Annotated in this window: 35 protein-coding genes and 7 tRNA genes (1 of these 42 running past the window's edge); 14 read left to right on the top strand and 28 right to left on the bottom strand. The window is 56.8% G+C overall.

Going from position 1 to position 44,161, the window contains the following annotated elements:
* Nucleotides 1-42: 42 nt before the first annotated feature.
* The 5 genes from lnt to miaB all read right to left on the bottom strand — a co-directional run bounded on the left by lnt (nt 43) and on the right by miaB (nt 5,654).
* Complete coding sequence (lnt, locus tag ACZYUB_RS08845; RefSeq protein WP_463947183.1) at nt 43-1,617, bottom strand: apolipoprotein N-acyltransferase; 1,575 nt, start codon at nt 1,615-1,617, stop codon at nt 43-45.
* Between the two features lie 124 nt (nt 1,618-1,741).
* Entirely contained in the window at nt 1,742-2,629 is an 888-nt protein-coding gene (gene corC, locus ACZYUB_RS08840; RefSeq protein ID WP_463947182.1) for a CNNM family magnesium/cobalt transport protein CorC, read from the bottom strand.
* A gap of 17 nt (nt 2,630-2,646) precedes the next feature.
* Entirely contained in the window at nt 2,647-3,111 is a 465-nt protein-coding gene (gene ybeY / locus ACZYUB_RS08835) for an rRNA maturation RNase YbeY (RefSeq protein ID WP_463947181.1), read from the bottom strand.
* The gene (locus ACZYUB_RS08830) at nt 3,108-4,172 is read right to left on the bottom strand and encodes a PhoH family protein (protein ID WP_463947179.1); all 1,065 of its coding nucleotides are present in this window, start codon (nt 4,170-4,172) and stop codon (nt 3,108-3,110) included. Before ACZYUB_RS08830 ends, ybeY begins: the two co-directional genes overlap by 4 nt.
* Before the next feature lie 51 nt (nt 4,173-4,223).
* A complete protein-coding gene (gene miaB / locus ACZYUB_RS08825; RefSeq protein WP_463947177.1) occupies nt 4,224-5,654 on the bottom strand; it encodes a tRNA (N6-isopentenyl adenosine(37)-C2)-methylthiotransferase MiaB in 1,431 nt (476 codons plus the stop codon).
* Nucleotides 5,655-5,919: 265 nt separating this feature from the next.
* Here miaB and ACZYUB_RS08820 point away from each other — a divergent pair, with 265 nt between their 5' ends.
* Nucleotides 5,920-7,122, top strand: coding sequence for an FAD-dependent oxidoreductase (locus ACZYUB_RS08820; RefSeq protein WP_463947175.1), 1,203 nt, complete (start codon nt 5,920-5,922; stop codon nt 7,120-7,122).
* Nucleotides 7,123-7,267: 145 nt separating this feature from the next.
* On the opposite strand, the gene ACZYUB_RS08815 is transcribed toward ACZYUB_RS08820, so the two are convergent.
* The 8 genes from ACZYUB_RS08815 to ACZYUB_RS08780 all read right to left on the bottom strand — a co-directional run bounded on the left by ACZYUB_RS08815 (nt 7,268) and on the right by ACZYUB_RS08780 (nt 9,297).
* A tRNA-Met gene (locus ACZYUB_RS08815) sits at nt 7,268-7,344 on the bottom strand.
* A 105-nt stretch (nt 7,345-7,449) separates the two neighbouring features.
* Nucleotides 7,450-7,524: transfer RNA gene (locus tag ACZYUB_RS08810), tRNA-Gln, on the bottom strand.
* Between the two features lie 5 nt (nt 7,525-7,529).
* Nucleotides 7,530-7,606 (bottom strand) — tRNA-Met (locus ACZYUB_RS08805).
* A gap of 56 nt (nt 7,607-7,662) precedes the next feature.
* Nucleotides 7,663-7,737, bottom strand: a tRNA-Gln gene (locus ACZYUB_RS08800).
* A gap of 54 nt (nt 7,738-7,791) precedes the next feature.
* Nucleotides 7,792-7,866, bottom strand: a tRNA-Gln gene (locus tag ACZYUB_RS08795).
* An 80-nt stretch (nt 7,867-7,946) separates the two neighbouring features.
* Nucleotides 7,947-8,021, bottom strand: a tRNA-Gln gene (locus tag ACZYUB_RS08790).
* A 4-nt stretch (nt 8,022-8,025) separates the two neighbouring features.
* Nucleotides 8,026-8,102: transfer RNA gene (locus ACZYUB_RS08785), tRNA-Met, on the bottom strand.
* A 256-nt stretch (nt 8,103-8,358) separates the two neighbouring features.
* Nucleotides 8,359-9,297 (bottom strand): LysR family transcriptional regulator, encoded by a 939-nt coding sequence (locus ACZYUB_RS08780; RefSeq protein ID WP_463947173.1) that lies wholly within the window; start codon nt 9,295-9,297, stop codon nt 8,359-8,361.
* Between the two features lie 147 nt (nt 9,298-9,444).
* On the opposite strand from ACZYUB_RS08780, the gene ACZYUB_RS08775 reads away from it, so the two are divergent.
* Nucleotides 9,445-10,917, top strand: coding sequence for an MFS transporter (locus ACZYUB_RS08775; RefSeq protein ID WP_463947171.1), 1,473 nt, complete (start codon nt 9,445-9,447; stop codon nt 10,915-10,917).
* Nucleotides 10,918-11,120: 203 nt separating this feature from the next.
* Here ACZYUB_RS08775 and ychF read toward each other — a convergent pair whose 3' ends face one another.
* From ychF to dksA, 9 genes are all read right to left on the bottom strand, one after another.
* Nucleotides 11,121-12,212, bottom strand: coding sequence for a redox-regulated ATPase YchF (gene ychF, locus ACZYUB_RS08770; protein WP_463947170.1), 1,092 nt, complete (start codon nt 12,210-12,212; stop codon nt 11,121-11,123).
* A 20-nt stretch (nt 12,213-12,232) separates the two neighbouring features.
* The gene (gene pth, locus ACZYUB_RS08765) at nt 12,233-12,826 is read right to left on the bottom strand and encodes an aminoacyl-tRNA hydrolase (RefSeq protein WP_463947168.1); all 594 of its coding nucleotides are present in this window, start codon (nt 12,824-12,826) and stop codon (nt 12,233-12,235) included.
* A 201-nt stretch (nt 12,827-13,027) separates the two neighbouring features.
* Nucleotides 13,028-13,408, bottom strand: a complete 381-nt coding sequence (panD, locus tag ACZYUB_RS08760) for an aspartate 1-decarboxylase (RefSeq protein WP_460882739.1) — start codon at nt 13,406-13,408, stop codon at nt 13,028-13,030.
* Nucleotides 13,409-13,458: 50 nt separating this feature from the next.
* Nucleotides 13,459-14,322, bottom strand: coding sequence for a pantoate--beta-alanine ligase (gene panC / locus ACZYUB_RS08755; RefSeq protein WP_463947167.1), 864 nt, complete (start codon nt 14,320-14,322; stop codon nt 13,459-13,461).
* 75 nt (nt 14,323-14,397) lie between these two features.
* A complete protein-coding gene (gene panB / locus ACZYUB_RS08750) occupies nt 14,398-15,192 on the bottom strand; it encodes a 3-methyl-2-oxobutanoate hydroxymethyltransferase (protein ID WP_463947166.1) in 795 nt (264 codons plus the stop codon).
* Nucleotides 15,193-15,206: 14 nt separating this feature from the next.
* Nucleotides 15,207-15,698 (bottom strand): 2-amino-4-hydroxy-6-hydroxymethyldihydropteridine diphosphokinase, encoded by a 492-nt coding sequence (gene folK / locus ACZYUB_RS08745; protein WP_463947164.1) that lies wholly within the window; start codon nt 15,696-15,698, stop codon nt 15,207-15,209.
* Nucleotides 15,695-17,047 (bottom strand): polynucleotide adenylyltransferase PcnB, encoded by a 1,353-nt coding sequence (gene pcnB / locus ACZYUB_RS08740; RefSeq protein ID WP_463947163.1) that lies wholly within the window; start codon nt 17,045-17,047, stop codon nt 15,695-15,697. Before pcnB ends, folK begins: the two co-directional genes overlap by 4 nt.
* A gap of 140 nt (nt 17,048-17,187) precedes the next feature.
* Nucleotides 17,188-18,078 carry a tRNA glutamyl-Q(34) synthetase GluQRS gene (gluQRS, locus tag ACZYUB_RS08735; protein WP_463947161.1) on the bottom strand — a complete coding sequence of 297 codons (891 nt, stop codon included), beginning with the start codon at nt 18,076-18,078 and terminating at the stop codon, nt 17,188-17,190.
* Nucleotides 18,079-18,273: 195 nt separating this feature from the next.
* Entirely contained in the window at nt 18,274-18,723 is a 450-nt protein-coding gene (dksA, locus tag ACZYUB_RS08730; RefSeq protein ID WP_460882745.1) for an RNA polymerase-binding protein DksA, read from the bottom strand.
* Between the two features lie 390 nt (nt 18,724-19,113).
* On the opposite strand from dksA, the gene sfsA reads away from it, so the two are divergent.
* Nucleotides 19,114-19,908, top strand: a complete 795-nt coding sequence (gene sfsA, locus ACZYUB_RS08725; protein ID WP_463947158.1) for a DNA/RNA nuclease SfsA — start codon at nt 19,114-19,116, stop codon at nt 19,906-19,908.
* A gap of 15 nt (nt 19,909-19,923) precedes the next feature.
* Here sfsA and thpR read toward each other — a convergent pair whose 3' ends face one another.
* Complete coding sequence (gene thpR, locus ACZYUB_RS08720) at nt 19,924-20,550, bottom strand: RNA 2',3'-cyclic phosphodiesterase (protein WP_463947157.1); 627 nt, start codon at nt 20,548-20,550, stop codon at nt 19,924-19,926.
* A gap of 131 nt (nt 20,551-20,681) precedes the next feature.
* Nucleotides 20,682-21,842 carry an iron-containing alcohol dehydrogenase gene (locus ACZYUB_RS08715; RefSeq protein ID WP_463947155.1) on the bottom strand — a complete coding sequence of 387 codons (1,161 nt, stop codon included), beginning with the start codon at nt 21,840-21,842 and terminating at the stop codon, nt 20,682-20,684.
* 341 nt (nt 21,843-22,183) lie between these two features.
* On the opposite strand from ACZYUB_RS08715, the gene ACZYUB_RS08710 reads away from it, so the two are divergent.
* From ACZYUB_RS08710 to ACZYUB_RS08690, 5 genes are all read left to right on the top strand, one after another.
* On the top strand, nt 22,184-23,566 hold the full coding sequence (locus tag ACZYUB_RS08710; protein ID WP_463947154.1) for a PepSY-associated TM helix domain-containing protein: 1,383 nt from the start codon (nt 22,184-22,186) through the stop codon (nt 23,564-23,566).
* A 176-nt stretch (nt 23,567-23,742) separates the two neighbouring features.
* Nucleotides 23,743-26,259, top strand: a complete 2,517-nt coding sequence (gene hrpB, locus ACZYUB_RS08705; RefSeq protein ID WP_463947152.1) for an ATP-dependent helicase HrpB — start codon at nt 23,743-23,745, stop codon at nt 26,257-26,259.
* Nucleotides 26,246-28,594, top strand: coding sequence for a penicillin-binding protein 1B (gene mrcB, locus ACZYUB_RS08700; protein ID WP_463947150.1), 2,349 nt, complete (start codon nt 26,246-26,248; stop codon nt 28,592-28,594). Before hrpB ends, mrcB begins: the two co-directional genes overlap by 14 nt.
* 105 nt (nt 28,595-28,699) lie before the next feature.
* The gene (locus tag ACZYUB_RS08695; protein ID WP_463947149.1) at nt 28,700-28,999 is read left to right on the top strand and encodes a DUF1889 family protein; all 300 of its coding nucleotides are present in this window, start codon (nt 28,700-28,702) and stop codon (nt 28,997-28,999) included.
* 422 nt (nt 29,000-29,421) lie between these two features.
* Nucleotides 29,422-31,062 (top strand): methyl-accepting chemotaxis protein, encoded by a 1,641-nt coding sequence (locus ACZYUB_RS08690; RefSeq protein ID WP_463947147.1) that lies wholly within the window; start codon nt 29,422-29,424, stop codon nt 31,060-31,062.
* Between the two features lie 127 nt (nt 31,063-31,189).
* Here ACZYUB_RS08690 and ACZYUB_RS08685 read toward each other — a convergent pair whose 3' ends face one another.
* Together ACZYUB_RS08685 and ACZYUB_RS08680 are read right to left on the bottom strand one after the other, a co-directional pair.
* Nucleotides 31,190-31,798 (bottom strand): LysE family translocator, encoded by a 609-nt coding sequence (locus tag ACZYUB_RS08685; protein ID WP_463947145.1) that lies wholly within the window; start codon nt 31,796-31,798, stop codon nt 31,190-31,192.
* Nucleotides 31,799-31,942: 144 nt separating this feature from the next.
* Nucleotides 31,943-32,890, bottom strand: coding sequence for a LysR family transcriptional regulator (locus ACZYUB_RS08680; RefSeq protein WP_463947143.1), 948 nt, complete (start codon nt 32,888-32,890; stop codon nt 31,943-31,945).
* Between the two features lie 383 nt (nt 32,891-33,273).
* Between ACZYUB_RS08680 and ACZYUB_RS08675 the strand changes: the two genes are divergently transcribed.
* On the top strand, nt 33,274-34,668 hold the full coding sequence (locus tag ACZYUB_RS08675; protein WP_463947142.1) for an alpha-amylase family protein: 1,395 nt from the start codon (nt 33,274-33,276) through the stop codon (nt 34,666-34,668).
* Nucleotides 34,669-34,787: 119 nt separating this feature from the next.
* Here ACZYUB_RS08675 and ACZYUB_RS08670 read toward each other — a convergent pair whose 3' ends face one another.
* Nucleotides 34,788-35,192: a DNA breaking-rejoining protein gene (locus tag ACZYUB_RS08670; protein WP_463947140.1), complete on the bottom strand. Its 405-nt coding sequence runs from the start codon at nt 35,190-35,192 to the stop codon at nt 34,788-34,790.
* A 216-nt stretch (nt 35,193-35,408) separates the two neighbouring features.
* On the opposite strand from ACZYUB_RS08670, the gene ACZYUB_RS08665 reads away from it, so the two are divergent.
* The 5 genes from ACZYUB_RS08665 to ACZYUB_RS08645 all read left to right on the top strand — a co-directional run bounded on the left by ACZYUB_RS08665 (nt 35,409) and on the right by ACZYUB_RS08645 (nt 43,672).
* Nucleotides 35,409-36,818, top strand: a complete 1,410-nt coding sequence (locus tag ACZYUB_RS08665; protein WP_463947138.1) for an anti-phage deoxyguanosine triphosphatase — start codon at nt 35,409-35,411, stop codon at nt 36,816-36,818.
* A 7-nt stretch (nt 36,819-36,825) separates the two neighbouring features.
* Nucleotides 36,826-37,695, top strand: a complete 870-nt coding sequence (locus ACZYUB_RS08660) for an AraC family transcriptional regulator (RefSeq protein ID WP_463947137.1) — start codon at nt 36,826-36,828, stop codon at nt 37,693-37,695.
* Nucleotides 37,696-37,875: 180 nt separating this feature from the next.
* Nucleotides 37,876-38,862 (top strand): DMT family transporter, encoded by a 987-nt coding sequence (locus ACZYUB_RS08655; RefSeq protein WP_463947136.1) that lies wholly within the window; start codon nt 37,876-37,878, stop codon nt 38,860-38,862.
* 173 nt (nt 38,863-39,035) lie between these two features.
* A complete protein-coding gene (locus ACZYUB_RS08650; RefSeq protein WP_463947135.1) occupies nt 39,036-41,876 on the top strand; it encodes a choice-of-anchor Q domain-containing protein in 2,841 nt (946 codons plus the stop codon).
* 278 nt (nt 41,877-42,154) lie between these two features.
* Nucleotides 42,155-43,672: a hypothetical protein gene (locus ACZYUB_RS08645; RefSeq protein WP_463947133.1), complete on the top strand. Its 1,518-nt coding sequence runs from the start codon at nt 42,155-42,157 to the stop codon at nt 43,670-43,672.
* A 139-nt stretch (nt 43,673-43,811) separates the two neighbouring features.
* On the opposite strand, the gene ACZYUB_RS08640 is transcribed toward ACZYUB_RS08645, so the two are convergent.
* On the bottom strand, nt 43,812-44,161 hold the 3' portion of the coding sequence (locus ACZYUB_RS08640) for a hypothetical protein (RefSeq protein WP_463947132.1). Its footprint extends 880 nt past the window's final position; 350 of the gene's 1,230 nt are visible here — the last part of the coding sequence; the start codon falls outside the window, past its right edge — the gene reads right to left on this strand; its stop codon occupies nt 43,812-43,814.

The raw sequence follows: 44,161 nt of genomic DNA, 5'->3' as shown, positions 1-44,161 counted from the left end.
CCTGCAAGCAGGGGCTTTTCGTTGGGTGTTGCAATCAGGTCATCAAGCCTCAACCGGCTTGCGCTGCCGCCAAGCGGCAATGCCGAGAGCCAGCAGCACCCAGGTAATCAGTGGCCAGCTACCGAAACGGTTGTAAGGGGTCAGTCCCGATGCCGGCGCCACATCGACTCGCAATACCTGCTGCTCGAACTGGGGCAGCATCTTGATCGGTTGACCGTGCGCGTCAATCGCCAGAGTGACACCACTGTTGGTGGCGCGGATCACTGGCTTGCCGAACTCGATGGCACGCATACGGGTAATATCCATATGCTGCCAGGGGCCGTGGGAGGTTCCGAACCAGGTGTCGTTGCTGACCGTCAGCAGATAGTCGGTGTCGGCATGTACGTTACGTCTTAACTCCTCGGAGAAGGCCATCTCGTAGCAAATCGCGGTGGCGAAGCGATGGCCGTGGACCAGAATGTTTTCCTGTTCCGGCGCCCCGCGGCTGAACGAGGACATGGGCAGATTGAAGAATGGCGCTATGGGGCGCAACAGATCACCAAAGGGCACAAACTCGCCAATCGGCACCAGATGCTGCTTGTAGTAGCGATTGCCATGGGCGTACCGATAGCTCTGGAGGCCATCATTGTCGATCTGCCCCATACCGATGACGCCGTTATAGAAGCGGCGCTCGCTCATATCCAGATACTGGATGCCGGTTAAAAATCCGGTCTTGTGTTCGCGCATGGCGCTATCCACATTGGCCAGGAATTCCTGCATCTCGTTTTCCAGCGCCGGTACGGCTGATTCTGGCCAGACGATGACATCGGCATCCTGATTCAAACGACTCATCTCCAGATAACGCAGCAGGGTCGGACGGATGTTTTTCGGATCCCACTTGGCTTCCTGGGCAATATTGCCTTGCATCAGCGCGAAGTTGAGCGGCTTGCCGGGGGTGGTCCAGCTCAGCGGCTGCAGACCGGCTCCCACCGCAAAAGCTGCCACCGGCAATAGCAGCCAGAAGGGCTGGCGTTGGCGCAGGGCCAGGGCTATGCCACCACTGCTGAGCAGCAGCAGCAGTGTGACGCCTTGTACGCCGAGCAAGGGGGCAATACCGACCAGCGGGCTATTGATCTGACTATAACCGAACCACAACCAGGGGAAGCCGGTTAGCACGTGACCCATGGCCCAGTCACTCAGCAACCAGAGTGCAGGGAAGGCCATCAGACTGCGAAGCCAATCGATATGTCCGTGTTGCTGCGGAAACAGGCGGGCCCAAACCCAGCAGGCGGCCATGGGGAACAGGGCTAAATAGGCTGCCAGCAGTGCGACCATCACAAAGGCCACTGGCAGGGCTATGCCGCCAAATACCGTCATGCTGATATGGATCCACCATAGGCCCGGCAGGTTGAGACCGAAGGCGAAGGCAAACCCAATCTTGGCGGCGCGTTTTGGAGCCTGGTTGCTCAGTAGCAGCTGTAACAACGTCAGGGAAACCAGCGCCAACGGCCAGATATTCCAGGGGCCGAAGGCCGGTGTGGCCAGCGCGCCCGCCAGTGCCGCGGATAACAGGCCAGTCCAGCCTGACGAGAGAGACGTACACCAGTTGGAGCGTGAAGCGAAGAGTCGGGTCATCATGGGTAGGTTCTGAGCCTATGGGTTAAGAGTTGGATGCAGGACTGGTTGCTAAAAGCAGACCGCCAGCCCAGATGGAGCTGGCGGTCTACTGCTGATGCCGTGTCATCCATATCATGGGGCAGGATCAATCGTCGAGGTTTTCACCATCGGCTTCATGGGTCTGCGGGATCTTGACCTGCAACTGCAACAAGCGACGCCGATCGGCATGGACCACCTTGAAGGTAAAACCTGCCAGGGTAACGGCTTCGCCTTTTTTCGGCAGATGACCGAAGGCATGCATCACCAGACCGCCCACGGTATCGACTTCGTCATCACTGAAGGTGGTATCGAAGTAGTCGTTAAACTCTTCGATGGGGGTCAGGCCATGGACGGCAAACACGCTCTTGCTGACGCGGCGGATCTGCTCTTGTTCGTCCTCGCCGGCATCGTATTCATCTTCGATCTCACCGACGATGAGCTCCAGAATATCCTCAATGGTAACGAGGCCGGAGACGCCGCCGAACTCATCGACCACGATAGCCATATGGTAGCGCTGCTGCTGGAACTCTTTGAGCAATCGATCGACGCGCTTGCTTTCCGGGACCACTACGGCTGGACGCAGCACCTTGTCAAAGCTGAAGGGTTCATCGGTCAAACCCACCGCAAACTGCAGCAGATCTTTGGCCAGTAGTATGCCTTCGACATGGTCCTTGTCTTCATTGATCACCGGAAAACGCGAATGAGCCGATTCGATGATGATCGGCAGGAAGGTTTCCACCGCCTGGTTACGGCGGATGGTGACCATCTGCGAGCGCGGGATCATGATATCGCGCACCCGCAGCTCGGCGATTTCGAGCACACCCTCGATCATCTCCTTGGTCTCTTCGTCGATGACGTCGCGCTCTTCGGCATCCTGGATCATGCCGACCAGCTCATGGCGATCCTTGGGTTCGCCCTGAAACAGGTGGCTCAGGCGATCCAGCCAATTTTTGCGGGGTGTCTGGCTCGGGGACTGACTCGGTTCGTCACTCATGGTGTGTGGATTGGTCCTTAGATCTCATCATCTTGATAGGGGTTGTCGAAACCGAGCGTTTGCATGAATTCCACTTCCAGGGCCTCCATCTCTTCGGCTTCTTCATCTTCAATATGGTCATACCCTAACAAATGCAAGCTACCGTGCACAACCATATGAGCCCAGTGTGCCAATAAAGGCTTACCCTGCTCCTGCGCTTCCTGCTCAACCACCTGGCGGCAGATGATGAGATCGCCGAGCAAGGGAAGTTCGACTCCGGGAGGGCACTCGAAGGGAAAGGAGAGCACATTGGTCGGTTTGTCCTTGCCGCGGTAGGTCAGATTCAGCTGATTGCTCTCGGCTTCATCCACCAGACGGATGGTGACTTCCGCCTCTTCCTGAAACGGCAATACAGCGGCATCCAGCCAACGCTGGAAGTCGCTTTCGGCCGGCAGGCCTGTCTGGTTGTCGCAGGCTAACTGCAAATCGAGGATCACGCTCATGACGAAGACTCCGGGTTGGCTTGCGGTTTTTGCCGCTCGGCTTCCAGCCGTCGCTGCTGCTCTTCAAAGGACTCATAGGCCTTAACGATGCGCGCCACGACCGGGTGGCGGACCACGTCCTCGGCCTGGAAGAAGTTAAAGGAAAGCCCATCGACCTGGCTCAGTACCTCGATGGCATGACGCAGGCCGGATTTTTGATGGCGGGGCAAGTCGATCTGGGTGATATCGCCGGTGACCACGGCCTTGGAGTTGAAGCCGATCCGGGTCAGGAACATCTTCATCTGCTCGACGGAGGTATTCTGTCCCTCATCGAGGATGATGAAGGCATCGTTCAGAGTGCGGCCGCGCATATAGGCTAGCGGCGCTATCTCGATGATCTGGCGCTCGATCAGTTTCTCGACCCGCTCGAACCCCAGCATCTCGAACAGGGCGTCATACAGCGGACGCAAATAAGGATCCACTTTTTGCGACAGATCGCCGGGCAGGAAGCCGAGTTTCTCACCGGCCTCGACGGCGGGGCGTGTCAGCAGGATGCGGCGGACTTCCTGACGCTCCAGCGCATCGACGGCAGCGGCAACGGCGAGGTAGGTCTTACCGGTCCCGGCCGGACCAATGCCGAAGGTGATGTCATGGGTCACCACGTTGGCGATGTATTGGGCCTGATTCGGGGTCCGCGGCTTGACCATGCCACGCTTGGTCTTGATGTTGATTTCCTTGCCATAGGGGATGCTGTCGGCGGCTTCCGGATGGGCGTCATCGTCCTGCTCCAGCAGATGGCATTCGGTGATCGCCAGATGGACCTGATCCGGCGTCAGGTCGATCAGTTTCTGGCCGCGTACCGGCTGGGTTTCGACATACAGACGCTTGAGCAGTTCGATCACGGCCTCGGCTTGCAGTGCTTTACCCACCACCTGAAAGTGATGGTTGCGATAGATGATTTCGACGCCGAGGCGGCGTTCGATCTGCTTGATGTTGTCATCGAACGGCCCGCACAGGCTGGCCAGACGTTGGGCGTCTGCGGGTTCCAGGTGCAAATCCAGGGTGGTGATATGACGGCTCAAGGTATCCTCTCGGGCAATTAGAAAAACGGGGGCCAGAAGCCCCCGCCAGGATCAGGGGCGGAAGGTGGCAACACCCAACTCATCGGCTACGCCATCCGGGCGGCGGGCGAGGATTTCGCTGGGGCGGATGCTGTGGCGTAAATCCATATCCGCTTCGGTACGCACCAGCTTGCCACGCAAGGAATGGGGGAACACTTCGGTGATCTCTACATCGACAAACTGGCCAATCAGGCGGGCGTCGCCTTCGAAATTGACCACCCGGCTGTTCTCGGTGCGGCCGCGCAATTCCATCAGATCGTTCTTGGATGGCCCTTCCACCAGAATGCGCTGGGTGGTACCGAACATCTCGCGGCTGTACTGCATGGCCTGGTTGTTGATCACCTGTTGCAGGTGATACAGGCGCTCCTTCTTCACCTCCATCGGGGTGTCATCCGGCATGTCGGCGGCGGGTGTACCCGGGCGCGGACTGAAGATGAAGCTGAAGCTCATATCGAACTTGATATCTTCGATGAGCTTCATGGTCCGGGCGAAGTCGTCATCGGTTTCACCGGGGAAACCGACGATAAAGTCGGAGCTGATGGTGATATCCGGACGGGCGGCACGCAGTTTGCGGATCTTGGATTTGTACTCCAGCGCCGTGTGCGGCCGTTTCATCATCGTCAGGATACGGTCCGAACCGCTCTGGACTGGCAGGTGCAGGAAGCTGACCAGCTCGGGGGTGTCTTTGTAGACCTCGATGATGTCATCGGTAAATTCGATCGGGTGGCTGGTGGTATAGCGAATGCGGTCGATGCCATCGATGGCGGCGACCAGGCGCAGCAACTGGGCAAAGGTACAGAGTTCACCGTCGTGGGTCGGTCCGCGATAGGCGTTGACGTTTTGCCCCAGCAGATTGACTTCCCGCACTCCTTGCTCGGCCAGTTGGGCGATCTCGAACAGTACATCATCCAGCGGGCGACTCACCTCTTCACCCCGGGTATAGGGCACAACGCAGTAGGTGCAGTACTTGGAACAGCCTTCCATGATGGAGACATAAGCCGTCGGGCCATCCGCGCGCGGTTCGGGCAGGGAGTCAAACTTCTCGATTTCCGGGAAGGAGACATCGACCTGGGCACCGTGACCAGTCTGGACCTGTTTGATCATCTCGGGCAGGCGGTGCAGGGTCTGCGGGCCGAAGACGATATCGACTTGCGGTGCGCGGGTGCGGATCGCATCCCCTTCTTGTGAAGCGACACAGCCACCAACCGCAATCACCAGATTGGGATTGAGCTTTTTCAACTCCTTCCAACGCCCCAGTTGATGGAACAACTTCTCCTGGGCTTTTTCCCGGATAGAGCAGGTGTTGAGCACCAGAACGTCCGCTTCATCAGCCAGTTCAGTTGCTTCGTAGCCTTGAGAGGCTCCTAACAAGTCGGCCATCTTGGACGAGTCGTACTCGTTCATCTGGCAGCCCCAGGTTTTGATATGCAGTTTTTTGCTCATGGAGATTCTTTGCGCGCTTAACCAAATATTCAGTGGAGGCAGGAAGGGACTCAGCCATTCGCTACCCGAAGGACCGCGTATTCTACCCCCTTACTTCGGTGGAGACTAGTTTCTATCCAACCCGCATTTTGTAAGGGTATTGCTCCATGTTGCGTGCATTTTTCTGTGTGCTTCATTACCCGCATCGTGAGCTGGGATACAATGGCCTCTTACCCATAACCTCGTTGTTGCGCTACTGCCGGATGGCAGGCGCTGGAGCTGATTGATGGAATCTCAGGTTACCCCTATTCCCGCGCGCTTGAATGCCGATGTGACCCTGATTGGTGGCGGTATGGTGGGCGCTGCGGCGGCCTGTCGCCTGGCGCAAGCCGGGTTCAGTGTGGCGCTGGTCGAGGCACAAGCACCGCAGCTGTTCGCTCCGGAGCAGCCCATGGATCTGCGGGTTTCGGCGATCAGTCCAGCCTCTATCCGCTTGCTACAAGCTTGTGGCGCCTGGGAAGCGGTGTTGGCGATGCGTGCCTGCCCCTATCGGCGACTGGAAACCTGGGAGTCGGAGGGGATGGCGACGCGGTTTGCCGCCGAACAGTTAGGGGTTTCCGAGCTGGGTTACATAGTGGAAAACCGGGTGTTGCAACTGGCCTTATGGCAGCAGTTGCAGGGTTTATCGAATGTTACGATCCTGGTCGGAACCCAACTCTCGGCCCTGGAGCAAGGTGCGGAGGAGATCCGGTGCACCCTGAGCGATGGTCGCCAGATCAGTAGCCGCCTGCTGCTGGGCGTGGATGGCGCTCAGTCGCGGACCCGGGAGTTGGCGCAGATAGGCGTCACCAGCTGGGATTATCGCCAAGCCTGCTTGCTCATCAATGTGGATATTGCCGGTGAGCAGCAGGATATTACCTGGCAACAATTTACTCCGCGCGGCCCCCGGGCCTTTTTGCCGTTGGCTGGAAGTCATGGCTCACTCGTGTGGTATGACACCCCGGAGCGGGTGCGGGAGCTGCAGGCTCTGCCATTACCCCAGCTCGCCGAGCATGTGCGGCGCGAGTTTCCCGAGCGTTTGCCGGAGTTTTCAGTGACCGCCGCCGGGAGTTTTGGGCTGACCCGCCGTCATGCCCAACGCTACGTCAATGGTCGGGTGGTGCTACTGGGCGATGCGGCTCACACCATACATCCGCTGGCAGGGCAGGGCGTGAACCTGGGTTTCAAGGACGTTATCACCCTGTGCGAATTGCTGGTCAACAGCCGACAAGCCGGTAATGCCTGGGATGAACCCGCGCTGTTACGGGGTTATGAGCGTCAGCGTTGCCGCGACAATCTGCTGATGCAAACGGCGATGGACGGTTTTTACCTGACATTCAGTAATGATCTGCCCCCTTTGCGCCTGCTGCGTAATATGGGGTTGCTGCTGGCTGAACATGGCGGTCCACTCAAGCGCCTGGCGCTGCGCTATGCGCTAGGGCTGGCGTAAGTGCAGCATTTTTTAGCATGAGCAAGGATAAGGCTCATGCTGAAACAACGCGCAAATTGATCCCGTTATCTGGCTTTGCCGATATTGGAGTGACGAACAGGGGGAAAACAAATACACGCGGAGAGATGAAAATAAGAGGGGAGAATGGTGGCTATGACGGGATTCGAACCTGTGACCCCCGCATTATGAGTGCGATGCTCTAACCAACTGAGCTACATAGCCATTTTGATTTTTTACATGTGGAGCTGTATGACTGGTGTTCTGTGATTTGAACCTAGGCATATTGCCGAGATCAAAACCAACTTCTCAGTCATTTATCTAAAAATATGGCTGGGGTGCTAGGATTCGAACCTAGGTATGGCGAGATCAAAACCCGCTGCCTTACCGCTTGGCGACACCCCAGTGGATGGTGGCTATGACGGGATTCGAACCTGTGACCCCCGCATTATGAGTGCGATGCTCTAACCAACTGAGCTACATAGCCATTTTGAAGCGTTTACTAACTGATACTGCAGGAAAACATGGTAGTACATAACAATATGGCTGGGGTGCTAGGATTCGAACCTAGGTATGGCGAGATCAAAACCCGCTGCCTTACCGCTTGGCGACACCCCATCCGGGAACAGAATCTACCTTGAACGACCAACTTCTAAATCGAAAAGTAGAAGATGGCTGGGGTGCTAGGATTCGAACCTAGGTATGGCGAGATCAAAACCCGCTGCCTTACCGCTTGGCGACACCCCAATCAAGAATTCTGCTGCACAATATGAAGAAATGCTGGTGACCAGCGAACCATCAGTCAACGATCAAGACGATGTAGAAGATGGCTGGGGTGCTAGGATTCGAACCTAGGTATGGCGAGATCAAAACCCGCTGCCTTACCGCTTGGCGACACCCCAATGATGGTGGCTATGACGGGATTCGAACCTGTGACCCCCGCATTATGAGTGCGATGCTCTAACCAACTGAGCTACATAGCCAACACTCTTCACCGTTCAACAGTACCCTGTTCAACTGTGCGGGCGAATTATGCGGATCTGACCCTGAGGCGTCAACCCCTTTTTCCCCTGCCTTTGTCTGCTTGGCGAAGAAATGGCCGCTCACCGTCCGGATGAGTAATCAATCAGCGGCAAGCGGCTGAATCTGCATCACATTTGCCATGTGTTGTCAGCGGCCGAAGCCTTGAAGGCCGCATCCGCCAGCATGGTGAGATGTGGCGTGGGCGCGGTCTCACTCTTAACCTGTAGGGCGAGTCATCTCTGATGCTTCAGCCGATGGGCGGTCCTTGCATCGACAGAGGCTCAGAATTTGCTCACGTAACCAGCGATGTACCTCATCCCCATCCATCCGTGGATGCCAGAGCATCGATACGTTAACCTCTGGTGCTGGGAAGGGGAGCTCAAAACTGAACAAGCCGTTTCTTAAGTTTTCAGTATGACGCTCTGGAACCGCAGAGACCAAATCGGTGGCTCGGCTCAGAGCTAGCGCGGCGGCAAAGCCATCCACTGTTATCACTATGTTTCTCTCTAATCCCAAGGATTGAAGCTCCTCATCGATTTGCCCCTTACCAACACCGCGGCGAGATACCCGTACGTGTCGGAAGGCGGCGTAACGGTCTGCGGTGATGATGCCCTGACTCAAGGGATGTCCTTGGCGTACGACACCGATGAAACGATCATGAAACAGCACCCGCGTCCGTACTTCCGGGCCCGTTTCACTCCCGACCACTCCGGTTTCCAGATCGACAGTTCCATGACGTAGAGCTTGGCTATCTTTGGTTGTTTTCTGCAGCAAGCGCAGGCGAATACCGGGGGCCTCTCGGGCGAGTTGTTCCACCAGTTCCGGTCCGAAATTTTCGATAAAGCCGTCACTGGTGCGCAGGGTAAAGGTGCGCTCCACATGCTTCATGTCAGCGGGTTTGGCTGGTCTCAGGACGGCGGTAACGCCTTGGGCCAACCTGGCAACCTCCTCCCTGATCTCAAGTGCCCTCGGCGTGGGGACTAGTCCGCGTCCTGCGCGTACCAGCAGCGGATCCGCCATGGTTTCGCGCAAGCGGGCGAGCGCCCGGCTCATGGCGGATGGACTCAAATTAAGTCGCTTGGCGGCACGAGCGACGTTGCACTCGTCCAGCAAGACATTCAGCGTGATCAACAAATTCAAATCGGGAGTGGTCATGGGTGGCCCTATCTGTGGTTCTGGCAGCAAGCGGCATGGATTTGATGTCTGGCGTTATATGCAGCTATTCAATGCAAATGATGCGTCTTCTGCAAGATTAGGTGTCGGCCTATGCTCCTGGCAACCGTTGCTGATAGGAGTTTCGAGATGACAAGCCATAATGATCAACCTATGACCGGGACCGCTCGGGGTCCTGGTGTTCAAGAGACAGTCCCCGGCGTTGCCGCGAGTGCTCAGCTGGACAGGGCCGCGATCTGGGTGCTGGTCAGTCTTTCCCTGGCCGCGCTGCTCTCTTCGCTGGGGACCAGTATTGCTAACGTAGGATTGCCTACCTTGGCCCAGACCTTCGGGGCATCGTTCTCGCAGGTTCAGTGGGTCGTTCTTGCCTACCTGCTGGCCATTACTACCTTGATTGTCAGTGCGGGCCGATTGGGCGACCTCTTCGGTCGCCGTCGCATGCTATTGACCGGTATTGCCCTATTTTCTGCCGCCTCTGTACTGTGCGCGTTGGCACCTTCGCTCGGACTCTTGATTGCCGCGCGGGTGGTACAGGGCTTGGGGGCGGCATTGATGATGTCGCTGGTCATGGCTCTGGCGGGAGAGAGTATTCCGCAAGAAAAAACCGGTAGCGCCATGGGGATCATCGGCACAGTCTCTGCGATTGGTACGGCCTTGGGGCCTTCGCTCGGAGGTGCCTTGATTGAACTCGGTGGTTGGCCGCTGATCTTCCTGGTCAATGCCCCTCTGGGAGTCCTGGCTTGGCTGCTGGCCTTTCGTTTTCTGCCTGCGGATCGTCAGTCAGCAGCAGGGATAAAACCGCGTTTCGACATCCTGGGTACCTTGTTATTAACCCTGACGTTGGCCGCCTACGCGTTAGCGATGACCCTGAGATCTGGCCACTTCGGTGAACGCAATGCCGCGTTGTTGCTGGTAGCGGGTCTTGGGCTGCTGCTATTTATCCGCTCCCAGACCCGCTCCGTCGCGCCCCTGATCATGTTGTCGATGTTCCGCGACCCGGTATTGACGACCGGTTTTGCGATGAGCAGCCTGGTGACCACGGTCGTTATGGCCACCTTGGTGGTCGGCCCCTTTTATCTGACTGGAGCCTTGGCATTGGATGTTGCCCAGATTGGATTGACTATGGCATCGGGTCCGATCGTGGCCGCCCTGATCGGTGCGCCGGCGGGATACTTAGTCGACCGTCTGGGCGCTTATCGGATGACGTGGGTTGGGTTGAGCGCCATGGCGGCTGGTTCCGGACTTCTCTCCCTGCTGCCTAGCGCGCTGGGGGTTGCTGGTTATATCTTGCCGCTGATGATACTGACGGCGGGTTACGCGCTGTTTCAGGCGGCCAACAACACCACTGTCATCACCCAGCTGAGTAGTCAGCAGCGTGGTGTTGGCTCCGGATTGCTGGGGTTATCCCGGAATCTTGGGTTGATCACCGGCGCCTCGGTGATGGGGATGGTCTTTGCGCTGGGTGCGGGCGTGTCCGATATCTCCAGCGCTCGACCTGAGGATGTCGAAACGGGTATGCGGATCACCTTCGGCATTGCCACTGGGCTGATCCTATGTGCACTGAGTTTGGCTGCCATGGGGCGCGCAGGGTCGCGGGGCTGAGTTGAATTCTGTTAAGACAGTTATATGGGGATATAAAGGGGGAACGCGGTATTTATCAAGAAAAAGCCCATCCATAAATGGATGGGCTTAGATTGAGTTTTTTACTGCTAGCGATTCAGATTATGTACAGAGTGAGGTACCCAAAGTGAATATTGCGCAACCATTCAAACCCAATTAACTGAATTTATAACAATCTAAAAGGATTAAACGTTAAACAGGAAGTTCAGCACGTCACCATCTTTAACGATGTAATCCTTGCCTTCGGCGCGCATCTTGCCCGCTTCCTTGGCGCCTTGTTCACCCTTGTAGGTGATGAAGTCGTCAAACGCGATGGTCTGGGCACGAATAAAGCCCTTTTCGAAATCGGTGTGGATCTTGCCCGCGGCCTGCGGGGCAGTGGCTCCGACCGGGATGGTCCAGGCACGCACTTCCTTCACCCCGGCGGTGAAGTAGGTCTGCAGGTTCAGCAACTCGTAACCGGCGCGGATCACCCGGTTCAGGCCAGGCTCTTCCAGTCCCAATTCGGCCATGAACTCTTCACGGTCGGCATCTTCCATCTCGGCCAGATCCGACTCGATGGCGGCGCACACCGGCACCACCACAGAGCCTTCTTTGGCAGCAATGGCGCGGACCTGGTCCAGGAACGGATTGTTCTCGAAGCCATCTTCGTTGACGTTGGCAATGTACATGGTGGGCTTGAGCGTCAGGAAGCTCAGATAACGAATGGCCGCTTTCTCTTCGGCGGACAGCTCCAGGGTGCGCAGCATACCGGCTTCAGACAGCACCGGCAGGCATTTCTCCAGTACCGACAGCTCCAGCTTGGCATCCTTGTCGCCACCCTTGGCTTTCTTTTGGATGCGGTGGATGGCGCGTTCGCAGGTATCCAGATCCGCCAACGCCAGTTCGGTATTGATGGTCTCGATATCTTCGGCAGGATGAACCTTGCCAGCGACGTGGATGATGTTGTCATCTTCGAAGCAACGTACGACGTGACCGATGGCTTCGGTTTCGCGAATGTTGGTCAGGAATTTGTTGCCCAGACCTTCACCGGTGGAGGCTCCCTTGACCAGACCTGCGATATCCACAAACTCCATGGTGGTGGGCACCACGCGCTGCGGCTTGATGATGGCGGCCAGCGCATCGAGGCGCGGATCCGGCATCGGAACCACACCGGTATTCGGCTCTATGGTGCAGAACGGGAAGTTGGCCGCTTCGATGCCTGCCTTGGTCAGGGCATTGAACAGGGTGGACTTGCCGACGTTGGGCAAACCGACGATACCGCATTTGAAACCCATGGAGGTCTCCTTCTAAGGGGTTAGGAGCCGGCCTTGAACGTGTGCAAACGGTTCATGGCGCGGGTCATATCTTGTTGAAACAGGATGTCGGTGCAGCGCAGGGCTTCGTCCAGCGCGGCATCGATAAGTTCTTGCTCCTTCTGTGGAGCCTTGGTTAGCACGAATCCGGCGACCTGATTTTTATCGCCCGGATGGCCGATACCTAACCGCAGACGATGGAATTCCTTGCTGTTGCCCATCTTACTGATGATGTCCTTGAGGCCATTATGACCACCATGCCCCCCCCCTTGTTTGAAGCGGGCGACTCCTGGTGGTAAATCCAGCTCATCATGGGCGACCAGGATACTTTCCACCGGGATCTGGAAAAACTTGGCCAGGGCACTCACCGACTTGCCACTCAGGTTCATAAAGGTGGTCGGGATCAGCAGGCGCACTTCTTGACCGGCCAGGGTGATCCGGGCGGTCAGACCATAATATTTCGGATCCTCGCGCAGCGAGCCATTGTGGCGAGCCGCCAGTTCAGCCACATACCAGGCGCCCGCATTGTGGCGGGTGTAGGCATATTCCTGGCCTGGATTTCCCAGACCGACAATTAGTCGAATGTCGCTACTCATGACGCTTGCTCTATCAAATGGGCACAATGCAATGGCAGATCGCGGGAGAATTGCTCCGGTTGCAGGATGCGACATTCTAGCCAGCTGAGGGCTGGCACTCAATGTCGACACGCGGATAATCACCGCACGTGCTAGTCACCGGATAAAAACGAAGAGGCGGCACAGGCCGCCTCCGCATCCAGAACTGGCGCTGGACTTGGCTCAGGTCAGCTGGACCGGAATATCCTTGCCGGTGCGGGCAATATTATTCTGGGCATCCAGGTAGACCAGACGCGGCTTATGGGCGGCGATTTCGCTCTCATCGAACATCCCATAGGCACAGATGATGACTCGGTCACCAACCGCTGCCTTGCGCGCCGCCGCGCCATTCAGAGAGATCATGCGCGAGCCCCGTTCACCCGCAATGGCATAGGTGTGAAAACGGTCACCGGTCTCGACGTTATAGATGTCGATTTGCTCATTTTCGATGATGCCAGCCGCATCCAGCAGATCCAGGTCGATACCGCAGGATCCTTCATAATTCAGTACTGCGTGAGTCACGCGAGCCTGATGCAGCTTGCCTCTGAGCATAATTCGTTGCATTGCATTTCCTCTTTCAACCACCACCGGAACCCCAGCGGGCGGAATATAAACTATCTGCCCTGTGGGTGCAAATTCACCACCAGATTGTCGATGAGCCGGGCTTTGCCGAGGAAGGCGGCCATCAGGATCACCAGAGCCTGGCTGTGCGAGCTCACGGGCAATAGTGTCTGGGCATCGACAATATCGATGGCATCGGTACGGAATCCGGCGTCGTCCAGTTGTTCGCTGGCTTGCTGGACCAGGGCATCGAAGTCGCGCTCGCCTTGAGCTATTTGCGTGCCCAGCCAATTCATGGTGCGCGCCAGTTGCGGGGCCAGAGCCCGCTCGCTGGTAGTCAGGTAGCCATTGCGCGAGGAGAGCGCCAGGCCATCGTCAGCGCGAACCGTTGCGACGCCGATGATGTCGATAGGCAGTGCCAGATCGGTCACCATTTTGCGGATCAGGGCTAACTGCTGAAAATCCTTCTGCCCGAAACAGGCAACATCCGGCTGAACCAGATTAAACAGTTTGCACACCACTGTCGCCACACCACGGAAGTGACCCGGGCGCAGGGCGCCTTCGAGCAGGGTGGATATCCCCGGGACTTCGACGAAGGTCTGGGCCCCCAGGCCTTGCGGATACATGATCTCCGGCGTGGGTGTGAACACCAGATCCACGCCGGCTTCGGCCAGCAGTGCGCAATCTTGGTCCAGAGTGCGCGGGTAGTTGGCGAGGTCTTCAGCGCGATCAAACTGCATCGGATTGACGAAGATGCTGACCACTACGCGCTGCGCCCGTTGCCGGGCCTCATGGACCAGAGTCAGATGTCCCTGATGCAGGTTGCCCATGGTCGGGACAAAGGCCACGGTTTCACCCGCCTGGCGATAGGTCCGAATCGTGGCACGCAGTGTCTGGGTGTCATTAACCACTTGCATGTATTGCTCCTTGTGAGCGGCGACGGGCCCGCGAGTTCGGGCTTTCCAGAGCGTCGCCGTCAAACGAAAAGGCTGTTAGTTAAAAGTTTGTTCTGGGCCCGGGAAGCTGCCATTGGCAACTTGCTGCTGATACAGACGTACCGCAGCGCGGATATCGCCGCTTTCGGCCAGGAAATTCTTGGTGAATTTAGGGGTATAACCGGACGTGACCCCAAACGCATCGTGCATCACCAGGATCTGGCCATCGGTGCTATTGCCTGCACCGATGCCAATCACCGGAATGCGCAGGGCTTTGGTGATGCGCTCGGCTAGGGCCGAAGGTACACATTCAAGTACCAGTAACTGGATCCCGGCAGCCTGCAGAGCCAGAGCACTGCGGTAAATCTCTTCGGCTTGTTCCATGTCGCGGCCTTGGACACGGAAGCCGCCAAAGACATGTACGGATTGCGGAGTAAGACCTAAATGGCCACAAACGGGAACCCCATTACGCTGCAGTTGTTTCACTGTCTCGCATAACCACTCGCCTCCCTCGATCTTGACCATGCTGGCACCGGCAGCCATTAAGGTGGCGGCATTGCGACAGGCGGTTGCCGGATCGCTATAGCTCATGAACGACATATCGGCGATCACCAGAGCATTCTGGGTGCCGCGACGCACACAGCGGGTATGGTAGGCCATCTCGTCGATGGTGACGGGCAGGGTATCGCTATGACCTTGCATGACCATGCCAAGGGAGTCACCAATCAGGATGACCGGGATCCCGGCCTCATCAAACAGACGGGCGAAGGTCGCATCGTAGGCGGTGATGGTCGCAAACTTGGTACCTTCCTGCTTCATTTTTTGCAGGTGGCTGACGGTCGTTTTGCTCATGGAGACTCCTTGTATTACGGGCTGTCCGCGAGCGGAAACAGGCCGCTGCGGTCACAGGTTGCAACCCAATCCCGAAGCGCACTGCCGCATGGCAGTTGCAGATCCGGGACCAAATCGAACAGGGGAACGAGGACAAAGGCACGATCTTTCATGCCGTAATGGGGAATGGTCAGGCGATCATCCTGGAGCTGTTCCTGGCCGAACAGCAGCAAATCCAAATCCAGAGTACGGGGTCCCCAACGTTCGGCTTTACGCACCCGTCCCAGGTCCAGCTCTATGTGCTGAGTTGCGTCCAGCAGTTGATGAGGCGTTAGCTCTGTATCGAGCCATGCTACGCCGTTGATGTAATCTGGCTGGTCGCTGGGCCCCATGGGACGAGAAGCGTACAGGGGAGAGCAGGCGATGAAACGCGTCCGGGGCAGCTGCTGCAGGGCAGCCACGGCCTGGTGAATTTGTGTCAGCGGAGCGCCCAGGTTAGCCCCGAGCGCAATAAAAACCTGGCTCATGCCGCGCCTTCTTTCGGACGTCGGGGTGAGCGACGACGGCGGCGGCGGGGCTTGGCACGTTCCGAAGGCTCTTCATCAGTCGGCGAGCCATAGGCAACTGCGGGGGTGTGGCTGGCCAACTCGCCGCGTTGGCCGGCATTGGCCTGTTGATATTCGGCCCACCATTGCACCAGCTCTTTGAGTCGGCCATCGATTCGGCTGCGTAGCTCGAGGAAGTCGAATGCGGCGCGGAAACGAGGGTGTGCGAACAGACGCTCGGCCCGCTTGCCGGAGCGGCGGGGCAGGCGATCCTGCAGCAGCCAGATCTCGCGTACGTCGGAGGTAAAGCGACGGGGAATGGCGATGGTCTTGATCTGCTGGTCAATGGCTTCATTCATCGCCAACAACAGGGTATCTTGCGGCGGCAAGGTGCTCTCATTGGCAAAGTCACGGCTGCGTTTTTCCACCACCCCCCAGAGCAGAGCGGCATAGAAGAACGCTGGCGTGACCGGCAGGTCGGCGGCAACCCGATCATCGGTGTTGGTCAGAGCCTGTTCCAGGAATCGTTCGAATGGACTGTTGTTTTCTTTGGTCAACAGGGTGGCGACCTGCGGGAACAGAGGGGCAAACAGACCATACTCACGCAGTAGGTGGTAGGTCTTGAGCGCATGACCGGCCTGGAACAGCTTGAGGGTTTCCTCAAACAGCCGGGCGGGCGGAATATCCTGCAGCAGGGGAGCCAATTCGCGAATGGGAGCAGCCGAGCGCTCGCTGATGGTCAGATCCAGCTTGGCGGCGAAACGGATAGCGCGCAGCATGCGAACCGGATCTTCGCGATAGCGGGTTTCCGGGTCACCAATCAGTTCCAGCGTTCCGGCATCCAGATCGTCCAGGCCGCCGTGGAAGTCATGCAGGCTGAAATCCTTGATGCTGTAGTACAGGGCGTTCACCGTGAAGTCGCGGCGTTCAGCATCTTCTTCGATAGTGCCGTAGACATTATCCCGCAGCAGCATACCTTCATCCGAACGGCTGGAAATATGCTTGCTGGTGTTCACCTTGTGATGGTGACCGCGGAAGGTTGCAACTTCGATGACATCACGCCCAAACACCACATGGGCGAGGCGGAAACGACGACCGACCAGACGGCAGTTGGAGAACAGACGCTTGATCTGCTCCGGGGTGGCATCGGTGACGATATCGAAATCCTTGGGGTGTTTTCCCAGCAGCAGGTCACGGACACCGCCCCCGACCAGGTAGGCGTCATAGCCTGACTTGTTCAGGCGATAGAGTACCTTCAGGGCATTATCACTGATCTGGCGTCGAGAAATGGAGTGCTGGTCTCGCGTCAGTATGCGGCGTTCGTCTGCCATGGGTTGGTCCTCTTCATCCTTACCGAGTACCTTACGGCAGAAATTCGCAATCTGGGAAAAAATAGTACACCTCCGGGATATCACCCGCTTGTTGCAGCGGCGCTATGATAGCGCAGCATGCAAAAATGAGAAACCGATCGCTATCCCTGGCGTGAAAGACTCAGGATCTGCGATTGGGTTGGAATTTTATGCTGTTGCCAGTGCCGAACGGCCCACTCCAACAGCGCTTCTTTCGTGTCTCCTGCCAACTCGGCCGGTGGCTGCTGACCGAGAAAGTGCAGAGCCTGCCACAGGGTCTGGCTGATCTGCTCGCAGCCCAGGGCAGGGGCATGGTTCTGTTTGGATAATTTCAATCCGTTTTCTTGCAATGCCAGCGGCAGGTGTAGCCATTCCGGGACCGGTGCGCCCAGGAGGCTGTATAGTGCTATCTGGCGGACGGTTGGTTCGATCAGATCCGCACCGCGAACGACCTGGGTGATACCGCTATCGGCGTCATCGATCACTACGGCCAGGTTGTAGGCGAACAAGCCATCTCGCCGCTTGAGGATAAAATCCTCGGTGGCCAGCGCACCAGGCACCTCGATATGGCCGCGGACCCCATCCTCGAAATGGTAGACCGGAGCCATCAATCGCAGGCGGATGGCAGAGCCCCTGGCGGGCAAGCCGAGATCCCGGCAATGACCGTCATAAAAACCACCACTGGCCTGAATGCGTGCCCGACTACATTGGCAGTGATAGGTCAGACCGCGACGAGCGAATGATTCGAGTACCGCCTGATAGCGATCATGGCGCTGGCTTTGGTACATCACTTCCCCATCCCAGAGCAACCCGTAACGTTCCAGCGTGCGCAGAATATCGTCGGCGGCCCCTGGAACTTCCCGGGGCGGATCCAGATCTTCGATGCGAACCAGCCAGCGTCCACCCAACGCCCGCGCCTGCAGGTAACTGCCTACCGCCGCGACCAGCGAGCCAAAATGCAGGGGGCCGGAGGGCGATGGCGCAAAGCGTCCCAGATAGGAAGAAGCAGACATGGATAGTTACGATTCAGGTTGACGGCGTGATAACGGGGCAGAGTCTGACATAGCCCAGCCAGTGGCGGCAAACAGATTTGCGTTGATCATCGGGACCGGAGATGGTCCAGGGCGTGAGATGAAGGAGGCGGTGGTGGAACCACGCTAAAACAAGAGGGAGCCATTGGCTCCCTCTGGGTAATGCGCAGGAGGGAATTAACCCGCCATTTGCTTTTCCTTGATCTCGGCCAGCGTCTTGCAGTCCACGCACAGCTCGGCGGTAGGACGCGCTTCTAGGCGGCGGATGCCGATCTCGATACCGCAATGTTCGCAGTAACCGAAATCATCGTCTTCGAGCTTGACCAGGGTCTTTTCAATTTTCTTGATCAGCTTGCGTTCGCGGTCACGCGCCCGCAGCTCCAGTGCAAACTCTTCTTCTTGAGCCGCACGGTCAACCGGATCCGGGAAATTGGCCGCTTCATCTTTCATATGATCGACGGTACGGTCTACTTCTTCACGCAACTGGTTACGCCAGGCTTCGAGGATCTTGCGGAAGTGGGTCTTCTGCACCTCATTCATGTATTCCTCACCAGGTTTGGCCTGGTAAGGTTCCACACCGGCGATGGCCAGAGGACCCAGAGATTTGTTGGTATCGCCCATTGGCATGTTGATCTCCTAATTCGCACAACACAGCACGTCACGGTGTGCTGGCTACTGATAATCTTGAGGCCGGTATCTATATCAGAAGGTTTTAGCCCTAGCAAATACGTTGACTATTTTTGTTAGCCAGACCTGCTTTTATTCTTCTGCCGCCTCACGCTGTCAAACAACTCGCGGAGTACCACGATTTGGTACCGTTATATTGTGTCGTTTTTGCCACTTTCAAGGTGTCATCGCGACAAATGTACAGAAAAAGCCACTCCAGGCCACGGGACCAGCATGAATACCCTCTGTTTGCTGGTTTTTTCAACGATCAGTCGAGGCACTGCGCATAGGTCAGCGCCTGGAGCTGCGCTATGATGGGGGCTGCTTTTTTGGTTATAGCAGACAACCATCATGTTCGATGAGACCGATCACATAAAATCCCCGGTTCAGGCCCGGCAGGTTGCCGATGAACGCTCTCCGGCATCACCACTACTGCAAAGGGCATGCCTGCTCCGGCGTTACCAGCGTTTTCTGGCTGATGTACGGTTGGCGGATGGTCAGCAGGTGACCCTGCATTGCCCCAACACCGGGCGCATGACCGGTTGCGCCGAGCCAGGCTGGGGCGTCTGGTTTTCGGTGTCGGATAATCCGAAGCGCAAATACAGCCGGAGCTGGGAGTTGAGTGAATCAGATGCCGGTCACTTCATCGGCGTCAATACGGCGCGGGCAAATGCCCTGGCGGCGGCGGCCATTCAATCCGGCGTCATCCGCGAGTTGCAAGGCTATGGCGTACTTCGACAGGAGGTGCGCTATGGTGAGGAAAACAGCCGTATCGATCTGTTGCTGGAGCAGGGGACTGCGGCCGACTGCTACATCGAAGTCAAGAGCGTGACTCTGCTGGGATGGGATGCTCATCCCGAGCTGGCCGCCGCCGGAGTGGGCTTCTTCCCGGATGCTCCCAGTGCTCGTGCCAGCAAACATCTGCGCGAATTGATCCGCATGAAGGAGGCGGGTGTGCGGGCGGTGATCCTGTTCTGTGTCCAACATACCGGGATCCGCGAAGTGCGTCCTGCCACCCATATCGATCCGTCGTACAGTGCCTTGCTGGCCGAAGCGCATCAGGCCGGGGTGGAGCTCCTGGCCTATGGCGCGGACATCTCGCCACAGGCCATTCATCTGGTTCGGCCGCTACCCGTCCACCTCTGACCCGGATGCTGCTGATTAGCCCGTCGTTGCAGCTGAACCCGTGCGCGTAAATTGCCAGCTGGCGAGCTTTTGGTACTGCACTCCGTCGGGTGTGGAGCAGGATTCATAGAGGTGAAACCCGCTGACCGGCAGCGTGATTGGGCTGCAGGGCCCCGCCGAGGATGGCTGGGGGCGGGCCTTGCGATAGAGGGTCAGATGGGGGCGATAGGGACGCTCATCCAATGGCAACCCCAGCGCCAAGACCCCGGCCCGTAGTGCTTGCTCCAGTTCCAGCAGTTGGCGCGGCGCTTGGCTCGGCCCGACCCAGGCCACTTTGGCCTGGGGAAACAACCCCAACTGATCAAGCACCACCCTGAATCCAGCCTGTTGCGATGCCACCTGATACCCGAGCTGACAGAGCCGGGGCAGCCGCTCCTCATCGACTGCGCCTAAAAACAGCACCGTCAGATGCAGATTGTCGGCCACCACCGGAGAGGCAGATAAGGCCAACAGCTGTTGCAACCTCTGCAGCGCCTGGCTTTGGGAGTGGGCATCCAGTCCGAAAAACAGGCGTCGGAGTTTTATTGGCGTCGTTGATGTTTGCTGTGTCGTTGATGTTTGTGATGTTACTGATGTCCGTGGCGTTATTGATGTCTGTGACATGGGGGGCTCGATGCGGCGGCGAGACATACACTTAGTTTGCCAGTCGCCCGGGTTGGTTGTCATCGTGGATAGCCAAAGCAGAGGGCGCCGCAGCGCCCCCGATATCTTTATGGTTTATTCGCGAACTGGTTTCAGGCTTCGCAACAAGCATCGCCATAAAAGGCTGCTTCATACAGCGCCTTGACATCGCTGACGGTCGGCTTGCCCGGATTGGTCCAGGTACAGGGATCGGCGTGCGCATTCTGGCTCATCCGCTCCAGAACATCGCGGAACTTGCTCTCGTCAAAGTCCACTTCATCACACTGCTGGAAGCAGCAGGGAATGTTCAGCTTCTGGTTCAGGGCTTCGATGGCGGCCGGTAGATCGGCAATGCCCATCAACTTCTCGACCCGTGCGTACTTGTCACTGAACTGACGGTTGAAGCGGATGATATAAGGCATGAGGATGGCATTGGCCAAGCCGTGAGTGACCCCGAATTCGCCACCGATCTTGTGGGCCAGCGAGTGGACCAGACCGAGTGAGGCATTGGTGAAGGCCATACCGGCCAGCGCCGAGGCATTGTGCATGTTGAAGCGTGCCGTCTGGTTATCCGGTTCATGGAACGCGGTTTCCAGATTATTCAGCACCAGGCTGATCGCTTCGATGGCATAGGGATCGGTAAACGAGGTGGCTGCGGTGGAGGCGACGGCTTCGATAGCATGGGCCAATACATCCATACCGGTGTTGGCGGTGATATGGGGCGGCATCTTGGCCGGGATGGCCGGATCCAGGATGGCGATATCCGGCACCATATCGGCGGCGACAATCGGGTACTTGATATGGTTGGCGGTGTCGGTAATCACCGAGAAGGCGGTGATTTCCGAGGCGGTACCGCTGGTGGATGGAATGGCGATGAAACGGGCCTTGTTGCGCAGCGGCGGCATGGAGCCCGGGGTGATGATATCGGCAAATTGCAGGTGAGGGTGTTCATAGAAACACCACATCACCTTGGCGGCATCCAGTGCCGAGCCGCCGCCGATAGCGACAATCCAGTCCGGTTCAAACTCCTGCATCGCCTTGGCGCCGCGCAGTACGGTTTCGACGGAAGGATTGGGTTCGACACCATCAATCAGCAGGGTGCTCATGCCGGCCTGGTGCAGCAACGCCTCGGCTCGATCCAGAAAACCAAAGCGTTGCATCGAACTGCCGCCGGTGACCAATACCGCCTTGTGGCCTTTGAGTTGGCTCAGGTGCTCCAGAGCGTTATCGCCGTAGATGATGTCGCGAGGAATGGAAAAACGCATGACAGACATAGGGACTCCCATCGATAAACTAGACATGAGGTAAGGAGGCAGTGCAGCGCGGTTGCCGATGGCGTTCGGGTTGCTTATGACTCCAGCCGTAAACCGTTTTCATCATGCCGCAGCGGTGGGGCAGCTTGTTTGCCCTAGTTAACAAATCCCTGCTTTTTATCTGGGTTTTAGGTTTCTATCTGGCGCGTGGTGGCGATTTTCCATGCCGAAATCCGCCCGTGTTAGTTCACAGATCTGGCTTGTTAATAAAACGTTTCCATTGTGTGGTTTTTTTGGGGTTATTATCATGCGCCCCCTCCGGGGCGACATTGCTCCCAACGAACAGAGTGCATGGAGCCCATATGACTGCTGATGCCAGCCAACCGACCCATTTCTATCTGCGTGCCTGGCGCTGGCATTTTTATGCGGGTCTGTTTGTCGCCCCGTTTTTATGCCTGCTCGCGGTGACCGGCATTATCTATTTGTACAAACCACAACTGGATCGCCTGCTCTACCCGGAGCTGCTGATCGTGGCTCCCGCTCATCACCATTTACCGGCTGATCAATTGCTGGCTGTTGCCCGGGCTCATTACCCCGACGCCAGTGTGAGCCGGTATTTACCTTCCGTCGCTGACGATCGCAGTGTCGAGATCGTTCTGGATGATCAGGGTGTGGAGCGGTCACAATTTGTGGATCCCTATACCGGACGTTGGCTGGGGGAGCAGGAAACGGCATCGACCCTGCAGGGTGTGGCGCGTGGACTGCACGCGGAATTACTGATGGGCAAGGTTGGCGACTGGATCCTGGAGGTCGTGGCCGGTTGGGGGCTGCTCTTGCTGGTGAGCGGCCTCTATCTGTGGTGGCCTCGCGCCGGGGCAGGAGTGAATGGCGTCATGGTTCCCCGCCGCAGTCTGAAGCAGCGACGGGGCTGGCGCGATCTGCATGCCGCAACCGGCTTCTGGGCGGCCACAGGATTACTGTTTTTCCTGCTGAGCGGCATGACCTGGACCGGTTTTTGGGGCGGTCAGTTTGCCGATGTCTGGAATCGCTTCCCGGCCAGCATGTGGAATCAGGTCCCCGAGTCGGCACCGCTGGCCCGGCAATTAAACCAGCCCCATCAGCAGACTGTGCCCTGGGCTCTGGAAAATACACCTTTGCCGGAATCGGGTGCTCATCACACCCATACCACCAACCCGACGACAGGCCATCATGGCCAGATAGCTTTGCAGCAGATTGTTGAACTCGCCCAGTCTCGGGGTGTGACTCCTGGCTACAGTATCTCGCTGCCTCAAGGCGAGCGTGGCGTTTACACTGTATCCCTGTTTGCCGACGATCCGCGTCATGATGCGACTCTGCATATTGATCAATACAGCGGAGCTGTGCTGGCGGATGTGCGCTGGCAGGATTACTCCGCTGTGGCCAAGGCGGTGGAAACCGGCGTCATGCTGCATATGGGCAAGATGTACGGCCCACTCCACCAGTTGGTGATGCTGGTGTTATGTCTGCTGATCCTGCTGTTATCTCTGAGTGGTTTTTGGCTGTGGTGGCAACGCCGTCCGGCCCGGCGCTTTGGCGCCCCTCCTTTGCCTCACTCGCTACCACTGTGGCGAGGCGCCTTGGTGATCAGTGCCGTACTGGGGATGCTCTTTCCGTTACTGGGCGGCACTTTGTTACTGGTCTGGCTGCTGGATACGGCCTGGTTGCGCTGGCGCGGACGTTCGTTACGCCCTGCTGTCACCTCCTGAAATCACATGGATTTTTCCGGGCGACTCGTTCTTGATCGGTTGGTCGCCTGGATCTTCACAGCCTCCATCGCTGAACTTTCTTCGCCAGCCCTTGGTCACGGCCGCCAGCTTTGGCACAATGCGCCCATCTCAACTCGGTGCCGCCATGAGGGCACTGCGTCATTGTTGGAGTTTCGGTGTCTTCTTCTTGTTCTGATCTCGAGTCCTCTTCCTTACCTGCACTGGCCGTTTTGCCGGCCCTGCAAGCGGCTTTGGACGCAGGTCAGCCGGTGATTCTGCAGGCGCCTCCCGGGGCCGGTAAATCCACTGCTTTGCCTCTGGCCCTGTTGCAATCTGATACCGTCAGCGGCCGCATCATCATGCTGGAGCCGCGCCGGTTGGCGGCGCGCAATATTGCCCGTTATCTGGCGCAGCAGTTGGGTGAGGAGGTTGGTCAGCAGATTGGTTATCGGGTTCGGGGCGAGAGTCGGGTCAGTGCGGCCACACGACTGGAGATAGTCACCGAGGGGATCCTGACCCGGATGATCCAGGCCGATCCGGAGTTGCCCGGTGTCAGTCTGCTGATTTTCGATGAATTTCATGAGCGCAGCCTGCATGCGGATCTGGCGCTGGCCCTGAGCATCGAATCGCGCAGTGCCCTGCGCCCGGATCTGCGTCTGCTGGTGATGTCCGCCACTCTGGATGGTCTGGATTTTTCATCCCTGTTGCCTGATGCCGTGCTGCTGCACAGTGCCGGGCGCGCCTATCCCATCGTCCATCACTATCGTCCTGGCAACCGGCAGCAGCCCCTGGTGCCGCAATGTGGCGCCGTAGTGTTGGAGGCGCTGCAGAGCGAGTCGGGAAGCTTACTGGTGTTTTTGCCCGGTGCGGGGGAAATTGAGCGTCTGGCGCAGTGGCTGCAAGAGCGCTTGACCGATAGCCCTCAGGTGCGGGTAGCTCCGCTGCATGGTCGGCTGCCGTTTGCCGAGCAGCAAAAGGCCATACTGCCAACTCCCGCCGGAGAGCGCAAAATCGTACTGGCGACCAATGTGGCGGAAACCTCGCTGACCATCGAAGGCATTCGCGTGGTAGTGGATAGCGGTCTGGAGCGACGGGTACGCTTCGATGTCAACAGTGGTATCGAGCGCCTGGAGCTCAAACAGATCGCCAATGCTTCAGCGACCCAACGGTCGGGGCGGGCCGGGCGTCTGGGGCCCGGGGTCTGTTACCGTCTGTGGAGTGCCGAGCAGCAGGATCGGTTGGATGAGCAGAGCCCGCCGGATATCCGGGTGGTGGAACTGAGTAATCTACTGCTCGAAGCCGCGCTATGGGGCTGCGAGCCGGAAGGCTTGCCGCTGCTGGAGTTGCCCCCGGCGGCGAACTTGCTGGTGGGGCGCCGGTTACTGCAACAACTCGAAGCGCTGGATGATCAGCATCATCTGACACCGCGCGGGCGGCTGATGGCCCGGCTCCCCTGTCATCCGCGACTGGCTCATCTGTTGCTGTGCGCCGCTGATCTTGAACAGGATGGCTTGGATGGCGTGCTGGACGAGGCTTGTTACCTAGTGGCGTTACTGGAAGAGGAGAAGCGTGGTGCCGATCGGTTGAGCAGCTTGCTGGTCCGTTACGGCTCCGCGCTCAAGCACCAGGCGCAACGCTGGCGTGAGCGGCTCAGCCAAGTGCTGCCAGCACTGAGTAGAAAAAGCGTGGGGACCGCCAGTGCTGGAAACTGGCTGGGTCTGCTGGCGGCATTGGCCTGGCCGGATCGCATCGGTAAGTTGCGCAATGGCTGTCGCTATCAATTATCCGGCGGCCAGAGCGCCGATCTGGCGCCAGATCACTCCCTGACCGGCCGGGACTGGCTGGTGGCGATTGACCCTGTGCTCAACGCCCAGGGGATCCGACTCTATCTGGCCGAAGCCGTGGATCTGGAGGCGCTACAGCGTTATCTACCGGCGTTGTTTAGCCGCGAGAGCTGGTTGGGGTGGGATGAGCGGGAAGGCCGCGTGCGCGCCGAGCAGCAACTGCGACTGGGCAATATAGTGCTGGAGCGCCAACCGCTGGCCAACCTGAGTGACGAACAAAAAGCCCTCTGCCTGCTGGATGGTATTCGCAGCAAGGGGCTGGGGTGTCTGCCCTGGGATGAGGAGAGCGAGCAGTATCTGGCCCGGCTACGCTGTGCCGCCGAATGGTTGCCGGAGTTGACGTTTCCGGCGGCTGATGAGGCAAGCCTGTTGGCACAACTGGAGAGCTGGTTGCTGCCCCACCTGCAAGGTATGAGTCGATTGGAGCAGCTCAAACGGTTGGATTTGAGTAGCATATTACGGCAGTGGCTACCTTGGCCGTTGCCCCGGGAGTTGGATGCTCTGCTGCCGAGTCACTTTACCGCGCCGACCGGTAGTCGCTTGCGCATCCGCTATCAAGCGGGGCAAGCGCCAGTGTTGCCGGTACGCATCCAGGAAATGTTTGGACAGCGACAGACGCCGACTGTGGCTCGTGGCACAGTGGCCCTGCTGGTAGAATTGCTCTCTCCGGCCCAGCGCCCCCTGCAGTTGACCCAGGATCTGGCCGCTTTCTGGCAAGGCAGTTACGGTGAAGTAAAAAAAGAGATGAAGGGGCGTTACCCCAAACACTACTGGCCGGATGACCCTTCCGAGGCGATGCCGACCCGATATACCAAGCACAGGATGAACCAAGACAATGGCAGCGCGTAAACCCAGAGCAAAGAAAAAACAAGCCTGGTATCAGCAGGTGAACTGGCGCCGTTGGGGCTGGTTGGCCTTCAAGTTGGGACTGGTGTTATTTGCCGGTCTGCTGGTGACCGGCATCTATCTGGATAGCCTGATCCGCGACAAATTTGATGGCCAGAAGTGGCAACTGCCAGCCCTGGTTTACAGCCGACCGCTGGAGCTCTACCCGGGGCAACGTTTGTCGCAGAAGCAGATGCTGCACGAGTTGAAATTGCTCAACTATCGGCCGAGCAGCAGACCAACCAGCGCCGGCCAGTATGCCTCGGGGGGCAACAAGCTGGTGTTGATCCGCCGTGCCTTCACCTTCTCCGACGGAGGTGAACAGACGCGACCCTTGCTGCTGACCTTTGACGGGCAACGGCTCAAGCGCATTCAAAATGCCGACTCCCTCAAGGATTTGGGTTATGTGCGCATGGATCCGGTACTGCTCGATCGTCTGACCGGGGAGGAGATCGAGGACCGGCTGTTGTTACGCCTGGATGAAGTGCCGCAGAGTTTTATCGATACCCTGCTGACGGTCGAAGATCGCGACTTCTACAACCATGGCGGTGTCTCCTTGCTCTCCATCGGCCGCGCCTTCTTTGCCAATCTCAAGGCGGGCCGTGCGGTGCAGGGCGGTAGCACCCTGACCCAGCAGTTGGCGAAGAACTTCTTCCTGACGCGCGAGCGCAGCCTATGGCGCAAGGTGCAGGAGGCCTATATGGCGGTGATCATGGATTACCGTTACAGCAAGGCGCAGATCCTCGAGACCTATATCAACGAGATCTACCTGGGGCAGAACAAGGCGCAGGGGGTGTATGGCTTCGGGCTGGCGTCCTACTTCTATTTCGGCCTGCCGCTCAACGAGCTGGATCAGGATCAGATGGCACTGCTGGTCGGCATGGTGCGCGGCCCCTCCTACTATGATCCCTGGCGTTATCCGGAGCGGGCCAAGGAGCGGCGGGATCTGGTGTTGCGGGTGTTGCTCGATAACCTGAAGATCGAGCCGCCCGATTATCAGGTCTATCTGGCCAAGCCGCTGACCCTGCTGGAGCGTGGCCAGATGAGCTATGGCCGGACTCCGGCGTTTATGAGCCTGCTCAAACGCGAGCTGAAGGATAAATTCGGCGACAGTTTTCTGAGCCAATCCGGGCTCAAGATCTTCACCAGCCTGGATCCGGTGGCGCAACTGGCGGCCGAGCAGGCGGTGACCAGTCAGCTGGATCGCATCGAGAAGGAGCGCAAGCGCCCCGATCTGCAAGGCGCCATGGTGATTTCCAACTGGCGTACCGGCGAGATCTCCGCGGTGGTCGGTGGGCGGGATGCTCGCTATGCCGGATTCAACCGGGCGCTGGATGCCCGGCGGCCGATTGGCTCTCTGGTGAAACCGGCGGTCTATCTCACCGGTTTGCAGAAGGGCTATAACCTGGCGACTCCGCTGCGCGATGCGCCGCTGACCCTGCGTAATCAGGGCGGTCAGACCTGGAAGCCGCAGAATTACGACAAGGGGTATCGGGGCCAGGTGCCCCTGTATCAGGCGATGGCAGAGTCTCTGAACCTGCCCACCGTGCGCTTGGGGATGGATGTCGGGGTCGGCAAGGTGGTGGATACCTTGCGTGCGCTGGGTGTCACTCAGCCCATTCAGGCTTTCCCGTCCTTGTTTCTCGGCACTGTGGCGCTCTCACCCTTCGAGGTGAACCAGATGTATCTGACTCTTGCCAGTGAAGGCCTGTATCAGCCGCTGACCACGGTGCGAGCCGTGCTCGGATCCGGGAATCAGAGTCTGTATCAGAAGGATGTGAAGGCTGAACGGCGGGTGGATGCCCGGGTCAGCTATCTGACGCTGTTTACCATGACCAAGGTGGCAAGCCAGGGTACGGCGCGCTCTTTGGCGGCTCGGTTCCCCGGGGCGATCCTGGCCGGCAAGACCGGCACCACCGATAATTTGCGCGACTCCTGGTTCAGTGGTCTGGACAATGACGAGTTGGTGAGCGTCTGGGTTGGCCGCGATGACAATCAACCCGCAGGTCTCACCGGTGCCAATGGGGCTCTGCAACTGTTCGGGGATTATCTCGATCGCCGCGGCGTCAACTCGCTGCAGCTGGCGGTGCCCAAAGGCATCGTCTGGGCCAACTTCTCCCGTGGCGGCAAGCCGGTGGCCAGCGGATGTGCCGGTTCACTGGCGCTCCCGGCACGACTGGATCTGCTGGGTCCGACTGAAGGGTGCAGCAGCGACGGCGATGCACGCCCCGATAATCCGGTCGACTGGTTCAAACAGTTGTTTAGCTTGAATGACGATGCGATCCCGGAGCGGGGATAATCTCAAACCCGCAACGGAGATAGTTTCGTTGCGGCCAGAATTCAACATGACGATGTCGATCGTCGTTTTTGCCGGAAATGGCGAACCATAGATCCGGGAGTGACCATGAATAGTCTGTTGTTAAAAGCCCTGAAGTCGTTTTCCGCGACCTGCAATAAAGCCATGTTGCAAGCCAATGATGAGGATCGGATCAAGCTGACCCTCAAGGTGTTGCACAAGAATCGGATCCCCATCAATCCGGCGGAGATCGAGCCCTGGCTGGTCGCCAATCAATGGTCTTCGCGCTCCGTGACCAGCATCGTCGGCTGGGCGCAAACCATCAGCTCGGGTGGCAAGCTGCAGTTGAGCAACAAGAATCCCAAGCTGACTGAAAACGAGGTCTGGACCAAGCTCAATGCGCGCTGAGCCTGGCACCGAGGGCTGAGTATCACCTTCTCTTTTTTCTTTGGCTTAAAGCCGCGCCTTGATGGTTAGTTCGAGCCGGATACGGCCGCGGAGGCTTCGGTTCATCGTTGCCGATGAGCAAGTTGAGCGAGTTAAACAAGCGACCTGAGGGTCGCTTTTTTTTTTTGCTCTGGCTGGCAATAGTTTCGAACGAGCTCAGTGCTGAATCGATTTCTCATTTTGCGACTGCAGGCTGCAAGGCTATTTCGCAAACTGAGAATAATTCTTATCGAAATCACAAAATACCTGAGTAGAATCATCGGGTGTTGCTGTAATGTTGCTTGTCTGTTGCTGGCATGTTCCCTGCTTAGGCTCCTATCGTCCAACGCGCAGATGGTAGCCCGTTGCTCCAACCTTAATCCGTTTTTTCCAGGAGCTGTTTTATGAGAGTTAATCAGCCGGTAAGCCAACAAGAACGCCTGTTTTCCTCGGAGCAGAGCCTGATTTCCACCACAGATCTGCACAGCCATATCACAGACGCCAATGCGGCCTTCTGTGCCGTTGCCGGCTTCAGCCATGATGAGCTGGTGGGGCAACCCCATAATCTGGTGCGGCATCCCGATATGCCTACTGCCGCCTTTGCCAATATGTGGTCCTTCATTCAGAACAAGAAAAGCTGGATGGGTCTGGTCAAGAATCGCTGCAAAAATGGTGATCACTACTGGGTCAGTGCGTTTGTGACGCCCATCCAGGATGAACAGGGCCGTACCATCGAATACCAGTCGGTACGCACCTTGCCGAGCGAAGAAGAAAAACAACGCGCCAGCGCCGTCTACGCCCAACTGCAACAGGGCACCACACCGCGCGCGTTGCGTCAGCGCTGGTTGAACTGCGAAAGTGGGATCTGGGCAGCATGCTCTGTGCTGATCCTGGCTCTGGGCTGGCTGGGGATTGCTGGAGCCAACGTCTGGAATCAGGGACTGATGTGGGCGGCCTTGGGCTGTTTGTTATCCTGTGGCCGCCTCTTCTGGCAACGACTCGGCAGACTGCGCGCCCAAGCGCGCCATGATTTTGATAACCCATTGATGCAGTTGATTTATATCGGTCGGGTGGACAGCTTAGCCGAAATTGAATTGGCCATGCGGATGCGTCGGGCGGAGCTTCGTGCCGTGGTGGCTCGAACCACCGAGACCACCCAGAGTATCCTGGCGTCTGTGGAGCAGGATGTGCGTAATGCCGAATCCATCACGCATAACTTGTCCGGGCAACTGGGCCAAACCGATATGGTAGCTACGGCTGTGACCGAGATGGCGCAATCGATCCGCGAGGTGGCCCATAACGCCAGCGATACCGCGCGGTTGATCGAGGAGGCCAATAGTCTCTCCAGCACCGGACAAAGCGCGGTGAGCAAGTCCATCGCCGCTGTCGGCGGGGTCCATGAATCGCTCAGCAATGCCCAGACCGTGATCCATACCTTGGTCGAAAATTGCCGGGATATTGGTCGGGTGCTGGAGGTGATCAACGCCATTGCCAATCAGACCAATCTGTTGGCGCTCAATGCGGCCATCGAAGCGGCTCGGGCGGGAGATGCCGGGCGCGGTTTCTCGGTGGTCGCCGATGAAATTCGCTCGCTGGCAATCAAGACCCAAGCCTCGACCGGAGAGATCCAGTCCATGATTGCGCTGCTGCAGCAAAACTCGGCCAAGGCGGAGTCGGCCATGCTCAGCGGGTATAGCCTGTCGGATTCTTCGCGACAGCTGACGGCGGATACCGGTGAGGTGTTGCAGCAAATCCACCAGATGCTGGATAGTATTGCCCAGCTGGGTGCCCATATTGCCCACTCCATGGAGGAGCAGAGCGAAGTCACCGAGAGCATCCATCACAATGTGCTGACCATCCGGGAATTGGCCAGCGACTCGACCGATTCCAGCAAGAAGGCCGCGCTGCACATTTTGGGGCTCAGCGGTCGTCTGAGTGCCATGAATAAATTGGTGATGCAATTCCAGCGCTCGGCCGGCTCAAGCCGCAGCCGGAGTGCTCAGGAGGTCAGTTCCCGTATGCGCACCGCTACTGCAGAGAGCTAGTTTGCCGAAGGGGGTGTGTGATTCGATAGGGCGATACTCTCGGCCCTATCGTTTTTTCGTTCCTAACGTTTTTCGTCCCTGCCGTTTTTCGCCGCTGGCTGGATAAACCAGAGCGGAGTCGTGCCGATCAGAGTACTACCTTGATGGCCAAACCGAGCAGGATCAGGCCGCTGAGCTTGTCGATCAACCGGGCTCTGAGCTTGAGCTGGGTCAAGACCGGACCGTGAGAAAGCAGGAGTGCCACCAGACTGTACCACAGGGCATCAATGCCACCTGCGGTCAGCATCATCAGAATGCCTTCGCGCCAGCCGGTGTCCTGATGCACAAACTGACTGAACAGCGCGACAAAGAAGATCGCCAGTTGTGGGTTGAGAAAGGAGACTGCCAGCCCTTCCAGAGCACCGCGCTGACCGCTGGGGGCATGGGCGGTTTCCGCCTCGAGTTGGGATGATGCTTGGGCCAACAGGGCCTTGAGGCCGAGCCAGGCTAAAAATAAAGCACCGCCATACTGGATCGCCTGAAACAACCAAGGCGTGCGAGTGATGAGCAGCGCCAGCCCCAGCGCTGTGATGAGGGCGTAAACGCCGACGCCAACGCCATGGCCCAAACCGGTGGCGACCCCATGCAGACGTCCGCCCTGGACGGTATTGCGAATGATCAGTGCCAGACTGGGCCCCGGACTGATGGCGCCCATCAGGCAGATGGCGGCCAGCGCCAACCAGGTGGTGAATTCCATATCCTTTCCTTCTCTTCACACGCTTGTTTTGCCGGAGATGCGGGGCGACATCGTAGCCGGGCATCGAATGGACTCCAGCCTAGAGGGATTTTGATTATTCTAAAAATGAAATTAATGAATCAACAGTATTCAATATTGGAATTTCTATACCACCAATTGGGCTGCCAGATGTTGTTCGGCGGCTCGGGTGGCCTGTTGCAGATGGCCGCTAAGAAATGGAAAGACCAGCTCGCGGAACCAACGGTGGGCCGGATCCTGCTGATAGCGTTGGTGCCAGATCAGCTGGTAGTGCTGACGAGCACAGGCAAAGGGCAAGGGGCGCAGGATCAAGTCGTGCTCCTGTGCCAGCTGCCAGGCGATATGACTGGGGGTGCTGAGCAAACAATCAGTGCGCTTGAGGAGCTCTACCGCGGCCTGAAAGAAAGGCACCTTGGCAAACCAGCGGCGGCTGAGTCCGCGGGGGGCCAATACGCGCTCGATGGCACTCTCTTTATCGCCGCCACCGCTGACCTGCAGGTGGGCGGCCGCCAGGTACTCGGCCAAACCGAATGGTCGGCGGTTCAAGGGATGATCGCGACGCATGACAATCGCCAAACCATCCTCGCCCTGGCACTGACTGTTGAGCTGGGCGGGCAGAGTGTCGGTCAGTGTCGAGACCAGATCCAGCTCCAGGCTATGCAGTAAGGGGAGTTGCTCCTTGTGCCACAGACTGTACTCCAAGGCGGCGTGGGGAGCCGCCTGGGCCAGTGCTTCGCCGATCTCCGGCAATATGTACTGGGCCACATAATCCGAAGAGGCCAGACGAAATACCCGCTGGCACTCGGCCGGTTCAAAATGGACGGGAGCGTAGAGTTCGTCCAACACTTCCAGCGTGTGGCTCAGGCTTTGCAGCAAGAGCTCGGCGCGTGGCGTCAACAGCCAGCGCTGGCCTTCCCGTACCAGCAATTCATCGGCAAATTCCTGTCGCAACTGGGCCAACTGTTTGCTGATGGAGGGCTGACTTAAGTGCTGCAGCTCGGCGGCACGACTGACGCTGCGGGTTTCCAGCAGCGCCTTAAGGGTAGGCAGCAGGTTGAGATTGACGTGGCGCATGGTGGACCTCGACAACGGCGTGAGACCACATCTTATCCGATCTGCCGCTGAGCCGTGAGGTCAGGAACAAGCGTGTTCGTGCGGCATTTCATCGGGAAATTGGATAGAAAGCTAGGTTAGACAGCATTTTCTCGAGTTCAGCTGTCACAGTAAAGAGCTCGCCTTGAATCCCTTTTTAGAGTAAAAATCCAATTTAACGCTATTTTATTTTTGTATTGACGACTAAATGAGCGCAATCACAAAATTATTAACCAAAAATGATCGATATCACGATATTGCTGGGCGCATGTTGTCGGTTTATTCGTCACTCGGCACTCTGCTGCTGCTCATTCGGTGAGCAATTGATGAATGGATAACAAAAACGACACATGAAGGAAACCGATATGAATTGTAAAACCAGGATTGCCTTGTTGCTGGGTAGCTTGTTGGCCTGCCAGGCCGCCAGTGCCGACGTCATCATGCATGCGTTCAACTGGAAATATGCCGATGTGACCGCCAAGGCCAGCGATATTGCTGCGGCCGGGTACAAGGTGGTGTTGATTTCTCCGCCGCTCAAGTCTTCCGGCTCCGAGTGGTGGGCGCGCTACCAGCCCCAGGACTACCGGGTGATTGACACCCCCTTGGGCAACAAGCAGACCCTGAAAACCATGATCGATACCCTCTCGGCCAAAGGGATCCGGGTGTATGCCGATGTGGTGCTCAACCATATGGCCAACGAGAGCTGGAAGCGTAGCGATCTGAACTATCCGGGCTCTGAGGTGCTGGGCAACTATGCGCAGAACGCCACCTACTTCAACGCGCAAAAACTGTATGGCGATCTGGCGGTCAACTTCCTGGGTGCCAGTGATTTCCATCCGGCCGGTTGCATCACCAACTGGAATGATCCGGGCAATGTGCAGTACTGGCGTCTGTGTGGCGGCAGTGGCGACACCGGGCTGCCGGATCTAAACCCCAATAACTGGGTGGTCAGTCAGCAGCAGTCCTATCTGAGTGCTCTGAAGGCGCTCGGCATCAAGGGCTTCCGCGTCGATGCGGTCAAGCATATGGATAACTACCATCTGAATGCGGTCTTCACCCCGACCATCATCAGTGGCATGCATGTGTTTGGTGAGGTGATCACCTCCGGCGGCGCCGGCAACAGCGACTATGACAAGTTCCTCAAACCCTATCTGGATAACACCAGCCATGGAGCCTATGACTTCCCGCTGTTTGCCTCAATCCGTGCTGCGCTGGCCTATGGTGGCAGCATGAATCAGCTGTATGATCCGGGCGCCTATGGTCAGGCCTTGCCGGGTAGTCGGGCCGTGACTTTTGCCATTACCCACGATATCCCGACCAACTCGGGGTTCCGCTACCAAATCATGAACCAGACCGACGAGAAGCTGGCCTACGCCTACATCCTCGGTCGCGATGGTGGCACGCCCATGGTCTACACCGACCACAACGAGAGTAACGATGGCAGCCGCTGGGTCGATTATTACAAGCGCGCGGATATCAAGGCGATGATCAAGTTCCACAATGCCATGCAGGGTAAACCGATGCAGATGCTGGGCAGCAGTGATTGCGTGGTGGCCTTCAAGCGCGGCAAGGTTGGCGTCGTCGGCATCAACAAGTGCGACACGGCCCAGGATCTGTGGGTGGATACCTACAAGTACGAGTTTGACTGGAACCGCACCTACCGCGATGTACTCGATACCACCCAGACCATGCAGGTGACCGCCCAGTGGCACAAGTTGACCATCCCGGCTCGTGGTGCTCGGATGTGGATTGAAGAATAAGTTATCCGCTTGTCTTACAAAAACGCCGGCTCTGCCCGGCGTTTTTTTGTCAGCATTTTCCTGGCTCGACTCGATGAGGCTATGTCTGGTCCGCTCATCAGAGCCAATACCTCTAGTCTTCAGTTGGTAATGCCGATATCCAGCTTGAAGCTATGCGGGGTTGAAGATTGCTCGGCGGCACCCATCTGGTAGACGCGGATGCGGTACTGACCACTGGCGGGTAGTTTGCCTTCAAAGCGATTACCGAGGGTCGAGCCGATGAAGATGGCCTCTTCGCTCTTGGGGGGGAGAACATTGAAGTAGGTGCTGGATTTACCGGTGAGGTTCACCACCATGCTCTGGCCTGCCTTGGCGCCGAGGACGTAATCCAGTGTCTGACGCCCGGCGATCTTGCCCTGGAGGCTCGTGTTGGATTCTCCTGATTTAAATTGGACTTGCTCTACTTTGATGCCATCTTCGGCCATAGCCGCAGGCTGGGTGAGGAAACTCCAACAGAGTGCGGTGGCGATCAGAGCTCGTTTCATGTGTGACTCCTGTAGTGGAAACCGTTAGGCAAGTGTGCGTTGCCAAGACGCTATCATGTTGATACCACTTCCTTAGCCTAATCTGGATGGTGTCGTTCGTCATCACCCGACGGGGGACGTCATGATTTTTCAGCCTCATGGGGTAATCACCCTGATGCTGTTTTCCGGCTTGTGATGCCGTATGCTGGGCATCACGACTGGTCAGTGGGGCATGGCATGGCGATTCAGGGAGTTGGAGCTGAGTGGGGAGAGCGACGCTCTTCAACGGGCGGGGCGAGCCGGGGCAAGGTCGCGGCTCCTGCCGCCAAAGAGGAGAGCGGCAAGAGCCCGGATCTGGATTTTCTGGCGCGCATCGATCGCAGCCGCATCACCCACTCGGCCGCCTTTCGTCGTCTGCAGGGCAAGACCCAGGTGGTCGGTGTCGGCGAGAACGACTTCTTCCGCACCCGCTTGACCCATTCCCTGGAAGTGGCCCAGATCGGCGCGTCACTGGCCAACCGCCTGGCCTGGTATGGCAAGCGGGAAGGGATGGAAGAGCTGGCGCCCTGGGTGCCGCCCGAGCACCTCATCGAGACTGCCTGTCTGGCCCACGATATCGGCCATCCGGCCTTCGGCCACAATGGCGAGAAGATCCTCAACTACTACATGCTGGAATTTGGCGGTTTCGAGGGCAATGGCCAGACCCTGCGCATCCTCAGCCGGCTGGGTGAATACTCTGATGGTTTCGGTTACGACTTCACCCGCCGAACCCTGCTGGCGGTGCTGAAATATCCGGTGCTGTTCGGCGAGGTGGCGCCGGATTATCCCGAGCGCCCGCTGGCGACACCACGCAATCTGACCCCCTGGCATCCGCCCAAGTGTATCCACAATGATGAGTCCGAGATCCGCGACTGGTTGTTGGCACCGTTCAGCGACGCGGACCGTCATCTGTTCTGTACTCCGGTCGCTGTGGAGAAGGTGGAGGCGGGGATCCGCATCAAGGGGTTGCGTGCCGCCCATAAGAGTCTCGATTGCAGCGTGATGGAGATTGCCGACGATATCGCCTACGGTGTGCACGATCTGGAAGACGCGCTGGCGGTAGGGCTGCTCAGTCCGCACAAGGTGGCGGATGAACTTGGCGAGCTGTTGGCCGAAGTCGCCCGGCTGGAGAGTCGCAAGAATCGCGAACCGGATTATTACGCCAAGCGGATTGCCAGCGGTGAGCCGCGTTTGCTCAAGCAGGCGATCACCAATCTGGTCCATGTGCTGGTGACCCAGACTGAACCGGTGACGTTGGGGCTGTTCGACCATCCGTTGCTGGATTATCGCCTGCGCTTGCGATCCGAAGCCGAGTCTATTCTCAAACGGCTGAAGGGCTATGTATTTGACGAGGTGATCGCCCAGCCGCGTATTCGCACCCTGGAATACAAGGGACAGCAGATCATCGCCGAGCTGTTCGAGGCATTTCGCGATAACCCCGGCGATCTGCTGCCGCGTTCGGTCTCGGCCAAGATCACCCCGGGCAGTCGTCACTCCCTGCATCGCACCGTGTGTGACTACATCGCCAGCATGAGTGACGGTGAAGCGACCGCCATCTATCAGCGGCTGTTCCTGCCGGGTAACGGCTCCATCTTCGAGCCCTGGTGATACCTTGATGCCGCCCCTGTTCATTCCTCCGGATCAGCACCAGACACCCGCTCGGCCAGAGCTCAAGCGGGAGGTCTGTTTCTGGCGTTCACCGGCATGCCCCGGGGTTGAGCTCAGACGCGCCAGCTACCGACGGCAGACCTTCCATCGCCACACCCATCCGGTCTATTCCCTCGGCCTGGTGCTCAGCGGCAGCACTGCATTTGACTATTGTGGACAGCACTTTTGTGCCCAAACCGGGGATCTGGTCCTGATTGCACCGGGAGTGGTCCATGACTGCAATCCGCAAGGGGATGCGCCGCTCAGTTACTGGATGTTTTATCTGGATGCGGCCGTGTTGGGGGCCCCGACTGCCGATAGGGCGACTCCGCCGCCGGTCCTCGCCGATCCCGAGCTGTGGCAACGTTGGCAGCAATTGGCCCAGCATCTGGTGCATCTCTGCCAACTGCCCCCCGAACTGGAGGCGGCGGCGGCCGCGACTTGGCAACTTGAGTTGCAACAGGTATGGCAGCAGACCTGGCAGCGCTGGCCGCAACCGCGTCTGTCGGCTCCAGCCGGTACGCCATTGCCCTGGTTACAGCAGGTGCAATCCCAATTGGCTGCCGAGCTGGCACATCCGGTGGCGCTGAGCGAGTTGAGTGTCCAGGTCGGTATCAGCCCCAGCCATTTGAACCGGCGTTTTGGCGCCGCGCTGGGGTTACCGCCCCATCGCTATCATTTACAACTGCGGATTGATGCCGCCAAGCGCAAGCTGGCGGCGGGGGAGTCGATCGTTCAGGTGGCCGCCGATTTGGGCTTTAGCGATCAGAGCCATTTTACCCGCCTGTTCAGCCGGGTGGTGGGGGCAACCCCGGCGCAGTATCAGCAACGACGCTAGGAAGTAAAAGGCGCCGGGAGGTAAAAGGCGCTCCTGTTCATCAACAGGAGGGGGAGCCATGGTTGTGGAGCGTGAATGCGGCGAGTTGACCGGCCGTGAGCGCAATATCATGCCAGACCCGCCGATAGCCGCAGCGTAAGATAACCCCATCGACGTTGCTTTTTGGAACCCAGTTGCCCCATGACTACCTCTGCGGATACCGCCTGTACATCCTCCTCTCGCCTCGCTGCCGATACGGTCTCTTTCACCCGGGCATCTCGTCCCTACACCGGCTGGGCGCTGCTGGCCTTGACCGGTGCCGTGCTGCTGTGGGGAACCTCCTATGCCGCCACCAAAACGGCCTTGGGCTATTTCTCCCCTTGGCTGTTGATCTGGCTGCGGATGGTGATGGCATCCCTGGTGTTATTGCCCTTCTGGCACCGGTTGCCCAAGCCGGTCTATCAGGCCGGGGATTGGAAATGGTTGCTGGGACTCGGGGTGCTGCAACCCTGTCTCTACTTTCTACTCGAGGTGCAGGCGCTGCAGTTTACCAGCTCGGGGCAGGCGGGAACGGTCGCCGCTCTGGCGCCGCTGTTTGTCGCGTTGCTGGCCTGGATCTGGCTCAAGGAGCGGATGGGGCTCAACGGCATTCTGGGGCTGTTGCTCTCCCTGAGCGGTGTAGTGCTGTTGTCGCTGGGGGCCGGACACAACCAGTCAGCACCCAACCCCCTACTGGGCAATGCCTTGCAGCTGCTGGCCATGCTCTGCATCGCCTTTTATATGGTGATCCTCAAGCGGCTGAGCAGTCGCTACGACACCTGGTGGTTGACCGGAACCCAGAATCTGCTCGGTGTACTGTTCTTTCTGCCGGGGATCTGGCTGGCGCCGGAAGGGACTCTCGCCGCTGCGCCGCAAAGCGCCTGGCTCAGCGTGCTCTATCTGGGCGGGCTGGTGACGCTTGGCGGTTTTGGTCTCTATAACATGGCGATGCGCTGGATCCCGGCCTCCCAGGCGGCGATGAGCATCAACTTGGTACCGTTGATCGCGTTACTCATGGGGTGGTTGTGGCTGGATGAGTCGCTCAGCCTGCTGCAGTCGGTCGCTGCGTTGGCCATTTTCGGCGGTGTGGTGTTGGGGCAGTGGCCGACGTCGTTGAGCTGGCGTAAGCGAGAAGTGTGTGTGCGGTAATGCAGACGTGGTTATCGACTGCGCTCCACCGGGCCTAAGTCATCAGCGTTGGTTTACATATGTTTACAGTCGTGAGCTCTCTCATAGATTGGTAAAAAAGTAATCGCTGGCGTTGCTATAGAGCAAAAGCCCGATAGATTGGCATCCAATTGATACCTAACTGGATGATAACTATGAAATGGAGTGCGGGAATTGTAGCGGTATTGTTACTGGCGGGCTGTGGCGGCGGTGGGGGCAGCGGTGGTACCGATACGGGGGGAGGCAGCTCGGGAGGTAGTGAGGATCGGGATTTGCTGGCTCTCTATCAGGGGGTCAAGGACGATGTGGTCCTCAATGAGAGCAACCAAGCGGCTTATATAAAACAGCTCTATATTGCAGCTGATGCGCCTGAACATGATGCTTTATTACCCACTGTAGCCGCAAGAGCTCGGGCTCGTTTGCCTGCGCCACATGCGGCTATGGCACTGCGTCGAGACTCCCGCAAACAGATCAATGAACGTCTGGAGTGCATCACTGGCTCCGGGACTGTCTCGGGGAAGCTGGATGATAATACCGGAGTTGGTACTCTGACGTATCAGTTTAATGATTGTTATCAGAGTGGTTTTTATTTGTCTGGAAAGCAGGCCATTAAATACCTGCGTTGGGATTTGAATAATATCACCCCGCTCGATTATATCATCAGTAATGATAAGTTGCGTTATTCACTCAATGATGATTATCAAGAGTTAAATGGCGATTTAACGGTGACAGATCAGGGTCAGTGTAGTGAAGTCACCATAGAGAATATGCTATATAGCAGTAACGACAAAACATCAGATGTATATGTTGATCATCTCACCACCAAGAATTTGTGTGATAGACTTGATATATCGGGATCTCTTTATCTCGCCAAAACTGGGAAAGTATCAATTTCTACATCGCAGAATTATAGCATGGGGGATATATATAGTAATGTTCCCAATCAAAAGTATACATTGCCAATATCTGGTTACCTTCGTCTGACAGGTAAGCACAGTTCATTGAATATAGCTAGTCAAAAGGTAATGCCTGACTATTCACATTTAGAGGAAAGAAGGACAACCATTTCTCTTGATCAGGACGGCGATGGTAAATCAGAACATTTGTATGATATGCCGACCTGGTATCTGGGAGTTGATGTTTTAGTAAACTTCTCAGATTCTGATCGTGATGGTATGTGGGATGGCTGGGAAAAATTTTATGGTTCAGATCCAGCGGTCGATGATCGAGGCCTAGACTCTGATGATGATGGTTTAAGTAACTACCTCGAGTTTATTGTTGGCTCGTCAATAAACGATCGATTCGACAACGCAGGGCCTATTGACAATAGCCTGCATTTGTCTATTGAACAACCCGAGCTTATTTATCAGAATGATAAATCTGTTGTGTCGATATCTATAATAGGAACAGTTTCCCCTTGGCTTAAAAACTATAAGATTCGTGACGATTTGATACTGGATATGTCGTTGTTCAAAGGTATCGATGTTACTCCTAGCACTAACTCACCGTGTGTCTATAACAAAAATAGTGAGAAACTCATCTGTAAAAATATTGATCTCTCGCAATTTGCTAGCGATTCGCCTCAAACGCTCTCTCTGGGAGATATAGCCATAACGCTGCATGGCGTTCCCTTGTCATCTTACTTGAGCTCCAGTTGGAGTGGTGATCTGCAGATAAGATCTGGATCTATTGATTTAAAAATATCTGCTTCGGATGCAACCTATACAATCTCAGAGATGACGCATGCGTGGGGAATTGAATCTATTAATAATCACATGACATTCCCGGTTTATTTCCATTCAAATAGAAATGGTTGGCCATCGAAAGTTTCTATCCATGGCGAATGGACCGATTCAGACCTGAAAATCAATAGCTTTGAACCTATTGTATCCAGTAACAATAGCTGGAATTGCAACTATACAGATAACAGTTTCACGTGCGATGTGATTCTAGGTTACTTTTCCTCTCTAATGGGCGGGAATATTATCTTCGATAAGCCATCTGCTGTTGGAACCCATGATATTTCGTTTACGGTCACGACCTATTATGGTGCTTTGACAGAAACCACAACAAGTAAGTCCTTGCTTGTGGTTGGGCATGACACATCCACTATCAATCAAGAAATATTGAATGCTCAGCATCAAGGTCAATTAGAATATACTATTCCAGATGGTATTTATGTAGGTGCAGTTCAGGCGGGGAATGTTGATGGTTTTATTCTGAAAGGTAGTCCCAATAGTCAGTTGTGGCTGTATAACCCAGAGAGCTCAGATTATTTATCAGAAAGCCTTGGTTATTCTTATAGCATAAATGTTGATGTATTAGATGGGGTAACTATCTACACGCCTTCTGCTGCCCCTATCCATGCTGGTAAAACAATTAAAAATTGTAATATAACCATAAATGGTCATGGACGACCAAATGGCCATTTTGTTGTTTCTGGTTTAATTGAGTCACCAGTGGTGGAGGGGAATAAAATAGTAATGGACTACTATGTTGATTATCTGTTTGCCGTTCGCCAAGATTTTAATTTAAAAAACAACTTAATTGTGAACAAAGCAAATGGTTCCTCATGGTTGATAAGAGATGTATGTGCGCATAACAACACTGTTGGATTGATTAACAATACATTCGTAGGGACAGGTGTTATACATCCGTGCCCGGGGTCTGTTGCAAGCTTTGAGTTTAAGAATAATTTATTTATTGCTGCGCATGGCAGTGAAAAGGAATCACTGTTTAATGGCAATAATTATGACCAACAATTAATTACCAATAATATTTTCCCTGTTGGTTACAGTGCCATCGGTGGAAATAACCTGTTCACCGACAATCCTGGCGTTGATATCAATCATGACTATCTGTTGCAGGCGGATAGCCCGGCACGGGATGCGGGTGTTGTCGTGGATGGTCTTGGCGATACCGATTGGCAAGGTTTACCACGGGTTGTTGGTGCTGCCCCGGATATAGGTGCTAGCGAGTATCAAATCGCCCCGTAAACAGAGGGGATCCATAACCAAGGGGGGCTTTCAAAGCCCCCTGTTTTATTGAAGGGTTTCGGCTGACGATTTACTTCTGCATCCCTACCCGTTATCCCCAGAGCGGTTAACCTTTTCCTGGGCCATCAATGCTGGTTATGTCTAAATGCCTTACGTTTATTTACATTTTGGGAGGCGCGTCACTTTCGGAATATCTCGTATTTTCCATTGCTTGTTGATTTGAGAAATCACTCTAAAGTGTTGCCGTTTGAATCATTATCTAACGGGATACGACAAGAATGAAGAAGCAACTTACGCTGATGTTGATGGCGATATTGTCCGGTTGTGGGGGCGGCGGAGACAATACAACCCAACCGGCCCCGTCGCTGCTGGAGCAGTATGGTGGCAATCAGCAAAAGGCCACACTGAATTACACCGATGTACCACTCTATACCCAATTGGCGTTGCAACAGCCGGAAAGCTATATGTCGGTCATGAGTACCATGACCCAGCGTGCAGCCGGTGCTGCGCTATCACCGCGTACACTTTCCCGGATGGAGCCGGCCTCCAGTTACAGTTTTTCCTGTGATTCGGGTAGCGGTCTTATTGGGGGGCAACTCAATGAGTGGACGGATCAAGGCACTCTGTATCTCGACTTCGATCACTGCCAATTGGATGGTGTGGAGCTGCAGGGGCGCCAGACATTGGCCATCAGTCGCTGGGATCAGACACTGGATGAGCCACTGGATTATGTGATTACCAACAATGTCACGCAGACGTCAGACCAAGGCGTGCAGCAGCAGGTCAAGGGGACGGTAACGGTCAAGAATGCAGGTCAGTGTGATCAGTTGGCGGTCACGGACATGCTATATAAGGCGGCGGACCCGCAAGATGATATCTATATCGGGGATCTACGTAATTCCCGCGAGTGTGACTACACCAAGACCCACTATAACCAGACTATCAGTGGTGATCTCTATTTGGGAACGAAAGGTAAGGTCCGGGTTTTCACTGAGTTGAACTCGGTGATGGATGATGGTTATTTCTCCATGACGGACATCCAGTGGAACGACGATTCTTATCTGGTACCTGATAACGGGACAATCGGTCTTCTGGGTGAGGCTTCCTCCATGACGCTGAGGTTTGATGACCTGATTTATGATGGTGCGGGAAGCTCATCTCGTAGTGTCAGCATTCATTCGGTAAAAAGTGGCGAAATAAAGACCGCCTATGTTCCCCGGGCTTATCTGTTTGATCCTCGCATCAAATCGCTACGCGATAGCGATGGCGATGGTATGTGGGATGACTGGGAGGCGATTGTCGGACTCGATCCGCAACATGATGATGCGGGTGAGGATCCGGATGGCGATTTGTCAACCAATCTGGCCGAGTTCTTGGGTGGAACCATGCCGTTGGATACTTATAGTACTCCAGCCGCGATCACGACTCGCCTATGGATCGACTCCAAACCGAAAGTGGGGGCGGCGGTAACGGGTTCCCTCACCTGGCTGCCAGAAACGGACCTCCTGTACTCCAACGGCGTGAGGGGTGAGGTGGTTTTCGATGTGGGCCAGGTTCCTGAGCTGGCGATCAGTTCGCCCTTGTGTCAGCCGGAAAATGCGGGTCAGCAGCTACGTTGTACCTTGGATCTGTCGTCATACAAACGAGAGCCATACTCAGGATCCTACGGCTATCAACTCGGCGATTTTACGATTACCGCCAATACTGCCGGTGAATATGTCATTCCCTATCACCTGGAAAGCCGGGCCTTCTTGCCAATTCATTCAAGCATGGTGGTGACGGTTTCCGCGGATTAACACGACAAACTAAAACTGAACTATCAAAAGGGGCCTACGGCCCCTTTTGACTGATGGTCAGCCGTAAGTGCCATAGGGGGCTACCACTGCATCGAGGGGATAAGCGGCCCTTGGCCATAAGTCTGGTGCCGCTGGACGCTTAAACCCGCAAATCGATCTGTTGCACGGTACCGGCTTTGCCATCTTCTGTCAGATAAAGGCCGGTCTGGCGCAGTACGGCCGGGCTTTCGCCGTCGGTGCCCTGGTGGGCCGCCAGATGCATAAAGGGAGTGGCGGTGGCATTGAGGATGATGGCGCCGATCTGCTTGTCGCCCAGCGTCAGCAGGGCTTCGCCAGGGCGGAACAGCCGCAGCTCGGCAAACACGCTATCACCCTCATCGATGACACCATTCCCATCCTGATCAAACTGTGCCAGATCGGCAAAGCCGTTGCTGCTCTGCACGCCGAACAGCTCGGTCCCATTGTCGATCTGGCCATTGCCGTTGCGAT

It is taken from the genome of Pseudaeromonas sp. HNCC25DJ182 (genome assembly GCF_055413365.1).
Note: the sequence above shows the minus strand (reverse complement) of the source record. Positions and strands in the feature narration are given on the sequence as shown.

Bases quoted from the DNA above. Each gene is read 5' to 3' on its own strand.
- lnt (WP_463947183.1), bottom strand. From the start codon at position 1,617: ATGATGACCCGACTCTTCGCTTCACGCTCCAACTGGTGTACGTCTCTC.
- corC (WP_463947182.1), bottom strand. From the start codon at position 2,629: ATGAGTGACGAACCGAGTCAGTCCCCGAGCCAGACACCCCGCAAAAAT.
- ybeY (WP_463947181.1), bottom strand. From the start codon at position 3,111: ATGAGCGTGATCCTCGATTTGCAGTTAGCCTGCGACAACCAGACAGGC.
- miaB (WP_463947177.1), bottom strand. From the start codon at position 5,654: ATGAGCAAAAAACTGCATATCAAAACCTGGGGCTGCCAGATGAACGAG.
- ACZYUB_RS08820 (WP_463947175.1), top strand. From the start codon at position 5,920: ATGGAATCTCAGGTTACCCCTATTCCCGCGCGCTTGAATGCCGATGTG.
- ACZYUB_RS08780 (WP_463947173.1), bottom strand. From the start codon at position 9,297: ATGACCACTCCCGATTTGAATTTGTTGATCACGCTGAATGTCTTGCTG.
- ACZYUB_RS08775 (WP_463947171.1), top strand. From the start codon at position 9,445: ATGACAAGCCATAATGATCAACCTATGACCGGGACCGCTCGGGGTCCT.
- ychF (WP_463947170.1), bottom strand. From the start codon at position 12,212: ATGGGTTTCAAATGCGGTATCGTCGGTTTGCCCAACGTCGGCAAGTCC.
- pth (WP_463947168.1), bottom strand. From the start codon at position 12,826: ATGAGTAGCGACATTCGACTAATTGTCGGTCTGGGAAATCCAGGCCAG.
- panD (WP_460882739.1), bottom strand. From the start codon at position 13,408: ATGCAACGAATTATGCTCAGAGGCAAGCTGCATCAGGCTCGCGTGACT.
- panC (WP_463947167.1), bottom strand. From the start codon at position 14,322: ATGCAAGTGGTTAATGACACCCAGACACTGCGTGCCACGATTCGGACC.
- panB (WP_463947166.1), bottom strand. From the start codon at position 15,192: ATGAGCAAAACGACCGTCAGCCACCTGCAAAAAATGAAGCAGGAAGGT.
- folK (WP_463947164.1), bottom strand. From the start codon at position 15,698: ATGAGCCAGGTTTTTATTGCGCTCGGGGCTAACCTGGGCGCTCCGCTG.
- pcnB (WP_463947163.1), bottom strand. From the start codon at position 17,047: ATGGCAGACGAACGCCGCATACTGACGCGAGACCAGCACTCCATTTCT.
- gluQRS (WP_463947161.1), bottom strand. From the start codon at position 18,078: ATGTCTGCTTCTTCCTATCTGGGACGCTTTGCGCCATCGCCCTCCGGC.
- dksA (WP_460882745.1), bottom strand. From the start codon at position 18,723: ATGCCAATGGGCGATACCAACAAATCTCTGGGTCCTCTGGCCATCGCC.
- sfsA (WP_463947158.1), top strand. From the start codon at position 19,114: ATGTTCGATGAGACCGATCACATAAAATCCCCGGTTCAGGCCCGGCAG.
- thpR (WP_463947157.1), bottom strand. From the start codon at position 20,550: ATGTCACAGACATCAATAACGCCACGGACATCAGTAACATCACAAACA.
- ACZYUB_RS08715 (WP_463947155.1), bottom strand. From the start codon at position 21,842: ATGTCTGTCATGCGTTTTTCCATTCCTCGCGACATCATCTACGGCGAT.
- ACZYUB_RS08710 (WP_463947154.1), top strand. From the start codon at position 22,184: ATGACTGCTGATGCCAGCCAACCGACCCATTTCTATCTGCGTGCCTGG.
- mrcB (WP_463947150.1), top strand. From the start codon at position 26,246: ATGGCAGCGCGTAAACCCAGAGCAAAGAAAAAACAAGCCTGGTATCAG.
- ACZYUB_RS08695 (WP_463947149.1), top strand. From the start codon at position 28,700: ATGAATAGTCTGTTGTTAAAAGCCCTGAAGTCGTTTTCCGCGACCTGC.
- ACZYUB_RS08690 (WP_463947147.1), top strand. From the start codon at position 29,422: ATGAGAGTTAATCAGCCGGTAAGCCAACAAGAACGCCTGTTTTCCTCG.
- ACZYUB_RS08685 (WP_463947145.1), bottom strand. From the start codon at position 31,798: ATGGAATTCACCACCTGGTTGGCGCTGGCCGCCATCTGCCTGATGGGC.
- ACZYUB_RS08680 (WP_463947143.1), bottom strand. From the start codon at position 32,890: ATGCGCCACGTCAATCTCAACCTGCTGCCTACCCTTAAGGCGCTGCTG.
- ACZYUB_RS08675 (WP_463947142.1), top strand. From the start codon at position 33,274: ATGAATTGTAAAACCAGGATTGCCTTGTTGCTGGGTAGCTTGTTGGCC.
- ACZYUB_RS08670 (WP_463947140.1), bottom strand. From the start codon at position 35,192: ATGAAACGAGCTCTGATCGCCACCGCACTCTGTTGGAGTTTCCTCACC.
- ACZYUB_RS08665 (WP_463947138.1), top strand. From the start codon at position 35,409: ATGGCGATTCAGGGAGTTGGAGCTGAGTGGGGAGAGCGACGCTCTTCA.
- ACZYUB_RS08660 (WP_463947137.1), top strand. From the start codon at position 36,826: ATGCCGCCCCTGTTCATTCCTCCGGATCAGCACCAGACACCCGCTCGG.
- ACZYUB_RS08655 (WP_463947136.1), top strand. From the start codon at position 37,876: ATGACTACCTCTGCGGATACCGCCTGTACATCCTCCTCTCGCCTCGCT.
- ACZYUB_RS08650 (WP_463947135.1), top strand. From the start codon at position 39,036: ATGAAATGGAGTGCGGGAATTGTAGCGGTATTGTTACTGGCGGGCTGT.
- ACZYUB_RS08645 (WP_463947133.1), top strand. From the start codon at position 42,155: ATGAAGAAGCAACTTACGCTGATGTTGATGGCGATATTGTCCGGTTGT.